This is a genomic window from Roseobacter fucihabitans, from assembly GCF_014337925.2.
Lineage (GTDB): Bacteria > Pseudomonadota > Alphaproteobacteria > Rhodobacterales > Rhodobacteraceae > Roseobacter > Roseobacter fucihabitans.
On sequence record NZ_CP143424.1, the window covers coordinates 1 to 57,671 of the forward strand.

Genomic DNA, 57,671 nt, shown 5'->3' on the forward strand with positions numbered 1-57,671 from the left:
GGCAAATTCGAAAAAGGCGCGGGATCAACCGGGCTGGAAAGAGAGCAGGCATGGGTAGTACCCCAACCCCGGTGCATCCGGGAGGGCAGAGCGATTTTTTCGTCTGCGATTTTTTTGCGGCCGTCCCGAAACACGATCTGGCGACGATGGAACACCCGCTGTTTTCGCTCTCCACGCGACCGGACCGGCGGATCTTGAATTACATCCATAATGACGCTGAAATCACCATCACGCCGAGCGTGAAGGGGCGCGCGACGATCTTTGATGCGGACATCCTGATCTTCTGCATCAGCCAGCTGATGGCGGCGATCAACGCGGGCAAAAAGACCGCGCGGCATCTGACGCTCACGGCGCATGATCTGTTGCTGGCGACGGGGCGGGAGACCTCGGGGGATGGGTACAAACGGTTGCGTGATGCGTTTGAGCGGCTGGCTGGCACGCGCATCACCACCAATATCGTCACGGGCGCGCATGAGACCACCAGCGGGTTCGGCCTCATTGAGAGCTGGGAGATTGTGCGGCGCACGCGGGCAGGGCGGATGGTCAGTGTGAGCGTGACCCTGTCGGAATGGTTGTACCGCGCGGTGCTGAGTAAATCGGTGCTGACGCTGAACCGGGACTATTTCAATCTGCGCAAACCACTGGAACGGCGGATCTATGAATTGGCGCGTAAGCACTGCGGACGCCAGCCGGTCTGGCGGGTGTCGGTTGAAACGCTGCTGAAGAAATCCGGCTCGCAATCGCCGCGCCGCGTGTTTCGCGCCATGCTGCGCGACATCATCGCGCGCGACCCGCTGCCTGATTACACGTTGAGTGAGGAGGAGGGCGACATCATCGCGGTGCGCCCGCAAGCGGTGGTGGATCTGCCCGAACGCGCGCCGCAGCTCTCCAGCGATACGCTGGAGGCGGCACGGCGCCTGATGCCGGGCGCGGATGTCTATGCGCTGGAAGCCGATTGGCGCGCGGTCTGGGCAGCCAGCGGCGCGCCGAGGTTGCGTTCACCAGATAAGGCGTTTTTGGGCTGGGTGAAGAAGTACTCTGGTTCACCTTAAATCGGCAAATTTTTCTGAATTCAATATTGGATCTGGTGCCGCTTATACGATTAAACTTTACACAGAAGCCTCCGGATCAAAGGCGCGGGGGTCTACCAGGAGGGCGGCGATCCAGCCGGCGATGAAACCACCCAGGTGCGTTTGCCAGGCCAGTTGCCCGCTCATCGCCCACCACAGGACCAGGTTGAGCGCGACCAGAAAACCGATCGCCTGCGCCACCGGCAACAGCCCCTGGCGGAAGGTGAAACGATCCACATACATCCAGGCCAGAAGCCCGCCCGCCAGACCAAAGAGCGCGCCTGATGCGCCCACCATGGGCTGCAAGCCCGAGGCCAGCAGCGCATAGCCCGCCGCGCCGCCAAAAATCGACACCAGATAGAGGATGGCAAAGCCGCGTACGCCGACCCGGTCGATGACGGCAATGCCCAGCGACCACAGCGTGATCATATTGACCACCAGATGCGCCAGGCCACCATGCAGAAACCCGTAGGTGAGGAACATCGCATAGGGCTGGCCGGTGTAATTGGGCGTCCACCCCGTCAGCAGCCCCGGCCAGAAACCACCGTATTCATAGGTCATCCCGCGCAGTCGTTCATGGCCGAGCAGCCCGAAATCCGCCAGCGTCAGCGTGATTTCCAACCCGCAGCACAAAAGGATCAGCGCGATCAGGACACGCGCGTCCGGGCGCGGCGTGCGGCGCGGCAGAAAGGAAGCGGTAAAGGGCATGGTATCCTTGGGCATCATCTATCATGGGCACGCAGGCCCGGGCTTGGCAAGGTCTGAGCCTTAGGGGTTCCAGGTGAAATTGCGCTGCAAGCCCACAAAAACCGTATTGGCGCTGCGGTCCGCTTCATCATCGGCGGAAATAAGCGTGTGGGACACACCGCCCACCAGGCCCCAGTCACGGGTCAGCGCATATTGATAGGACAGGCCGAGATTGACGCGCTGCCCGTCTTCGGCACCCGCGCCCAGCTCGTTACGATTGAAAAAGGAAAAATCCGCGCTCAGGCTGGAGAGGGTATTGATCTGGCGGGTGTAGCCGGCGCGCAGGGAGGTGTTGATCTCCTCGCGGTTGTCGCTGTCGGTATTGACCGATTGGGACAGGCCCAGGGTGATGCGCGATGTGGAGAGCGCATAGGCGTAATCGACGTTCATTAGCGGGTTGATCCCGCCGTCCTGGCTGCGCGTGGCACCGAGGGAATAGGATAGCACCGCCCCGCCTGCGAAATCCCGCGAGCGGTTCAGGCTGAGCGAGGTGCGCCGCCCGGAGGAGTTGGTCGACAGCTCAGAGTCCAGAGACACCCCGATGCTGCCGGTCTTGAGCGTTTGCGTGAGGCTGCCGCCAAAGCTGAGCCCCTCATCCACGGCGTTTTCTTCGCCGCTGCGCTCAATGCGGTCCTGGCTGAGGAACAGATCCCCCAGCAGCGTTGGCGTGATCAGCAGTTCCGCCCCCGCCCCGAACCCGGTGGTCTTGCGGTTCGTGCCATTGCCCTGCGCATCGAAATCCCGGTATTTCGTGGTCAACCGGGTGGTGATGCGCGGATCGATGCGGAAATCCAGCTGTGCGGAGAGGTCGAGCGTATTTTCATCCGTCAGGTCAGGATCACTTGTCCCGCTGAAGGTTCGTTCATCATAAGACAGATCAAAGCTTGCCCCGATTGGGGCATCCCGTCCCACAGCACCGCTCAGATCAAACCCGTAGCTTTGCCGGGTGCCGGTGCTTTGATTGATGATGCTGCCGTCACTGGCAAAATCATCCGCCAGAAAACTGCTGCTGACATCGGATTCGCGGTAGCGCAGGGCCAGCCCGACACTGGCGCTGCGCGTGGCGCGCTCATAGCTCAGCTGGGCAAAAGGGTTGGTCAAATTCGAACTGGCCGTGCCCTTGCGCCCTTCTTCGATGTCTGTCCCGAGATTAAGCGCGAAATTCTCCAGCGAGGTCGCGCTTTGCAGCCCAAACCCCAGCACGGTGCGCCCAAAGAAATCAGCCTCGCCATCGGCCACAAGATCGGGGTTATCACTATATTCCAGCCGCTGGGTGATGTCGAAACTGGCGATGATGCCGGGGGGTAGGGCCTCCTGTGCATGGGCCATCACGCCAATACCGCACAGCGCCGCAAACGCACCGATCCTGCGGTACGTGCTGCCTGTATTACTGTGCCTGCGCGAATGGGTCTTATTCGAACAGACGCCGTTCCGGTACCAGAATGACATCTCCGTCCTTCAGCTCGATCACATTGCTCGCGGTCCCTTTTGCCAGGGCCTTATAGTTGAGCGTTATCACGTTTTGCACGCCGGTTTGCGGGTTCGTGCGGCGCACCTGAATGCGCTTGATGGCGGCAAAGCGCGTCACGCCACCGCCCACGGCAATCGCCTGCAACAGCGTCGTGCCGGGCTCCACCGAAATCACGCCGGGGGTATTCACCTCGCCCAGAAAATAGACATCGATCTCCCCGTCCTTTTCGACATCGGCCGCATTCTGCGCGGAAGGGGCGACGGAGACAAAAACGGTTGGCGGGTTCGAGAAATTCGACTGGATGGCCGTTGTCACCGCGCTCTGGATTTGAACGGCATTACGCCCGGCCGCCAATATGGTGCCGGCAAAGGGGAAATTGAAACGCCCATCCGGCAGTACCACAACCGAGCGGTTGAGGCTGCTGTCCTCCAGCACCTCGATGTTGAGACCATCTCCGGGCTGCACACGGTATTCTGATTGCGCATGGGCCAGGGTGGCCACCAGCGCCAACATCAGCCCCGCCAGTAAATTTTTGACATTTTGCATCGTCATTTCTGCTCCATTGCAGCTTTGCGACATCATCCATCGCCCGCTCTCTTATGGAAAGAACAGATTGATCAGATGTAAAAATTACTCGGGAATGTAGTTATGGCGTCACATTGCGACAGGGGATCGACAGGGAAAGCGGTTCATATCCCCAGGTCGCGCACCCGTTCCAGTGTCGCTCAGACCCACAAACGAAACTTAATTTTCTGTAGCCCCGCCCTCTGAGGCGGCGATGAGGGCGCGCGCCTCGATGATCTGGGCGCGCTGATCATCTGGCCCGGCGATCTGAACCGCCTTGCGGAACTGGGCCATGGCCTCTTCGGGTCGCTCAAGGGCTGCGTAGGCCTTGCCAAGGTGATATTGCACGACCGGGTCATTGGGCAGCCCTTGTGCGGCACTCTCCAGATAGGGCAGCGCCTCGCCGCTTTCCCCCCGCCGCTGCAGGATCCAGCCGAATGTGTCCTGCATCGCGGGAATATCCGTATCGCGGAAACGCCGCGCCACGGCCCAGGCCCGCTCCAGGCTGGTCTCATCCGTGCGGTAGGTGGACAGCATGCTGGCCAGGTTATTGGCGATCACAACCGAGTTGGAGTTGCGCGCATAAAGCGCCTCATAGATCTCGATGGCCCCGTCGATATCCCCGGCGCGTTCGCGGTAAGAGGCGCTCGCCCAGAGCAGATTGGCATCCTCCGGAGCGGCGACAAGGGCTTCGTTGATGATGGCATTGGCGGCGTCATCCCCGTCCTGGCGTTGGGTGACGCGGGCCAGTTCCAGCCACACATTGGCCGCCAGCGGTTCCGCCTCCAGAATATCGCGATAGGTGGTGATGGCGGCCTCAAGGTTGCCATTGGCCGCTTCCACGGAGGCGGTAATGGCCTGAAGCGCCAGATTATCGGGGTTTTCGCTCAGCAATTCACGCGCCAGCGCCAACGCGCCCGTGCTATCCCCGGTCGCCAGCCTGACACGCACCAGCTCGACCTGATTGCTCAGCGTGGCATCGGCGGAGGAGGCGATCCCTTCGAGATAGGCGATGGCTTCATCGACGCCATTATTGGCGCTGATCCACTGCGCCTCGAGCTGGCGTGAGGCCTGTTGGGCCGCTGGCGTGTCGATATTTGCGAGGGTTTTGAAAACCTGCTCGGTGCGGCCCATATCTTCCATGCGCAAATAGAGCTGCCCCAAGGTGGAGAGCAGCGCCACATTCTGCGGTTGCAGGCGCAGCGCCGGGATCAGGATGTCCTCGGCGGGCAGGTAGCGTTCCTGGCCGATCAGCTGTTCTGCATAGCGCAGGCTTTCTTCGGGCGCATTGCCGGAGGCTTCCACCGCCAGGGCGAGGAAATCCTGGGAGAGTTCCGGGCGCCCCGATCTGGCATAGGCCTCCGCCATCAGCCCCATGGCCTGCGCATCATCGGGGGTGCGGTCCAGGGCGGCGCGCAGACTGTTGATCGCGCCATCCGCATCATCGCTGCGGATCTGCCAGGAGGCCTGCATCTTGAGCGCCATCGGGTGGCCTGCATCCGCGACCAGCACCTCTTCGACATGGGCGCGCGCACCAACCTCATTGCCCGTGCTCAGCATCATACGCGCCAGTGCGATCTTGATGTTATTGGTCTGCTCGGAAGGCTCGGCGGTTTCCAGAATTTCTTCGAGATCGGCAATCGCCTCATTCTGCTCGCCCTGGGCAAAGATGATCCCGGCGCGAATGACCTGAAACGGGACCGGATCCTCTTCCTCGGCGATGGCGGCGTCAAGCTCGGCAAGGGCGGCCTCCGCGCCCTTGACCTGCAACAGGTAATTGATCAGATCGGCGCGCGGGGTGTTATCCCCCTCGGCGGCGGCGACGGCCAGCTGGCGCAGAAAGGCTTCGGCGTCCTCTTGTTGGTCGCGTGAGATGTAGAACTGCAACAGCATCTGTTTGTTTTCAACGTCATCGGGGAAGCGCTCCACCATCTCCAGGAGCTGCGCCTCGAGCCCCTCCATATCGTTGTTCTGCAACAGGATGTTCAGGCGCTGGCGCCAGTAGAGTATATTGTCGGGCTCGCGTTCAATGAGCCAGGCCAGGGCCTCCATGGCCTGATCCAGCTCGCCGTTGAGCAGCATCGTATCCAGCACCAGCTTGCGCATCATGACGCTGTCGGGCAGCGTGTTCAGCAATTCCTGTGCGGCGCGCGCCTGTTCGCGCCGTCCCGGCTCGTCATCAGCCAGAAAGGCCTCGCGGTAAGCCAGCGCAATCGCAATGGCGCGCACGCGCGGCGCGTCCGCGTCCAGCTCGACGGCCTTGGTGCCATGGCGCTCGAATTCTTCCCAATTGGTGCCGTCAAAGGCCAGCTCACTCAGCAGGATACGGGTTTGCAGATCATCGGGGTATTGTTCGGCGAGCCGCAGAAACTGGCCATAGGCACCGCGTCTGTTGTCCTGCTCTTCCAACATCGTGCTGGCCAGCAGGAAACGCGCTTCCCGGTGGCTGCCGTCAAATTCAAAGACATTGCGCAACTCGACGATGCCGCGGTCGTAATCTCCCGCTTCGATCAATTCCAGACCGCTTTGATAGAATTCCTCGGCACGTTCCTCGGAGGATTTGCACGCACTGAGCGTCAACGCGATCACCAGCATGATGGGAAGGGTTTTGAACATTCCGAGCTTGCGCACAGTCAAATATCCTCTTTGAGAAAAAATCACTGTCAAACTCTATGCTACCGCAGGTTCGGATGCCAGAGCCAGACAGGGGTGTTTTAATCACAATTCCCTAACCATGTGTGATGCTATGCGCGCACAGAGGCCTTAGGGCCCGCAAGGGGGGGTGTTCAGTACCCCGTGCCGCGCAGGACAACCCTGATGGTGCGCAGCAGGATCACGAAATCCGTCTTGAAGGAGACGGTTTCATCATAAAGATCGTCATAAAAGACGCGATCCGCGAAGCTGCTGCTGTTGCGCTCTGAGATCTGCCACAGACCGGTCATGCCCGGACGCAGGCGGTAATAGCCTTCGCCGTCATAGCTGTCTTTCTGGTTCACCATCATCGGGCGGGGGCCCACAAGCGACATCGTGCCGTTCAGAACGTTCCACAGCTGGGGCAGCTCATCCAGCGATGTTTTGCGCAGGACACGGCCCGCAAAGGTGATGCGCGGATCCTGCTTGAGTTTCTGGGTCATATCCCACTCAAGACGGGCGGCGGGGTTTTCGGCCAGATAGGACTCCAGCAGCTCATCCGCATTATGCACCATGGTGCGCAGCTTCCAGATCCGGAATTCACGACCATTCTTGCCGACACGCATCTGCGAATAGAAAGGGTTGTGCCCATCCAGCGCGATGAGAAAGGCCATGACACCTACGATCAGCGCGACAAGGGGAAGGGAGATCAGTGTCAGGGTGAAATCGAAAATCTGCTTGGTCTTGTTACGATATCTGTCGGATCCGGTTTTTTTCCGGGTCTTTGGCTGTTCAAGTCGCCCGGTCCGTTCTTCGATATCCGCAAGATGCGGCGAAAAATGCAATGTCATATACACTTCCAGGTCAATACCTGGCTCCAAATACTTTTACACAAAACGCACACCATATCCTCAGCAGTAAAAACACGCTTTAAAAAAATGGCTTCGATGTGGTCTCGCGTCATCTGTAACACCTTGCTCGGGGTTGCGCATAGCCCAGAGACACCGGTTTGGTAAATTTTTCGAAAAATTCCTGAAAATTTTTGCGATCCTGAGTTTTTCACCCGCACAGGTAGAAAATACAGTTTTTCAAATGACTATTTCATCAGCAATCGGTATCGATTTTTCAATTCTGGCGGCACTTCAGGGCAGATTCCGAATCATTCACGTTTCTGGCATCCGGGTTTTCGGTCTCGGGATCAGATCTATTGTTGTTCTCGTGCAGGCAAGATTGCTTTTAAATATATACCTTTTGGCAACAAAGCCGGGGGTAATAAGATGTGGTAAAGAGGGGGTGGGGTCATTAGATCCCTGCCAAAGGTACCCAGAGAGGACGAAGTTCCCGCGCTATGGCCGCTGAACTTTACAGTGCACATTTCGGATTTAGCGAGCGACCGTTTTCTCTGTCGCCCGATCCTGATTTCCTGTTCCTGTCCAAGGCGCATGCGCGCGCCTTTTCCGTGCTGGAATACGGGCTGATGACCCATGCGCCGCTGACCATGCTGACCGGCGAGGTGGGGATGGGCAAGACCATGCTGTTGCAGGCCTTGTTGCGCAATATCGATGAGGACATCACCTTGGGGCTGGTCTCCAATGCCCAGGGAGACCGGGGGGATTTGCTGCGCTGGGTGCTCAATGCGCTGGACGTGGCCCTGCCGCAGGACACCGATTACGTCTCGCTGTTTCAGCATTTCCAGAATTTCGTGGTGCAGGAATACGCCGCCGGACGGCACGTGGTGCTGATCATCGACGAGGCACAAAACCTCGGCTCGGAAATGCTCGAAGAGCTGCGCATGCTCACCAATATCAATTCGGGCAAGGATGAACTCCTGCAGATCATCCTGGCCGGGCAGCCGGAATTGCGCACCCTGATCGCCCAGCCCCAGCTGCGCCAGTTTGCGCAGCGCGTGACGGCGACCTATCACCTCAACCCCTTCAGCCGTGCCGATAGTGCCGCCTATATCCGCCACCGGTTGCAACAGGTGGGGGGGACGGGCGATGAGATCACCGCCGCCGCCATCAGCCACATCCATCATGAAGCCGAAGGGATCCCGCGCTCGATCAACAAGCTATGCGATCTGGCGCTGGTTTACGCCGCGAGTGCAGGCAATACGGTTGTGGGCAAGCCGATCGTCAATGAATTGATCCGGGACGGGCTGATCCTGAAACCCGCCCCGCCGCTGTTGGTGCTGACCGAGCGGGTGGATACTTCTGAAAAGGCCGCGGAATGAACCTTGATCTGACATTTTATTGGAAACTGCTCGTGCGGCGTTTGCCGGTGATGGCGATTTTCGTTCTGATCGGCTCCGGTCTGGGGGTGGTCACGGCGCTGAAACTGCCCGAAACATGGTCCACCGAAGCACGGCTTCTGGTTGAGGCGGCGCAGATCCCGGATGAGATGGTGCGCTCCACCGTGCAGACAGATGTCATAGAACAGCTTGATATCATTCAACAAAGACTGATGACCCGCGCCAATCTGATTGATATCGCCAACCGCTTTGACGTCTTTGAAGATCTGCGCGAGATGGAGCCGGATACGGTTGTTCAGGAGATGCGCGCCGCGACCCGCGTGCGCCGCACCGCCGGGCGGGATCAGGCCACCTTGCTGAGCATTTCCTTTGTAGCGCGCTCCGGCAAGATCGCCGCAGATGTGGTGAATCAATATGTGACGATCGTGCTGGAGGAAAACGCCAGTTTTCGCATTTCGCGCGCCGAAAGCACCTTGCAGTTCTTTTCTCAGGAAGTGGCAGATCAGGAACGCGAACTGAACGCCCAGAGCGTGCTGATTTCCCAGTTCAAATCCGACAATATCGAGGCGCTGCCAGAAAATCAGAGCTACCGCCTGGGCCGCCAGACCCTGTTGCAGGAACGGCTGGAGCGGCTGGAACGCGAACGCAATGTCTATGAGGCGCAGCGGGATGATCTGGTGCGGGTCTATGAAGCCACAGGTCGGGTGCGGGCGGACGCGGGTCAGCCCGCCTTCAGCGCCGATGAGCAACGTCTGCGCGAGGCGGAGGCCCAGCTTAATCAGGAACTCTCCCGTTATTCCGAAACCCACCCCAACATCATCCGCCTGCGCGGTCTGATCACACGGTTGCAAGACAGCGTCACCGCAGAAACGGGGGTCGCCTTGACCCCTGAGCAGGATATTTCTGCTGAAGAGGCGGTTTTGAATACTGCTTTGTCAGAGATCGATACCCGGCTGGAGTTTATCCTCAACGACATCGCCAGAACGAGCGCAGAGCTTGAAGAACTGGCGACAGCCATCAACCGCAGTTCCAACAATGCCATCGCGCTGAATGATCTGGAGCGGGAATATCAGATCATCGAGAGCCGTTATAACGCAGCCGTGGCCAATCTGAACGCCGCCCAGATGAGCGAGCGCATCGAGAGCACAGCGCAGGGCCAGCGCATCAGCGTCATCGAGAACGCCATCGTGCCACAGGTGCCGACCGGGCCGAACCGGCCCAAGATCGCCATTGCCGGGATTGGCGCGGGTCTCGGGCTGGCGGGGGCGTATTTTGCCTTGCTGGAATTTCTCAACCGCACCATCCGCCGCCCCGCCGAATTGGTCAGCCGCTTCAACATTACCCCGATCGCGACGATCCCCTATATGGAAAGCCGCCGCCGCCGTCTGATGCGCCGCGCCGGCATCATCGGGGCGACAGTTTTTGTGTTGATAAGTGTTCCTTCGGCACTTTGGTATATCGACACCCAGTATATGCCTCTGGAACTCCTGGTTCAGAAGGTTTTGACCAAGCTGAGGCTGAGTTAAGTTAAAGGTACGTATAGAGTATGGAAAAACTGCAAGCCGCTTTGGAAAAAGCCCGCAAGGCACGGGGCGCGGCACCGGCAACGGTGCGCCAGAAACCGCGCAGCGCGCCGCCAGACAGTGACCTGGCGCAGGATGATCTGTGGGGGGCGATCCCCTCATTTGAGGTCTCGGACACGCATCTGCATGAACAACGTGTCGTGACCCGTAACGCCGGGCCCAGTGCCGCGCCCTTCGATATTCTGCGCACCAAGGTTCTGTTGCAAATGCGCCAGAACGGCTGGAAGCGGCTGGCGATCACCTCGCCGATGCCCAATTCGGGCAAGACCACGACGGCCTGTAACCTCGCACTGGGGCTGGGGCGGCAAAAGGATCTGCGCGCGATCCTGATGGATCTGGATCTGCGCGACCCCTCGATCCATTCGTTCTTTGAGACCGAACCCGCCCATGGGATCGGCGATCTGCTCAGCGGGCGCGCGTCCTTTGGCGAGCAGGCCCTGCGGATCGGGAATAACGTGGCCTGCTCCATGGCGCGCAAATCCGAGAGTGATCCCACGCAATTGCTGCTGGCCGAAGAAACCGTCGAGGTCATCGACCAGATTGAGGCGACCTATAAACCCGACATCATGATCTTTGATCTGCCCTCCTTGCTGGTAAATGACGACACGCGCGCGTTTTTGCAGAACGTGGATTGCGCGCTGATCGTGGCGCGCGCCAACACCACCCGCTACAGCCAGTTCGACACCTGCGAGCGCGAAATCAGCGAGCAGACCAATGTGCTGGGTACCGTGCTGAACGCCTATATGAACATCAATACGGTTTCCGAGCAGGGCTGAATGTAAAACGCGAAATAATAATGCTCACAAAGAAAGCGGTGTGGAGATATCGAGCAGCTTGGCCGGTATTGCCCAATATGTCCGAGCGCGAGGTATTTCGCCACAACGGTACCCGCGCAGGGGATACCGTTGTGGCAGCCGGACGATTTTTTGAAAAACTCTGATCTCACTGACAACAGGTAATTAGGCCAACCATAGCGCTGTGCGACCGCATTCACAGTAACCCCCTCAACCAGCGTCTCAGCCACAATCCGTGCCTTCACATCCTGCGTCAGCGGGAACCACCACTGCCCGCGTCTGTGAGAAACTCAATGTACCATCCATGGAGAAATTCCCTCAAATCCATGAGGCATGGAATCGCAGAATAAACGCGGCATCGGAAGGTGGGGTCTAAGCTGTGGTCTTGCCACGTTTTAGTTCCGGTCTCTTTCGAGCAATGTTTGCTATGAAGGAGATAGAGAATGGCACCGAGATACACAGACGAGTTTCGTCTTGATGCAGTACGCATCGCAACGACCAGTGGGCTGACACGACCGCAAGCGGCAGCGGATTTAGGAGTTGGGCTTTCGACGTTGAACAAGTGGGTTCAAAAGCATCAGCATGACAACCTGATGTCGGGTCCTCACGAGGATGTCGAGAAAGAGAACGAACGCCTTCGCAAGGAAGTTCGGTTGCTTCGCGAGGAGAGGGAAGTGTTAAAAAAAGCGGCAATCTTCTTTGCAGGCCAAAGTCGGTGAGGTTCGCCTTTATCGACGCCTGGAAAGAAGAATGGCCTGTCGAATTTCTTTGCCGCGTCATGCAGGTTACGTCGCGAGGATTTCGCGCGTGGCGAAGCCGCCCGATGAGCCAGCGACAGCGCGACGATATGGTGATCCTGGCGCATATCCGCGAACAGCACCGCTTAAGCCTGCAAAGCTATGGCGGGCCTCGCATGACCGAAGAACTGCAAGAACTGGGTCTGCAAGTTGGGCACCGGCGCGTGGGCCGCTTAATGCGGGAGAATAGCATCAAAATCATCAGGACCCAGAAATACAAGGTTACGACCGACAGCAATCATGCGTTTAACATCGCCCCTAACTTGCTGGGCCAGGACTTCTTTGCAGATGGTCCAAACCAAAAGTGGGCCGATGACATTTCCTACATCTGGACCAGTGAGGGCTGGTTGTATCTGGCAGTGATCCTTGATTTGTATTCCCGTCGTGTCATCGGTTGGGCGGTTAGCAATCGTATGAAGCGGGATCTGGCGATCCGAGCATTGGATATGGCTGTGGCACTGCGGCAACCGCCGAAGGGCTGCATGCATCATACGGATCGCGGGTCGCAATATTGTTCAGGCGACTATCAGAAACGGCTGTCTAAACACGGCTTCCAAGTTTCGATGAGCGGTAAGGGAAACTGCTACGACAATTCCATGGTTGAAACGTTCTTCAAATCACTCAAGGCAGAGCTGATTTGGCGCAACCGCTGGGAAACCAGGCGTAAAGCCGAAGGGGCGATTTTCCAGTATATCAATGGGTTCTACAATCCACGACGGCGGCACTCGTCATTAGGTGGCAAAAGCCCCTTGGCCTTCGAACGAAAGGCTGCCTAAATGAGTTGAGAGACCGGAACGCAACCGCGACAAGACCAGCCTTCCCAACACACGCAACTTAGTGATAGCTAGCAGGGCTCAAATTACTCAAGCGCTCGACGCGCTTGAGTACGAGGTGCTACATTTCTATGTTCATCCAGCTCAGGTCCTCTGTATCCAGACCCAGAAGGGTGATCCGGTCATCGCCGTTGGAGAGCACGAGATTACCATTCTCCATGCTTGCGGCATCTTCCAGTGTCTGACCAGCAGAGAAGAACGCCGTCAGGTCCAGGCTGTCTTCTTGAGCAAAATCATTGATCTGGTCGTCACCATCACCGATGTCGAACACAAACTGATCTTTGCCCGCGCCACCGACCAGAATGTCATTACCCACACCACCGGCCAGAATGTCATTACCCACACCACCGGCCAGAATGTCATTGCCCTGCCCACCATAAACAACATCATCGCCTTCATCAGCAATAAGCCTATCATTTCCGAGATTCCCGTGAATGACATCATTACCGCTGCCACCGTCTATCGCATCATTACCATTGCCGCCGAAAAAAGTATCATTTCCGGCATGTCCGAACAAGCGATCATCACCTTCATTGCCATACAAGGTGTCATTCCCGGACTCGCCGATCATCATATCGTTACCAAGGCCTCCATGCATGGTGTCATCGCCCAAGCCCCCGAAGAGTTGGTCATTCCCGGACTCGCCGGACATCCAGTCATTCCCCCTCCCGCCGTAAGCCGTGTCATCACCCTCACCGGCATAAATATAGTCGTTCCCTACCCCGCCTTCGATATAGTCACTGCCGATACCACCATGAATGTGGTCGTTGCCGTCTTCTCCATATATGCTGTCATTGCCCATCTGACCGATCAGACGATCATCGCCCTCATCCCCGTATAGCGTATCATCACCGAAGCCTCCGATCATGTGATCGTTACCAGCGCCCCCTGAGGCAAAGTCATTGGCCAGACCTCCAAAGAATGAATCATCTCCACTTGTGGCCACGATTTTAACGGCCTGCGTCACAATGGCCGCATCATGCATATTAAAATCGGTTTGTCCTATCTTATACAGGCTGTTGCTGACCAACTGAACGAGCTCAGAGAATTCATATACGTTCTTAGAATAGCTCAAATAGCTGGGAGTTTCCTTGGGAGTACCAAGGTCAAGGTTCTGTGCGATCGTTGAGCTGGCCCATATTGTCTTTATGATGATCCCTCCGTTGTTCCCGCTCAAATCATCGATTGCGACAGTATCATGGTCGGCACCGTTCTTGATCTGGCCACCAGCGAGTTTGCCGGGCGTGAAGACTGCAGGCTTTGGATCAGGCCCAGGTGCCGGATCAACAACCGATGCCAGGACGAGTGTACCGTCGCCTGATTCAACCAGTTCAGACAAGATAACGAGCTGTTCATTAGCAAAAGCAAGCTCTTCGATATTGATCAGGAAATCGCTGCCATCCGGGCCCTCGACGCGGTATCCATCGCCCTCAGCCCGCACGGTATAATCAGAAAATGCTCCTGCAAATACAGCCCGGTCGAGGCCATCCCCTCCGTTCAACCCATCATTACCCTCACCGGCAACCAGAATATCATCGCCAGCCATGCCCAGCAGATAATCGTTCTTGTTGGTTCCGATTAGCAAATCGGCATTTTGTGATCCGTCATTTACCAGACCCTGCTGAAATTGGCTTCCATCGCGGTCATCTGCCCACCATTCAGTTGTGTCACGGTTCAACTCTTCGAGCGCCTCAGAACGTGGCGTGGAATCTTCCAGCCCGGCATAAAGCGCCCATGAGCCATACTTGTTAGGCGACGCGATATCGCCATGCTGCATAAAAGGTCCGTCGCCAATTTCTGCCCAGACATCCCAGAGTTCACGGTAAAGTTGCCCCATCTCTTCGCTGCGCACGAAATCGATCATAAAATCCTGTAGGATGTTGATATCTTCGTGAGTCAAGTCTCTTATGGCGAATGCGTGGTGAACGTGTTGCCCCCCCTCGTAAGCTGAGAGTTTGAGTCCGTACTTCTCCGCCAGTGCGGCATTCTGTGCCAGAAAATTCGCAATCTGTGGAATGGATGAATCGTAGGAGGGATCCATCAGCTTGTCGGCCAGATAAGCTGTAGCATCAACGTCAGGATCTTTGATTGCTGCGATTAGTTCTTTCCGCAAATTAGCGTCGCCAACAGTCGCATTACCAAAGTAAGTCGTTATGGCCAACTCCTCGAAGACCGTGGCGGGATCCACATAATTTTCTGGCTCATTTACTTTCCAGGTTTCAGCATTTAGCATGCGTTCCGTCATCCACGTATTGACAGTCTGTGAGCCAAGGACATTGATCAGCCGCGCGTCGGCCTCACTGCCAAAAATGTCTTCCCAGATCAGGGCAGTTTCTACGGATTTCTTGACGTAGTAGTCGTTATGTGCTGGTGTGCCCCATTCGTCCTCAGATTTATCATACAACCATCTGGTTTGTTGAAACGCCCAGTTCCAGGCCTCGTTTGAATATTCCACCTTGGCCTTTAGCTCCGGATCTAGATTATCACGTACATAGGTCGCAAAGTTACGGATATACTCTTCATCAGCTGTATGCGGCATCGTGAACCATGGGTCCGCACCTAACTCATTGGCCAGCTTGACCATATATTCGACCGGCACGCCGGCATCCCAGAACATTCCCTCTGGGGATGAACGTTCCTGCCAAGACGTCAAGGTGGCGTTCGATGTTTCCATCCAGCCCACAAATCGCAATTCGCGGGCGTCCTCAATTAGTTCTAGCCAAGCAGGGTTGTAAACCGCACCTGCCTCATAAAGAGGCAGGTTCTTTTCAGCAACTACCGTAACGTCACGGATATAATCGCCAGTACCATCAGGATCGGTTGAGTGTATCCTCATGAACACATTACTGCCGTTCATGTTTTCATAGACGATCCGACCGGGCTCATTGCTGATGATGCGTGCATCACCGGTCATGACCACATCACCTTTTCCTTCATACTCTAATACGTAGACGCCCCGAACATCCTCAGCGAGATCCAGTTCGGAACGGCTTGACCATTGCCAAAATCCAACCACGTTGGAGACTCCTTCAGGAATTTCCTTGACCCAACCGTTTTCATCCAGATAGCCGCCGTTTTTGAACTCATCATAGCTGAAGCTTTCTCCCCCGCCCTTCATATCCCCCCACCAGGGACGCATGGATTTGGCGACATCTAGGAATTGCTGCACCGGTGCGTAATCCTTGAAATGGTCAAGGTTATACGCCAGCGTCGGATTGCTATTGCCAAGAGCGTTATTAGCCTGTGCTAGTTCTGTTCCGTAAGCCATTATGTAAAGTCCCAATATTAGTCGCAGAATGAGTTTGAGTACCAAGTGCGGCAGGGCGTCATTAAGCGAGAAGTTGTGTGTGTTCCTTGGGCTCATCTATCCATTCCTCAGGTGGCGGCTTTGAGAAAGGAATACGGCCTTTATAAGGACGAAGCGATTATTTTGAATTAACCTCACAACTTGTTTTGACGTGGACACACCCCTGCCGGCGCGGATGATCAGAAGCGCAAACGGGATGAATCCATGGGTGATGTTTTGGAAAGCGGCACTAGTGCAATATATCCCGTATCGCAACCTTAAGTTGTTTTACTGGGCAACAATACACGTCTGTGCCTTATATGGCTGACCAGGCATGCGGAAAATGATCAACAAAACGCTGCATCCCGCCTTCCAAGCGGGGTCATGCAATGTCACAACGAACAGGAGAGATGAGATAGTTCAGAGAAGCTATCCTATTGAAATTTCGTGATAGATACGTTGCTCGATCATCTTTTTATCATGGATACCGCCTGTAGGTTCTTTACTTGGATACCCCCCTAGTTTCATTTGCGTCTGCAAGACCAGCCGGTACGTCGGATTTGGAACGAACCGGCGGTTATTTGCTGATCCGTGCTGCCTTGGGAGGCCATTGAGGATGAATTCCGTTGGAACTTTGGACATCACGGATTTCTGATATGCAGCAAAACGCGCACAAACAATGCCCATTTACCCCAGATCTGGGCGTAATACAGGGGTCGCTTATCCACGCATAAGCTGATGTGATGCCTCGTCTGGCATATTTTACGCAGCATTTCAGGGCTACGGTTGGAACGCCTTCCATTCACTCTTTGTCAATATTTTAGGGTCACGTTCACCCTGCGATCTTCCAGGGCGAAGGGCGCAATTCAAAACGACTTCGCCGATCGTCGACATGTCCTCAAACAGGCTGCCGTAAACCTATTATCAGCGGGATGTTGCAGAATGCGCCATCAAATGAATATTACGGCTGGGCGTCACGTTTTGTCGCGCGGAACCTGCCGGCCTGCGCGCGCCTTTCTGGCACGTCGCTTTTCGCGCAGCCATACGCGCCGGGTCCTGGTCTATTACAACGTCAGCCGGATCAGCTGGTCACAGATATTTCCCTTCGTATTTTACGGTGCCGAACTCGCGCGCGAATATGACGCCGAATTCCGGTTCGTTCCGGTCGACGCTTTACTGGAGGGGCGGGAGGTGCAAGAACGGGAAACAGATATCATTCTGATCCAGCCCTGGTTTACGACACCCGAGAATGTTCTTGATACGGCTCTCGACCGCTTGGCCACAGCACACCCCAAAGCAGAGATTTCCTTTCTGGATTCATACGCCCATAACGACTTGCGCTTGGCACGAACGGTTGATCCCTATATCACCCATTACTTGAAAAAGTCGCTCTTCAAGGATAAGAAGCTGTACTTCAAGCGATTCAGGGGCGATACAAACCTCCTCGATTACTATGGCAAGCTATATGGTCTGGAGTATGAACCGGTAGATTGGGCCGTACCTTATACGATCCTGCCCAAGCTGCGCCTGTCGCCGAACTTCCTTACCTCACCCCATTTCATCGCCGGTCTGTCGCGCCAGGAACAACCCGCGCGTGGGTCGCGCAACCTAGATGTCTCCGTACGTCTGGGCGGACAGGATTCCTATGGGGCCTATGCGGCGATGCGGTGCGATGCAGATACCCTGATGACGCAGATAAAAGGGATCACCCGGTCCCCGTCAAATATCGTGCCCTTCAAGGCCTATATGAACGAAATGCGCGCCTCGCGTCTGTGTTTCAGCCCCTTTGGTTTCGGCGAGCTTTGCTGGCGCGACATTGAGGCGATGATCAGCGGTACTGTGATGATCAAGCCTGATATGAGTCATCTGGAGACGCTGCCTAATCTTTATGAACCCGGCGTGACATATCTGCCGATGCGCTGGGATTTTGGCGACCGCGAAGAGGTCATCCAAGGGGCCCTTGCGGATGAAGGCCGCTGCACGGTCATTGCAAAAAACGCCTACGACCGAATGGCGAGCTATATCCGAGAGGCGCGGTTCGTAACGGATATGGGGTTCCTCTTCAGCTGAGCTTATAGCAAGCGATGGAGTTACACACTCTTCCCGGGGCATAGAAGGCACCAAGGTAGCGGGTTTCGAAACACTGCTACATGGAGAGCGTCCATAAACGAAGTTGGCATTGGTTCGTGTGTGGACGCCCCCATGAATGCAAGCACTTTTTTGGACCGTTTGGTCAGAACCCTGAGCAGGCGGAGCGGTACAGAGTAAAAACCGCCTGCTAATTTTAGACTAAAAAGCCTAAACTTTTACTTTTTGTACAGATTTGGACGATATCTGCAGGGTTCAAGGTTTCCAAACGTTCGGACAACCATCAGAGATTTCCCCGCTCACAGATCGTCTGGAGACCCATCAAACATGCAATATCGCGCCGAGATCGATGGCCTGCGGGCACTGGCCGTCCTGCCTGTCATCTTGTGTCATGCGGGTTTTTCGATCTTTTCGGGCGGCTATATCGGCGTTGATGTCTTCTTCGTCATCTCGGGGTTCCTGATCACCTCGATCCTGATCCGGGAATTGGATCAAGGCCGCTTCAGCCTGCCTGATTTCTATGAACGCCGCGCCCGGCGTATTTTACCCGCGTTGTTCTTTGTGATGGCCGCCTGCCTGCCCGTTGCCGCCATACTGTTCGTCCCCCAGGACCTCAAGGATTTCGCCCAGAGCCTGACGGCGGTGGCCTTCTTTTCCTCCAATATCCTGTTCTGGTCGGAAAGCGGCTATTTCTCCGGAGCCTCGGAACTCAAACCCTTGCTGCACACCTGGAGCCTGGCGGTGGAGGAGCAATATTACATCCTGTTTCCCCTTTGGTTGATGCTGACCTGGCGCTGGGGGATCAAAATCACTCTGATCGGCCTAACTCTCGGCTTTGCTCTAAGCCTGTTTCTGGCGCAGATGATCGTCTCACGCGATGCGTCATTCGCCTTTTTCATGCTGCCGACCCGCGCCTGGGAATTGCTGATGGGCTCTTTTGTGGCCTTTGCGCTTTTTCGATATCCTGACCTGGCGCGCCCGGGATGGCTTGCACAGGGCGGCAGCCTCGCTGGGCTGGCGCTGGTGGTTTTTGCCATCTTTGTCTTTGACAAAGAAACACCCTTCCCCAGCCTCTATACGCTGGTGCCGGTTCTCGGGGCCGCGCTGATCATCCTTTGTGCGCGCAGGGGAACACTCGTGCATGCTCTGCTCAGCCAGCGCGCACTCACCGGGATCGGGCTGCTCAGCTACAGCGCCTATCTATGGCATCAACCGCTTTTTGCCTTCACCCGTTACGCCCATGCCACCCATCCGCCGATTGCGGTGATGCTGGGGCTTGTGATCGTCACCTTCGTTCTGGCCTATGTTACCTGGCGTTGGGTGGAACGCCCGTTTCGCATCAAGGGGCGCGTCGGCCGGGCTTGGGTTTTCAATCTCAGCGCCGCAGGGCTCGTCGGATTTGCGGTACTGGGCATTGGAGGGCATCTGCTCAAAGGCGTGCCGATGCGCTTTTCACCGGTGAAACAGGAGCTTTTCGCCAGCGCCAGCGCCTCTCCCAAACGCGGGGCCTGTCACAATATCGCCCAGCCCGACAATGTCTGCCATTACTTCGTCGATGCCCCGACATGGGCGGTGTTCGGGGACAGCCACAGTATCGAGCTGGCCTATGGCCTGGCCACGCGGTTACGCGCGCAAGACATTGGCGTCATGCAATTTTCCTATGCCGGATGCGGGCCGCAATTGGGGACGGATCACACGGATAAATGCGGTCAGTGGTCCACCCGCAGCATCGATCACATTCTGGCCAATGACACCATCGATACGGTTGTGGTTTCCTATCGCATTGCCGCCTATCTGGCGGGAAAGCACGAAAACATCTATCCCGCGCAACCTGATCTCGTCGGCCCGGAAAAACAGGCGCAGGTCTGGGAGAGCTATATCAAAACGATTCAGGCCTTCGTGGATCGCGGCAAGACCGTGCATCTTGTGCTGCAGGCTCCCGAAGTCCCGGCGGATATCAAACAGATGGTGCGCCGTGCGGGGTCAGAGGCGATTGCGAAGGAAAATTTCGGGCTGGCGGGTGTGCCGCGCAGTTGGTGGGAAGCGCGCATGGCATATGTCACGCAGCGGTTGGGGGATATTCCTGCGGCGGTACAGATCCACGACCCGGCTGATACGTTTTGTGATGCAGCCACCTGTTATCTGGCGCATGATAAACGGGCGCTGTATTTTGATGACGACCATGTCTCTCTCGCCGGGGCAGGGCTCATTGCGGATCAGATCCTCAAGGGGTCCGAACCAGAACCCGGATCGCTCGCAGGGATCAATCCGCGCCGGAAAGGTCCCGGGTAAAGACCTTATCGGCCACATCTTCCAGGGCCGCTTCGCGCCGGTTGGCCACGATCACATCTGCGTCGCGTTTGAACACGTCCAAATCCCGCTCCACGCGCGAGTTGAAGAAATCACCCTCCAGCAGATGCGGTTCATAGACGATCACCTCAACCCCCTTGGCGCGGATCCGCTTCATGATGCCCTGGATGGAGCTGTCACGAAAATTATCCGAGCCTGCCTTCATCACCAGCCGGTAAATGCCGACCACCTTGGGGCGCATTTCGATGATCCGCTCGGCCAGGAAATCCTTGCGCGTGGTATTGGCATCCACAATCGCGCGGATCATGTTTTGCGGGATGTTGCTGTAATTGGCCAGCAGCTGTTTGGTGTCCTTGGGCAGGCAATAGCCGCCATAACCAAAAGAGGGGTTATTGTAGAAATTGCCCACCCGCGGATCCGCGCTGACACCTGAGATGACCTCGCGGCTATCGAGCCCCAGCGCCATGGCATAGCTGTCGAGTTCGTTGAAATAGGCCACGCGCATCGCCAGATAGGTATTGGCGAAAAGCTTGATCGCCTCGGCCTCGGACGCCCCGGTCAACAGCACTGGCACGTCTGTTTCCTCAGAAACCGCCAGCATCATATCCGCAAAGATCCGCGCGCGTTCGGAGCGCTCCCCCACCACGATCCGGCTGGGGTGCAGGTTGTCATGCAATGCACGCCCTTCGCGCAGGAATTCGGGGGAAAAGATCACCTGATCCGTGTTCATTTCCGCGCGTACCCGCTCGGTGAATCCGACAGGAATCGTCGATTTGACCACGATGGTGGCGGTTTTATTCAACGCGATCACATCGCCGATCACCGCCTCCACGGAAGAGGTATCAAAAAAGGCGGTCTTGGGATCGTAATTCGTCGGTGTGGCGATGATCACGTAATCCGCACCCGTAAACGCCTCTGCCTTATCCAGCGTTGCGTGCAAGTTCAGCCCGCCGCGCGCCAGCCGTTCTTCGATGTCAGGATCCAGGATCGGCGCGCGCCCCGCGTTCAGATCCGCAACCCGCCCGGCGTCCAGATCGAGCGCGACCACCGCGTGGGTCCCCGCCAGCAGAACCGCATTGGACAGCCCCACATATCCAATTCCGGCCACCGCGATTTTCATATTCTTCATCCTTTAACAGCGCCTGCACCTTCTAAGCGCGCGCGCGCCGTTTCGCACGCGAAATATCGGTTTTCCAAAGCAGAGTTAACAACATGTTGCCCCACCGGTTGGGCTGTTAGTGCGTCCCTTACCCCGGATGGGGATGCTGGGCAGATGTTCTGGCACCACAGGTATGGCCGCGCAGGGCCGCTCACATTTACAGGCAGGTCCCGGATTCAAATGGCCGCCTCACAATACCCCCCGAAAGGACCGCCCCATGGCATGGCATAACAGCACAACCCCCTTTGACGTCGCCCCCGGCAAGAACCACGACCTGCCGATGACCATCGTTCTGGAGCCCAATGGCGGCTCGGCCCAGATCCAGCTGCGCGACAGCGCGGGGGCATGGTTCACCCCGGATGCGGCGGATTTCACCCTGACACAGGCGGGCCCCTACCGCGTTGAGCGCGCCAATACACCGGGGATGCGCATCATCGCCACGGGCAATGCGACTTTTGAAGTGACGCTGGCCGCATGATCCGCAAGACGCTGATCCTGCCCTTGGTGCGCAAGGGCCTTTCGGGAAAAGGCGAGGGGCGCACAAACCCGGCCCGCCCCTTGAGCGTGCGCTTTGAGGACGGCGCCCTCACGATCACGCCCCAGCGCCCGAGCGTTCCCGCCCGCTTCACCGTTGCCTTTGGTGACGGCGCCCTCACGATCATCCCCTAGGAGGCGATATGCCTGATAATTTTCTCATTCTCCCCGCCTCCGATGTCTCGGGCGGCAGGCTCACGACGCTGAGCCGCGCGACGATCACCACCGATCTGAACCTGAGCGTCACCGGGTTGACCAATGGCACCGAAGTGGTTGTCTATCAGCTTGGGCCCGGCGTGAGCGGTACGCCTCAGGCCCTCCCCGCCAACACCGAAACCCATGTCTTTGCGCTGGCCGGTCAATCCAACATGATCGGGCGCGCGGCTTTTGACGGCGGTGCCAAATGGCCCGCAGGCACGATGCAGATCGGGCGGGGGACGCAAAACGGCGCGCTCATTCCGGCACAAAACCCCGCAGACGGGCCAACCACCTCGCGTCCGCTGGCGCATTTCAGCCCGACTCTGGGGGACATGGGGCTCGATCTCCAATTCGCCATTGATTATCTGGCGGATAAGCCCGGTGTGAGCCTGATGTTCATCCCCTGTGCGCAGGGGGCGACGGGGTTTTCGGACAATGCCTGGAACCCGGGGAATTGGCTTTATAATGACACGATTGCGCGGATCAACGCTGCGATAGCCGCCCATCCGGGGTTTCTGTTCAAAGGCTTCCTGTGGCATCAGGGTGAAACCGATGCGGGTATTGCGGGCACCTATGCGGGCTTGCTGGATGATATGATCACCAATATGCGCGCCGATGTGAGTGCCGCAGATGCCACCACGCCCTTCATTCTGGGCGGGCTGGCGTCGGGTAATGTGGGCCGGGATGTGATCACCGACATCATCGCCCAAACGCCTGCACGCGTGTCTTATACCGGTTTCGCCGATGCCGCCGGCCTGGGGCGCAACGATGCAAATCACTTCAACGCTGCGGGCCTGCGCGCGCTTGGCAGCCGATATAATGCGGCCATTGCACAGGCCGTGGCAAATGTGCCGGTTGCGGCCACGGCCCCCGCTGCGCCCACCGGCCTCGCGGCGGTGGCGGGGGACGGTGAGATTACCCTCACCTGGACCGCGCCCAATGAGGACGGCGGCGCACCGATCACCGATTACCAGATCGAGCGGGACGGTGGATCAGGCTTTGCACTGATTGCGGATGGTCCCGGCACCGGCACGACATTCACCGACAGCGGGCTGGTCAATGGCACCGCCTATACGTATCGCCTGCGCGCCGTGAACAGCACCGGCCCCGGTCCGGCATCCGCGACGGCTACCACCACACCCATCGCACCGATCATCACCCCCCCCACCGGCCCCGTGCCAGAGACCGGTGCCGTGGCACATTGGCTCTTTGGCGATGACAATACCACCAACGCCGATCTGATCAGCGCCCGCCTCGCCAGCGGCCCCGCGCATGCGCAATCCACCGGCTACATCACCAGCCCGGCGGGCATTCAACAGGGTCTGGACACGGGCATCGCCGAGGCAGACATCCAGACCATGTGTTTCGTGTTCCAGCTGGCAGGGACAACCAATTCCATCATCGGCGGCACGCTCGAAGCGCCGGGGGGGGATCTGTCAACGGGTGTGTCCCCCTTTAGCGTGGTGCCCTCCAAACTCTGGGTCAATATGCGCGGCGGGTGGGGCAATACCCAGGTCAGCGGGACCACCCCGCTTGCCAATGGTTTTGCCTTTGTCGCGGTCTCCAAGAACGTGAGCACGGGCGCGTATGTCCTGTTTGTGGGGGACCTCGCGGGCAGCCACGTGGTCGCGGGCAGCGCCAGCCAGACCACCTCCCCGCGCAGCATCGGGATCGGCAGCCTCTATTTCAGCAATGCAAATTTCAACGGGCAGATCTCCACAGCCGAAACCATCATCTTCGACAGCGCCAAGACGCAAACGGAGATCGAAGCAATCTACCAACGCAGCCGCACCCGCCTTGCCGCGCGGAGTGTGACGGTGCTGTGAAGCACCTTTGGCGCACCCTCGACGGGGTGACCTGGCTCCCGTCACGCGCTGCTGTTTCTGAGCCCTTCCAAAGTGACGCGCAAGGCCATAGCACAACACATATGATCCTCTGCGCACCCCTTGTATATCCTGGGGTACGCCACAAAAGGCTTTCCCATAGCCTCGTGTTCAGGCCACTTTTGGTGCGATCAATCAAACGTCCATGCCCCCCTTTTAACAGACAAGCTAGAAGCTGTCCGGTGGGCTTAGAGGTAAGTCGCGTCGATTGAAATCGTTTTGTTGCCCAGTGCTTCAGAAGCAAGCCCTTCCATGATCCGGGCAAATACCCCCATATCACTCCACCGTTTCCAACGATTGTAGAGCGTCTTGGCAGGACCGTATTCTTTGGGTGCATCACACCAACGTAAACCATTGCGATTGGTAAATATAATGCCACTTAAGACACGTCGACCATCAACGCGCAGTACGCCATGGCTCTTTGGAAAGTAGGGCCGAATCCGCGCCATTTTACCTTCGTTCAGCCAGTAAAGATTGCTCACAAAGTCCCCCAGATGGAGAGCTATGAATCATGCAGCTATCTGAGCCTCAAGTGAATTAATGGGGCTTGAGCCTAAGACACCGTTTATAAACACCACAGCGATATAAGTTGATCAATTGGGACTGGAAAAAACTTCCTTTTTCCTGTTGAAGGATTTCAATGACACGTGACGCTGCGCCATATGACCTGGTCATTTCCATCATCAATTACCGCACGGGCGCATTGACGATTGCCTGTGTGGCTTCGGTGATTTCGGATTTGCGCATAACGCTGGGGGTTCGTGCCCATATCGTTGTCGTTGATAATGCCTCAGGAGATGGATCAGAGGTTGAGATCGCCGACTGGATTACCGCGCAGGGGCCCGATGTCCCCATGACCCTGATCCAATCCCCCCGCAATAGTGGGTTTTCGGGCGGGCATAATCAGGGGATGAGTGCGCGGCGCGCGGATTTCTACCTGGTGCTGAACTCGGATGCCGTTTTGAAGCCGGGGTTTTGCGGCGCGCTTTTGGAAGCGGCGCGCGCCACGCCCGAGGCGGGGCTTTTTACCCCGCGCATCGAGACGGAGGAGGGCGCGCCGCAATCCAGCTGTTTCCGCATGCATTCCCCGATCAGCGAATTGATCCGCGCCGCCGCCACTGGCCCTGTCACGACGTTGTTTCAACGCCATGTCGTGGCCCTGGACATGCCGCCCGACCCCGATCAGATCGGCTGGGCCAGCTTTGCAGGTATTTTGCTGCGCGCTCAGATGATCGAGGAGGTGGGCCTGATGGATGAGAGCTATTTCCTCTATTTTGAAGATACCGAATATTGCCTGCGTGCGGGCCGTGCCGGCTGGCGCATTGCCTATGTGCCTCAGGCGCGTTTCGTGCATTTCGTTGGCGGGAGCACTGCGGTCAAGGCCATGACCGAGGCCCGTAAAAGGCTCCCTAAATACTATTACGCCTCGCGCACGCGACTCTTGTACCAGGCGCATGGGCCTATGGGTCTACTCGCGGCCAACCTCTTGTGGCACTTGGGGCGTGGTATAGCGCAGCTGCGTTGGTTCGCTGGCAAGCCGGTGCCCGCTGCCATGGCACAGGAATGGCGCGATATCTGGACCAATGTGCTGACGCCTTTGGGCGATAGCCATCAGCCGAAGGGCAGTTGATGGGTTTGTCGGATCCGATACGCGCCTGCTGGTTTTTGCATCATGGCTGATGTCGCCGCTGTCATCATCGGGCGCAATGAGGGCGCGCGGCTGATTGCCTGTCTGGCCTCAATGGGGCAGGGGTTTGCGCGCATCATCTATGTCGATAGCGGATCAACGGATGGATCCCTTGCTGCGGCAAGGGACGCCGGGGCCGAGGGGATTGCCCTTGATATGGAGCGCCCCTTTACGGCGGCGCGCGCGCGTAATACCGGGATTGCGGCGTTGAAAGCGGGTGATGCGCCCGATTTTGTGCAATTTATTGACGGCGATTGCATTCTGGACCCCCGTTGGGTTCCTGTGGCGCTGGAGTTCATAACCAAACGGCCAAAGGTTGCCGCCGTATGTGGCCGTCTGCGCGAACGCTTCCCTGAGGCGTCTATCTATAACCGCCTGTGTGACGCGGAATGGGATACGCCCATTGGGCAGGCCAAGGCCTGCGGTGGCATTGCGATGATGCGGTGGGAAGCGCTTGAAGCGGTGGGCGGGTTCAACCCCGAACTTATCGCCGGCGAAGAACCCGAGATGTGCCTGCGGATGCGCAGGTTGGGCTGGCAAATCTGGCGGATCGATGCGGAAATGGCGCTGCATGATGCGGCAATGCTGCGCTTTGGGCAGTTCTGGAAACGCGCCCGGCGCGGCGGGTATGCCTATGCCCAGGGGGCGGCGATGTATGGGCGTGCTCCCGAGCGTCACGGGGTGGCTGGTGTGCAGCGTATTGTGCTCTGGGGGGCGGTGATCCCCGTGCTGACACTGCTCGGCATAGGCGTCTTCGGCCCCATCGCATTATCCATGCTGGCGCTCTACCCGCTCCAGATGGTTCGGATCGCGCGGCGCAAGGGGGCCACACGCGCCGCATGGGAACAGGCCACTCTGCTGACGGTTGGAAAATTCGCGGAACTGCAAGGCATCGGAGACTACCTCTGGCGGCGTTGGCGCGCGCGTGATGCAGAGTTGATTGAATATAAATGAAAATAATCAAAGCAAAACTTGCAGGGTTGTTGCCCGGCCAGAAATCTCTGGGCTCCAAGGTATTTCAGGCTGGCGGGTGGAGTATTATCCAAATCGTCATTACGAATTTACTGCGTCTGGCCAGCAATCTTATTCTGACGCGATATCTGGTGCCGGAAGCCTTTGGGATGATGGCGATGATCGGGACACTACTGACGGCGTTCGCCCTCTTCACCGATATCGGGCTATCTCAGAGCATTACCCGTGACAAAGACGGCGAGGACGATCACTTTCTGCGTGTGGCATGGACAGTCCAACTGATCCGTGGGGCCGCAATTTCTGGCTTTGTTTTACTGGCGGCTCTGGGACTGTGGGTTTTCGCACCGACCTTTGCGCCCCTTGATACTGTCTATGCCGACCCGCATTTACCGCTGCTGGTGGCCATATCTGCACTGACGCCGCTTTTGAACGGCGCGGAATCCACCGCCAAGGAACTGACAATCCGCCGGCTGCAGAACTGGCGCTTTACTGTCATCGGGATCAGCGCTCAGGTTCTCAGCCTGATTGCAATGGTCACATTTGTACAGTTCAGCCCCACCGTCTGGGCGCTGCTGGCAGGTATGCTCACCGTAAACATATTCGCGTTGGTAGCCTCGCACTTGTTTTATCCTGGTCCCAGGATGCACCTGGCCCGCGACCGCGATATTACCGACAGGCTCTGGCAGTTTGGCAAATTTCTGATGGGATCTTCGGCTTTTACTTTTGTCGCGCAGCAGGCGGACAAGTTTATTCTGGCCGCCTTATTGGATGCGACCACCTTTGGACTATACGTTATCGCCCAAATATGGGTAATGGCCGGACAAATGCTGATCTCAAGGCTGATGACCCGCGTCGGTTTTCCGGCAATGAGCGATGTCATGCGCAACCGGCCTGAGGAGTTGCATCGCTTGTTCCGAAAATTTCAGAATGTCATCGATCTTTTCTGCCTATGCACTTTTGTGCTAGCGTTTCTGTTCGGGAGCATACTGATTCAAAGCATTTATACATCAGAATATCACACTGCCGGTTCCTATTTGTCAATCTTGTCATTGAGTTTCCTTATGATGCGGTTCCAGCCGTTGGATAGCCTGCTGATAAACATGGGTAACAGCCGATCCGCCCTTATCATTTCCGCGGGACGGGCGGTTTCAATCTGCATTACGATCCCATTGAGTTATAACCTTTTAGGGTTCGAGGGCACTTTACTGGCGGTTGCGGTGAATACCGGGCTGACGGCTCCCTATACACTGACCCTGTTGCGTCCGATTTTGGGTGAAAAACAATTCCGCTTTGATAGTTTCTGGCTTGCTGCGGCGGTTTTAATATCCGGAGTGGTCTATATGACAGTCTAGTGTTCCATAGGTGATACTTGTAATTCCTTTTCTAAAAGAGAAAGTGAGATGCTAACATGCTCAATTCACTAATCGGGGTATTGCTCCGGCTTATCCGTGTTGTTCTGAACGTAGATCATAACAAGGTCGCGGTTTTGCCATCCGCCAGCGCCGGCAGTCTGGGCGATCAGGCGATGTTGGATAGCATCACGACTCAATTGATTCAGAAATCTGCAAAGACTCCAGTCCTGATTGCACGCCAAAGCGATAATATCTCGCTGCGCAACCCGGTGACGCTGGCTATTTTTGATGCGCCGGGTGTTATGAGAAAATTACGCGCAGCCAAGCAGATTCTTAGCTGCGGCCAGATGTTATTCATCGGCGCAGATGTAATCGATGGCGGTTATGGCGGCGATTGCAGAAGACTAGGCGTGCTGGATGTCGCAGCGCGCGCAGGCATGGGGTGTGCTGCCGTGAACTTTTCTTTCTCTGAACATCCGGGCCCGGCCGCAGTGGCGCGCTTGCACCGACTATCACCAGTACACATGTATTCGCGCGACCCAATTTCACTGAGACGGTTTCACAAGGTGGTTGGTCGTGAGGCTGTGCAAGTGGCAGACGTGGCTTTTTTACTGAAACCGGAGGCCAGTTCTAACAACGCCAAAATCGCAATTTCCTGGGCAAAAGAGCAGCGCGAGGCGGGTAGTTGCGTTCTCGGCGTTAACGTCGGAGGTACCACTCTGTCCATGATGAAAGGTGACGGACTGGATAGTATCGGGCGATCTCTTGAGGGATGGCTAAGCACGAACCCTGACCGTGCGGTTCTGCTCTTGCCACATGATTACAAACCACAGCCCGTGGGGGATGTGGAAGCGCTACAGGCGCTGCTGGATCGGCTGAGCCCGCAGTTTGGGAACCGAGTGCATATGGTGCAGTTTCCCTTCGAGACATGGGACGTCAAAGCCATGGCTGATGTTCTCGATTTTGCGCTGTTGGCGCGGATGCATTTTGCCGTCGCTTGTCTGGGGATGGGCGTGCCGCCTTTATGCATTGCTTATGCTGGTAAGTTCGAGGGGATGATGCAGCATTTCGGACTAGAAAATATGCTTGTCAGCAATGAAGAAGTTCTGGATCCGGCTGTTTTGCTAGCTCGGCTAGAAGTATTTGAAGCTGCCATGCCAATCATGAAAGAAAAGATTAATGCAGCTCTACCCGAGGTCAAGGAGCTTTCGAAAAGGAATTTTGCGTGGCTCTGAACCCTGACAAGCGCCTTTTACTGATCATACCGGACGGGTCGATAAATCACAGGATGGGCGGCGGCCAGCGTAGCGCGATCCTGTTCAGCGCGCTCAAATCTCTGGGACCGGTTGATGTGGTCGTGTTGGGGGAAGGCACTGGAACAGGACCGCAAGAGTTTTTTCCCGGTGCCGCATCCTTCCAATGGGCACCAAGCAGTCGCTTTTCGGTGATCAAGAAAAAAGGACTGTCGCACCTGATTTACAACCTACGCCGGTTTTTGTTCGTACCCGCGTTATACGCTCCCCAAGCCAGCGTTACAGAGGCACTGGATAAACTGGTGACGCCGGCCCATCGGCTCATTGCCTGTCGTTATGCGCTAACCTATTGTGCTACCGGGCTGACAAAAACGCCTGGTCGCGATGTTTTTGTCGATATTGACGATCGCGACGATCAGACCTTTCAATCTACCGCCACGGCCGTGCTGGGAACTGGGGTCCTGGGGTGCATTTTTAGAAAATATGTTGTGCCTTCCGTTCTGCGACAGCTCTATCGCCGCCTGCCTGGAACGAGCTTCCTGTGGTATGCGAAGGCGGAAGATGACCTGAACTTGCCGGGCGTTGGTTCGGCTGTTCTGCGCAATGTGCCGTTCAACACTGATATTCCAGCCGGTGCACCGCCCCCTTCCGCCCGGCAGGATGTTGTTTTTGTTGGCAGCCATGCCCATCGGCCCAATCAGGATGGAGTCAGGTGGTTCTTGCGCGAATGCTGGCCCACCCTGCATGCACGCCACCCAGAGGCCCGGTTCCGCATCGTGGGCTTGGGCGCGTGGCAACAGTTGCAGGCGGAATTTCCTGACACGCCCGGTGTGGAATATGTCGGAACTATAGATGACATCGCCACGGCCTATTTTGACGCGCGCCTGGTCGTGTCGCCCCTGTTCGAAGGCGGGGGATCCAAGATCAAGGTGATCGAGGCCTGCGCCTTTGGCCGCCCTATCGTGGTCAGCCGACATTCTGCGCAAGGCTTCGGGGATGCGATCGCTGCGGCCTTGCCACAAAGCGATGATGCCGCAGGTTTCATCGATCTGTGCACGCAGTATCTGGCAGACCCAGATGCGGCGGATAGGCTGGGACAACACTTACAGGACCTGCAACGTGCTCATTTCTCGCGCGCCGCCGCAGAAGCACAGATCGCCGCCGATATTCGTAGTGTGATCGGGTCCTGACAGGTGATTTTGACCTGAGTTTCACGCTTTATTAAGGCCGCAGACCCTATCATCTCTGGATGATGGAGCAGACCCTCAAAGACGTTCTGATCCTGCCTCAAACTGACTATGTCGCGCGACAAACGCATCTGTGACCGCCGTGATCGGACTGACCGCCCTATGATCTTTTCTTCCAAGAGCGATCCTTACCGCGACAGCCTGGCCCGGTTGAAGCCCGCCTTCTGGGGGGTTGCGGGGTTTTCGGCCATCGTCAATGTGCTGATGCTCACCGGATCCATCTACATGATGCAGGTCTATGACCGGGTGCTCTCCAGCGGGTCGGTCCCGACGCTGGTGGGATTGTTCACCATCGTTGTGGTCCTCTATGCTTTCCTTGGGCTTTATGATTTTCTGCGGGTGCGCATTCTGGCGCGCGCGTCCGTCCACCTGGATCAGGCGCTGGCGGATCAGGTCTACCGTTCCTGGCTGCGCTCGGGCGTGCCGGGGGCTGCGGGCAAGGACGCCTCCGCCCAACCTTTGCGCGATCTGGAAGCCTTGCGCGGTTTCGTCGGGGCCAGCCCCATGGCAGGGCTCTTTGATCTGCCCTTTGTGCCGCTGTTTCTGGCGGTGCTCTTTATTATCCACCCCTGGCTCGGGTTTCTGACCATTGCGGGATCGGCGGTGGTGATCGCGCTGACCCTGCTCAATCAGGCGATGACGCAAGGCCTGGCGCAAAAGGCATTACAACATGACAGTGCCGCCCAGGATTTTGCCGAAGGCGGCAAGCGCGGTGCCGAAGCGGTGGTCGCCATGGGCATGAACTCGGCGATTACAACGCGCTGGCGCGGGCTGCATGATGACGCACTCGCCGTCGGGCAACGCACCAGTGATCCTAATGAGGCGCTGACCGCTTTTTCCAAGGCGTTCCGGATGTTGTTGCAATCCACCATCCTGACGCTGGGGGCTTTTCTGGTGCTGCGCGGTGAAATTACCGCCGGCACGATCATCGCGGCCTCGCTCTTGTCCGGGCGCGCGCTTGCGCCGGTGGATCAGGTCGTGAGCCAGATGCGCGGCGTCACCAAGACATGGGCCGCGCACAAACGGCTGGGGGTATTTTTCGCCGCCCTGCCGGAGCCCACCACCCCGATCGACCTGCCCGCCCCCACCGGGCAAATCACCCTGAGCGGGGTAACCAAATTTGCCCCCGGCGCCTCCGGGCCCGATCAAAAGAAGTTGGTGCACCAGGTGACTTTCGCGCTGGAGCCGGGCGATGGTCTGGGCGTCATCGGCAATTCGGCAAGCGGGAAATCGACCCTGGCCAAGCTCTTGGTGGGGGTTTGGGAGCCAGATATGGGCGAATTGCGCATGGGCGGGGCCACGCGGGATCAATGGGATCCTGCCAAATTGGGCCCCCATATCGGCTATATGCCGCAATCGCTTTTCCTGTTGCCCGGGACGATCCGCGACAATATTGCGCGCTTTCAAGAGGATGCCAGTGACGCGGATGTCATGGCGGCCGCACAAATGGCCGGGGTGCATGACATGATCCTGGCTCTGCCGGAGGGATATAAAACCCGGGTGGGCGGGTCCGCAGGATCGGTGCAACTCTCCGGCGGGCAGGTACAGCGCGTTGGTCTGGCCCGCGCGGTCTTTAGTAAGCCCGCGCTGGTGGTTCTGGATGAACCCAACGCCAACCTTGATACCGCCGGGGATGAAGCCCTGACGCAAGCGATTGTGAGCCTGCGCGAAGCCGGCACCACGGTGGTTGTGATGGCGCATCGCCCCTCCGCGATTGCCGCCGTCAATAAGGTGCTGGTGCTCAAGGATGGTCAGCAGGTGCAATGCGGCCCCAAAGAAGAAGTGCTGGGCAAGGTTCTGGCCCCTGTGCCGCCCCAACCGCCCCCGAGGCAGGCCGCCTCCGCCTAAGTGGGCGGATGCAGGCCCGATCCCAAGAACAGGAATGACGTGATGAGCACTCAGACACTTGCCGCCCCGGATGATTTGACACTGCGCCTGTCGATGCGCCCTGTCTTTCTGGTGGGTCTGATCGGGTTGGTGGGCCTGTTCGGGGGTTTTGGCCTCTGGGCCGGCACAACCGTGATCAGCGGCGCGGTGATCGCGCAAGGCCAGGCCGTCGTGCGCGGCAGTGCCAAACAGGTGCAACATCTGGATGGCGGGATCGTAGCAGATATTCTGGTGCAGAATGGCGATGGCGTAGAGGCGGGGGATGTGTTGATCCGGCTGGACCCGACGCTGGTGCGCATGAACCTGGATGTCACCCGCCAACGCTTGGCCGATGCGCTGACCCAGCAGGCGCGTTTGCGCGCCGAGCAACAGGGGTTGGGCGAGTTGGTTTTTACCTATCCCGACCTGCCCTTCGAGATACCGGATATGGGGACCAATGAGGCGGGTCAACGCGCGATCTTTGCCGCCCGCGCCGCCGTGCAGACCGGCGGGCGGGAGCAATTGGCCGAAGCGTTTTTGCAGTTTGAAAACCAGATCGCGGGGCTGACGTCCCAGATGGAGGCCATTGCCGCACAGATCGGTTTCATTACCAAGGATCTCGATAGCATGCAGACCTTGGTGGAGCGCAATCTGGCGCGCCAGAGCCAGCTCAATGATCTCAATCGCACCCGCGCTGATCTTGAGGGGCGTCGTGCGGGGTTGGCTTCTGATATCGCGCAGCTCAGCAATGCGCGCCGGGAGGCCGAAATCCAGACCCTGCAAAGTGAGCGCGCGTTTCAGGAATCCGTTGTGACTGATCTGCGCACCATCACCAGCCAGGTGGATGAATTGATCCTTGATATCGTCACGCGCGCCGCGCAACTGGACCGGATCAACATCCGCGCGCCCGCCGCCGGGATCGTGCATGAATTGCAAATTTCGACGGTGGGGGGCGTGATCGAACCGGGGCAGGTGATCACCGAGATCATCCCGCAAGGCCAGGCGCTGGATTTCGAGCTGCGCGTGCAGCCGCAAGACATCGACCAGGTGCATATCGGGCAAGAGGCCGAAACGCTGATTGCTGCTTTTGATGTCAATGAGACGCCCAAGCTGATCGGGTCGGTCGCGCGGATTTCACCCAACGCCATTGAGGACCCCCAGAGCGGGCAGAGTTATTACCTGATCAACCTGGCGGTCCCGACAGAGGAAATCGCCCGGCTGGGTGGGTTGCGGATCAAGCCCGGCATGCCCGTAGAGGCGTATCTCGCGACCTCGGATCGCACGGTGCTGGGCTATCTGATCTCCCCCGTCACCGCCCAGATGCGGCGCGCCTTTCGTCAATAAGACCCGCGGTTTTCAGACCAGCGCAGTAAGCCTTTTGTATCTTTATGCCTGAATTCCGTAAAATTCGACTCATCTTAAGGGTGCTTTAATGAGATTCAAATAGGGATAAAAAACGCATAAAATCAGAGAGATATAACGGAATAAACTTATGAACGCGCAACCGCAAACTCTGCTTCACGTTGGGCTGCACAAATGTGGCAGCACATGGTTGCAAAAGGAAGTTTTTAACCGCCCCGATTATGGGATTTCCGCGCCTTGGGGGCCGATGTCGCATCAGGCTGTGACGGAATTTGTGGCTATTGACCCGCTGTGTTTCGACCCCAAGGCCGCGCGGGCGCGGTTTGATGAGGTGCGAAGCGATGACACGGCAGGCAACGATGTCGCCGTGATCAGCCATGAGGCCCTGTCCTCACGCCCCCATCACGGCAAATATTACGCACCGGATGTGGCGCATCGATTGGCGCGAACCTTTCCCGAGGCCAAGGTTTTCATGATGTTTCGCGAACAATCCTCAATCATCTATTCGCTTTACGGTGAACATGTCCGCAATGGCGGGCAGCACAGTTTCGAGGAGTTCATCGGCACCGGGAATGAACCGGCAGGTTGGGCACCTTTGTGCCGTCTGTCCTTCTTCGAATATGATCGTTTGTTGCAGATGTACCGTGATATTTTCGGGGCGGATAACGTTCTGGCCCTGCCGCTGGAGCTGATGAAGAGCGATCCGGACGCGTTTATGCAGCGCTTCTTTGGCTTCCTTGATCTTCCGGTACAATATCCCGACACCTCCCGTAAATCGAATGCGGGCTGGGGGGGCCTAACTGTTGACCTTTACCGTCGGAGCAATGGGCTGGTGCGTAGAAATCCCTTGGGTGGACCGATTTCATGGGCTTTTCGTATACGCTTTGCGTTAACACGACGCCTCAACCGGATAATCCCGCGCCGTTGGCACAAACGTAGCGAACAGCGTAAACGTGACGCTCTACGTGCCCGGATCGACAATACCTTCGTGCACAGCAATTCCCGACTGGCGCAGATGGTGGATGTCGATCTTAAAGCGCTTAGCTACCATTGAGCGACCGTGTTGCGCGGATCAATTTCGGCTCGGAACGCGCCCTACCCGAGGCGGATTTCAAGCGATGCGGGCGACCAAGTTTGGTCATGCGATTTAGGACGTGGGCGCCAATCTTGGCTTCGGTCTTCTGGTTATCGAAGCTGCGCGCCTTTAGCTTCGGCCGGATGACTGCTTTCCAACGACCCATGCATTGCCCGGCAGTGTATGCGGAGCATGCATGAGAGGAAGAGTTTCACCGCGGCTGAGCTGATTGTAGCCCGATGACGTCTGCCAGGCTATGCGTCCGTGCACCTCAATCTCGATGATATGGCTGATCGCGGACCGTCGGATTCCGGGCGCTGTCCGGGCTGAGGACCGCGTTTTTGGGAGGCGGGATCGTGACGTCGATCTCTGCACCAAAGCGCTCGACGAGGAGATCGCAGGTTAGGTCGCCATCGTAAGCACCGTCTGCGAGAAATACGGCGACCGGGCCATCAATTTGAGCTAAAAGACCCGGCAGCGCGGTGGAATCACCGACGCCATCGGTGGTCAAATCGGCGCAAATGATCTCGCCGCTCGCCAGATCGAGGCCGAGGTGCAGCTTGCGCCAGGAGCGCCGTTTGCGCTTAGTTTTGTACTTTGCTTCAAGCCATTTCTTACCCGGCAGGCGCATGCATAGCATGCTGCCGAGAGGGCGCCCGCGCCAAACATCTTCAATCCGGTGCTGTCTACAACCAACCGGATCCCCGCTTGGTTGTTGGCCTGCGACGGAACGCGCAATGTCAGGCCGTTACCCCGGCGCGACAAAGTAGAGAAACTGGGCGCGGCAATTTCAACGCCAAGCAGCTTAGCAATCGAACGCATCATGCCTTGGGTCTGGCGCCGCGGCTGCCGGAAAACCATGCCCAGGGTCAGGCAGGTCTCAATCGCCAGATCTGAATAGTACGGCTGCCCGCCCGGCGTTGTCCTGCGCGCTACCGACCACAAAGCGAGCGCATCTTCGCTAATCGGCCCTGTGCGCACGAAGGGGGGTAAAAACGGCAAGATTTGCTCAACTGAGTTGGGTTGATCGCTTGATCCTGTCGATTGTTGCCACGCCGACGTTAAAATGCCGGGCGATGGCGCGGATTGATTGGCCTTCATGCAGCATGGTTCTGACCTGATCCTGCTGATGTGTTGTGAGTTTGAATTTTCGGCCGAACTTCACACCGCGTCTTTTTGCCGAGGTTCTACCTTCATCGGTCCGTTCATTTATTAGATTGCGCTCTAGCTCGGAAAGCCCCGCAAAAACAGTGAGTAAGAACTTTCCCATAGAACTTGTGGTATCTGCCCATGGCTCGCGGAGTGATCGGAAGGCAGCTTTTATCGTTTCAACTTTTTGGGTGATTACGAATACATCGTGGGTGGATCTGGCCAACCGGTCGAGGCTGGTGACGATGAGCGTGTCGCCTGGTTGAAGAATGCCCAGCATTTTTTCCAACTGAGGCCGGCGGCGATTAAAGCCGGTCAGTTTTTCCTGGAATATCTTGTCACAGCCTTCAGCCTGGAGGTGTTCGATCTGGCTTTCCAGGTTCTGTCCTGTCGTGGAAACACGCGCGTGGCCGATTAGCATGGATTTGCCCCTGTTTTTGGCGTGATTATACGGAACATAGTTACGGATTCTGTAAAGTACTGTTTTTGCTCGCACAAAATATCGTTCCGTTTATTATGAGTTTTGGAACAGGTCATGCCGCCACCAGTATATCGTTCAGGGGCAGGCGCGTGGTCATATCGAGGTCAAAGACACCGTATGGGTTGATATGGCTGTGTGGCAGCGGGTTCAGTGCCGCCATATCGCGGGTCGTCATTTTCTCCCGCTATGTTCGATCCCGCAGAACATCCTGGATCATCAGTGTATTCACATAAACCATGCTCGCTTGCAGTAAATGCAGCGATAGAACCGAGATCTCCTGGTCGTCCCGCCGGTTGGACACCAACTCATTGCCGTTGCCATAGAAGATGAAGTTGTTCACCCCGCTCCAACGTTCAATCACGTTGAGGCCGGAATTTATCTCACGCCGCAAATTCTTATCGCTGAGGTATTTGCACAGGAAGATCGTCTTGGTTGCTTTGCCAAGTTCCAGCAGTGCGGCAAACACCGGATGGCTTTGGCCGCGGATAAAGCGGCGCAGGATTGCCTCTGGTTCTGCGGTGCGCTGCCTCAGGGCAGTCGCCAATCTAGGTATTAACACATATATAACACAGGGCTTCTCGGCAGGGGCTTGCCATTACCGCAGATAAACAGCCCTCAACCCCTCTCACTCTCAGTAAAACACACAGACGCTCGCCCCGTTTGTTGTCGTGGTCCACTCTGCTCCGATAGCGGTGCAAGTTGTGGCGGTGCTGGCATAGAAACGCGGCAGCATCACGCTCAGCGCGAGGGCAAGGACGAGAGCGCCAAGCCCATACCAGGGCAGGTGGTGTTTCAGGCGGTCTGCTTTTATCTCTTTGCTGCGAAGATGGGCGTAGAGTGCGCTTCTGTCGTCCTTCATTTGCTTGAGAACCTGTTCGGTCTTTTCCGTCTGAAGCCGCAGATCGTTGGTATACCGATCCAGGGCGTTGAGCGGCGTGCGCAGCTCCTGGGTGATCTTGGTGGCAATCAGCTCGCCATATTGCTTGGGATCTGTCTGGGCGCGCGCGGCAAAAGCAGCCTGACGCGCTTCGGTTGCGGTTTTGATCAACCGATCCATTGCGACGGTCTGGCTGTCCACGCGATCCGAGACGCTGGCAATGACGGTGCTGAGCAGATCCAGCGTTTCGCGCAGCTCATCGTCGGAGAGGGCAGGGAGGCCGGGTTGATCAGTCATGGCGGGTCATCCTTCGGATCATTGGTGTTGCGGGACAAACAGCCCCGTAAATTCAGGATCGGCGTAATAGCACAGCTTTGCGGCAATGGCGGCGGGCTGGCCCTGAACCCGCAGGAGCTGGAGCTCCGGCGGCATCTGCATGATCTCATCGGGCGTCAGCAGATCGCGCCCGGTGATCTGGGTGGCGCTTGTCGGCAGATCGCCCGCTCTGCGGCTCTCGGTCCGGTAGTCGATGGTGCCCTGGCCCATCATCTGGCTCAGCCACTTGGCCGTCTCGAAGTCATTCACCCCAAAGACCTGCTGTACCCCTGCATTGGCGATGAAGGTATTTGCGCGGTCGCCATACAAATCCTTGAGCTGGCTCATATCCTGCAGGATCGGCCAAAGCTGCAGCCCGTACCCCGCCATCAGCCCCATGGCGCGTTCCACCGCCTCCAGACGCCCCAGGGCCGCAAACTCATCCAGCAGGAACAACGTGGGAGCCTGCATGCGGCCTGTGGCGCTCAGAGGGGCCGCAGGAGCCCCGGAGAGGGCCGGGGAGGAAACAGGGGCCTGTGTGGCCGCCTCTGCGTCTCGTGCGATGTCCTGGAGGGCCTGGGAGACCAGCAGGCGCAGCCAGCGGCTGTAGGCGTCCATCCGGTTGGGCGGCAGGACCAGGAACACCGAGGTGATCTGGTGGCGCAGATCGGCGAAGTGGAAATCTGATCGGGACATGGCCTGCACAATGCGCGGGCTGTCCAGAAAATGGGTGTGGCGCTGCGCGTTCGACAGGACGGAGGCCGCTTCGCGATCTGCTTTGCCCAGGAAGCGGTTGGCCGCGCGGGCGATCAACCCGCCCGCCGCGTCGCTGTCCTGCATCAGCTCCAGCAGGGCGCGCAACCGCTCCGGGGGCAGGGTGAGATATTCCCGGATGGTGGCGAGGGACCGGCGCTCCGGCTCCTCGTGGCAGACGCAGAACAGGATCAGCCCCCCGAGGAGGGCCTTCGCCTCCTCGTTCCAATGCGCCTCGGAGACCTGGCCGGGCGGATCCATCACCAGCGCATCCGCCAGCGAGGCCGCATCCTCGCCGAGATCGAGGCTATCGGGGGTGAGCCGGTCCAGCGGGTTGTAGGCGGCGCAGGGCTGGCCGGTGTTGCTGACCCCAAAGGGATCAAGGATGTGCACGGTGCCAAACCGTTCCCGCGCGGCCCCCGCGATCCGCGCATTCTCGCCCTTGGGATCAACCACCAGAACCGAGCGCTCCACTGCCAGCAGGTTCGGGATCACGGTGCCGACGCCTTTGCCCGCCCGTGTCGGGGCCAGGGTGATCAGATGCGCCGGGCCATCGTAGGACAGCAGCCGTCCCGTCTTGGGGTTGCGCCCGATTAAAAGTCCCGTCGCCTGTTCCAGCGCCTGCAGCTCGCGCTTGCCCGCAAACCGGGCCGAGCCATGGGTGTCGCGCTTCCGGCTTGTCACATAGGACAGAATGCCGGTCTGATCCATCCAGATCGCGACGCTGAACAGGGCCCCGACGCAGATACAGGGGATCATCACCAGAAGATCGCCGAAGGTCTGCCCCGCGTGCGGCTCAAACAGGATCTGGATTAGCACGAGCCCCACCAGCCCGCCCAGCAAACCCCCCAGCACCAAGGCGATCAGCAGGGTGATGATCAGGACGGGGGTCACCACAAGATAGGAAGCGATCCGCAGCGAGCCCCAGAAGGCCAGGGTGAGGGCCCGGATCACAGGAGGCCCTCCGCTTTATCCGCCGCCGGGGCAGGGGGTATTCCAGGCCCCTGCCATCCCTCGAAAGCCTTTTTGTCCTGATCGCGCGGCAAGTTGCGCAGCAGTCGGTCCACCATGGCGGCAGCGGCGTCATCGCGTTCTGCCAGATCCAGCAGCGCGCCGCCCAGGATCACCTTGCGCCTTGTGTCCATCTTGCGCTGTTTGGTGGCTTCCCGGTTGCGGATGCCCTGCAGCCGCGCCTTGGCCTGGGCAAATTGTTTCTCCGCGCGTTCCAGCTCTGTCTGTGCCATTTGAAATGCCTCGCGATAGGGGGGGTGTTCAGGGGTGAGAGCGTCCCTTCTGCGCCGATCAGACCCGGGCACAAGCGCAGATCCCAATCGCGGAATCCATCGGCGGAACCCGGCAAACCAGGGTACTACCTATAGGCGAAGTCCCGCAGAAAGGGTGTAGAGTCAGAGGCTTGTGCTTGACCGGGGAGCATCCCGCGCCAACCCTGAGCTGAGAAACAGGGAAGGGCGCACTTATGCAAACTCTCCACCTGCGGTTCCGAGCTTTGCGTGCGATCTCCTCGGGGGAAACCCCCAGCCGATGGCCACCCCCGTCCGTCGCAAGATGCGTCGGAACGAAAGGCCCTCCCGGCCTCTCGCACTCACCAGGGCCAACGTCGCCCGTTGGATTGCCTCCCGGCAACGGGTGCCCGCGTCTCGACCGGTGCCCCCCGCCGGGGGCTGGTCTGACGCGGGCGACGCCGTGTCGGGAGCCAGCTGTCTGGGGGAGCGATACCGTTCCTGACAGCAGGCAGGTTTGCGGGGCGCAAACCGCAGAGGTGCCGATGCGCTATCCCCAGCCTCATGGGGGCGGGACAGCGCACCAGCACATCTGCAAGCCCATGTCTCGGAGGTGCCGCGTTCGCAAGCGAGACCGTCCCCCGGACGGTCTCTAAGACGCTCGCTCACCCCTTCGCACGGGCTGTCATTTTGCATGTGGATCACGCGCAAAAAGACCGGCGCGCCTCTGCTCGACGGCTCCGCAGCTTTACGCTGCGAAGCCCCCGGCTTGCGCCCAACAGGGAGGAAAGACCCTCGCCGCTTCAGGAGAAGAAAAAACGGGGATCAATTCCCATCATGCGTCGATCTTCCTAACCTTGTCACGTACTACTTATGCGGGAACATTTATCCGCCTGCTGCTGCGTCGCACAACTGGCGCGGGGTGGGCTGATGGCCAGCTACCACCTCTCTGTGAAGACGATCAAACGCAGCGCCGGACGCACCGCAACGGCGGCGGGAGCCTACCGTGCGGGCGAGCGCATCGAATGCCAGCGGGAGGGCCGTGTCCATGACTACACCCGCAAGCAGGGCATCGAGGAGACCTTCATCGTCACCCCCGAGAATGCCCCGGCCTGGGCGGAGGACAGGGCCTCACTCTGGAACGAAGCCGAGGCCAGCGAGACCCGCCGCAACTCCGTCACTGCCCGCGAATGGGAGCTGGCCCTGCCGTCCGAGATCAGCGCCGAGGACCGGTCGCAGATCACGCGAGGGTTCGCAGAGGAGCTGGTCAGCCGCTATGGAATCGCCGTCGATGTGGCCATCCATGCGCCGAACCGCGAAGGCGATCAGCGCAATCACCATGCCCATGTTCTGACCTCTACGCGCAAGCTGGAAGCCGAGGGCTTCACAGCCAAGACGCGGGTGCTGGATTCCGCAAGGACGGGCGGCGTCGAAATCGAGCAGATGCGCGGTGTCTGGGCCCAGTTGCAGAACCGCGCGTTGGAGCGGGCAGGGCGGGAGCGCGGGCTCGGCGAGGATGAGACAGAGCGCGTTGATCATCGCTCGCTTGAGGTGCAGCGCAGCGATGCGGTGAGCCGGGGGGATGACTTGACGGCGCAGGGGTTGGATCGTGCCCCAGAGCTGAAGCTGGGACCGGCGGCGAATGCCATGGAGCGGCGGGAGAAACGCGCCGCAGAACGCGAGGGGCGGGCGTATCAGCCGTTGACGGAGCGCGGCGCCGTCGTGCATGCCGCCCGCCAGGCGCGGGAGCTGTTTGTTGAAATGCGCGAGCGCTTGGAGATGGCGCGCGGGGCTTATGATATCGCGCGGGACGCAGGGCAGGGGCGGGTGTCAGCAGGGTTGGTGGCCCTCAGGGCGGTAGCTAACAAGGACCGCAGTGCGGAACGCAACCCGGAGGACGTCCGGGAGCGGCTGGCGCAGATCACCGGGCGCGCGCAGGAGCAGGCGGATGTGGAGCAAGATGGCCTCGGTAGGGGCCGCGACCGGCTGCGCGAGACGCTGGATCGTGGAAGTGATGGGTTGGACACTTCCAAAGAGGTCGAAAAGCCTCGATCCGCGAGCGGCTGGATCTTGTGCTGAATAAACCCCGCACGCAGTTGGAGGTCGAGAACGAAACGCAGAAGGCGCGGGAGATCAAGAACGAACGCGAAATCGACAGAAAGGTGGAACGGGACCGGGGCCTCAGTCTTTGACGGGAACCGAAAGACCAACATAGAGGAGGCTGGAAAGATACTTGAGGTAACTGCTCGGAAAGGCGCAAGTCTCGACTGTTCGCCCGACCTTAGCCACGTTCCGCCTTCTGCATCCTGTAGAACCGATACAGGTTTGCGCCCTCATTTGTTCTTGTCAGATGCATGTCCTCTAAGCTCAGCATGTTTGACGTCAACTTGGTCTTGCCACGTTTTAGTTCCGGTCTCTTTCGAGCAATGTTTGCTATGAAGGAGATAGAGAATGGCACCGAGATACACAGACGAGTTTCGTCTTGATGCAGTACGCATCGCAACGACCAGTGGGCTGACACGACCGCAAGCGGCAGCGGATTTAGGAGTTGGGCTTTCGACGTTGAACAAGTGGGTTCAAAAGCATCAGCATGACAACCTGATGTCGGGTCCTCACGAGGATGTCGAGAAAGAGAACGAACGCCTTCGCAAGGAAGTTCGGTTGCTTCGCGAGGAGAGGGAAGTGTTAAAAAAAGCGGCAATCTTCTTTGCAGGCCAAAGTCGGTGAGGTTCGCCTTTATCGACGCCTGGAAAGAAGAATGGCCTGTCGAATTTCTTTGCCGCGTCATGCAGGTTACGTCGCGAGGATTTCGCGCGTGGCGAAGCCGCCCGATGAGCCAGCGACAGCGCGACGATATGGTGATCCTGGCGCATATCCGCGAACAGCACCGCTTAAGCCTGCAAAGCTATGGCGGGCCTCGCATGACCGAAGAACTGCAAGAACTGGGTCTGCAAGTTGGGCACCGGCGCGTGGGCCGCTTAATGCGGGAGAATAGCATCAAAATCATCAGGACCCAGAAATACAAGGTTACGACCGACAGCAATCATGCGTTTAACATCGCCCCTAACTTGCTGGGCCAGGACTTCTTTGCAGATGGTCCAAACCAAAAGTGGGCCGATGACATTTCCTACATCTGGACCAGTGAGGGCTGGTTGTATCTGGCAGTGATCCTTGATTTGTATTCCCGTCGTGTCATCGGTTGGGCGGTTAGCAATCGTATGAAGCGGGATCTGGCGATCCGAGCATTGGATATGGCTGTGGCACTGCGGCAACCGCCGAAGGGCTGCATGCATCATACGGATCGCGGGTCGCAATATTGTTCAGGCGACTATCAGAAACGGCTGTCTAAACACGGCTTCCAAGTTTCGATGAGCGGTAAGGGAAACTGCTACGACAATTCCATGGTTGAAACGTTCTTCAAATCACTCAAGGCAGAGCTGATTTGGCGCAACCGCTGGGAAACCAGGCGTAAAGCCGAAGGGGCGATTTTCCAGTATATCAATGGGTTCTACAATCCACGACGGCGGCACTCGTCATTAGGTGGCAAAAGCCCCTTGGCCTTCGAACGAAAGGCTGCCTAAATGAGTTGAGAGACCGGAACGCAACCGCGACAAGACCATGTGTCGTTTGGGACTTCAGGCACGGCCAACGGTTCAGGTTTGTCCCGCTTGAGGCGCTTCTTGGGCTTGATCCGCAGGTTCAGCTCCAGTTCGCAGTAGATCCGGTAGACACGTTTGTGGTTCCAGCCGTATCCCTGCACGTTGCGCAGATATAAAAAACACAAACCAAAACCCCATGTGCGCTTGTTCTCGGTTAGCCGTTCCAGCCAATCGGCGATTTCCTCGTTCTCGTCGCTCAGCACTGGGCTGTAGCGATAACAGGTCTCGCTAATCTGGAACGTGCGGCAGGCCAGCGCGACACTGACCCCATGCCGTGCAACCGCATTCATGGCCATCTCTCGCCTTTGAGATGGCCTCAGCACTTTTTTCCAAGGGCTTCCTTAAGCAGCTCGTTCTGCATGCTCATCTCAGCATACATCTTCTTAAGCCGTCGGTTCTGTTCGGCCATGTCCTTCATCTCTGCGATCAAAGACGCATCCACTCTCGGGACATCGCTACGCGATACCCTGCCGTGCAATGCATACCGCCAAACCTGGCCCGCCATTTGTAAAAACTGGCGCTGCTCATGCCATGCTCGCGGCATAGTTCAGAGACTGGCGTTCCGCCCTCCGCCTGTTTCAAGACAGCCATGATCTGTGCGTCGCTAAATCGTCCATTCTTCATCGTAAATCTCCTCAGATATCTTGCCGAGAAAATTCTACTTTTGAACACCACTAATTTGGGGGGGGATTACCTAGTGACCAATACCAGGGAAGTGCTTTGCAGCCTCGAAGATCAGAGTCGCGTAAAGCTCAGGATGAGAGCCAGGCAGAACCCTCGCTCCATTCACAGTGAGAAAGAGATCGACGGCTTGGCCATGCCCATGCTCGTCCATATCATGATGTGTACGTTTGACGAACAGATGCGGCCAATGTGGGGTCGAGTGCGGCTGAGTGCAGAAAACCCCTTTAAGCCATTTGAGGTCGCTTCAACCGCCATCGATATTCGCCGGTGAGGGGGCTATGTGCCCAACCCAACGGCGAGATATGCGCCTCAAAACCCATAGGGTTTTGGCAGGCTTTTGTCTCAGAAGGCGAGAGGATTTTTATTATCAATAATCTGATCTATAAGGTTGATTATGTTAATTTCAGTCTTCCAAATATGGCTCTGTTTCTTTGAGGTTTGGTAGGTTTTCAACACCTTCGATTGGGGTACCTTTTGCGACCAGCATTCTCAATTTCATTATTTTTGATAGCGGTGTAACATCTCTTACGCCAGTTCCAGATATTGCCAGAACCCTTAGATTTCGTAGCTCTGAAATAACGTTCAGGTCATCAAAACTAGTATGGCTTAGTGTAAGGTTTGTCATATTTTTTAGCCCAGATATCGGGCTAAAGTCCTCCACTGGCGTACCAGAAAGTGTGAGAGTCCGTAGTCTCTTTAAGAAACGCAGGACGCCAATATCAGTTACATCCGTGCCACTAAGCGTCAGCTCTTCAAGATCGACTAGGCTTTCCAGAGCTTTGAGTTCGCTGACCCGTGTTCCTGCAAGTGTGAGAGCCTTAAGTTTGACCAATGATGAAAGACAGTCGATGTTGTCAACATGCGTTCCGCCTAGTTTCAAAGTCTCTAGTTTCAAGCAGTTTGCAACTGGTGATAAATCACTTACGTTTGTCTTACACAGTCTGAGTGACGTCAACACATGACAATTTTTAAGTACTCCGATGTCACAAATCTTCGACCTAAACGCCTCCAAGCCATTCAAATTTTCAATCGGAGCTAATGGTGCTATGCTTTCGATGTTTGTTCTTGAAATATCTATAGTTACCTTAAATCTATCAGAAAATTCTGATATTCGCTCCGGAATATTTTGTAGGTAAGGGAACTGGCTCAAGTCAATGTCTGTAATGCTTCGGTCAATGAGAAACTTTAGATATCTGTCTACTTCTTCATTTTCTAACCGACTATACGCAGGCCGGGAGTAAATCTGTATATTTTAGTAACGCACAGGTTTAGTTGCTAAAGCAAGATCAAGCTGGTCTTCAAAAAATGTACACTCGCTAATATCTGCGCCGAGAAATGATATTCCGTTTATTGAGGAGCCGCTAAAGTCAAGGCCACGACAGTTTCCAAACTCAAAGAATGTTCTAGGATCATAGCCTATGCTGGCTACAAGTGAAACGATATCATCCAAATCGTCATCAAGGATGGTGTCGATTGCTTCTGAAGACCTTCTACTTAGCCAAATTTCGCTCAAGGAAGCTTAACCCTTTGGATGGCCAACATTCCTTCGCCCTTCGTATGCTGCCCGACAACCAACCCAATCAGTCTGTTTCTAGCGAGTGCCTTTTGGTCGTCGCGGAGTTCTACCGCTCCCTCACCTACTACCTGATTCAACTGAAAATTATCTTCGATTTGGTCGCGGGACGCGGTTACCGCAACCTGCATTACAGCGCCCCGTGATGCTCGAACTCTGCATAATTCTAAGTTTTCAACTCGCGCTTGCAGGTGGCCCATGTTGGTGGGTTGAATGATCCAGCACCCGTCTTGGTCGCTCCAGAGAACGACACATCCGTCAGCGCGTCCGTTGCGATCTTCATCAACAGATGGGAACCGTCTTAGCCATTGAGAAACCTCACCGTCCTCGACTAACACTCGAATATTTGCTTCGCGAAGCGCGTAATCAACAGTTCCGATTTGTCGATCTTGCCTGCGATCTCTCGTATCCTTAACCCAAGAACTCATGACACGTGTCCTGGCTGTTTTGAAAAGTGCGTGTTGAAGTACCGAACTATATGTCACATCGGAAATCTCTTCAGGATTATTTGTCACTTTCTGTGGATGCGTACTTCCAAGCTGGACCAAATCCGAGAAGCTTATTGCCCGTCGGGCTAGGATTTGCCGTTTTGTGGTGTCTTTGCCGGTCACTGCGAGAATTGCCAAGCAGACGCTTAGTCTTCTCTTTATTGGGGCTGATACTCGTCCCAAACGCCACTTTGATATCGTTTGCTTTGACCCGAGAAGTACTTCTCCTTTGCTGACCGACGCTCTCAAGCCAATTACTATCTGCTTAAGAGACCTATTAAACAACGCTACTTTTGTTCCGTCGCTACGTCTGTGCGTCCGCCCATTTTGTAGGGGTTGAAAGCTATCATAGGCATTGACCGCAGCCTGCAAGTCAATCTCGATAGCATCATCTAGCGTTAATTCGTCGGCTTCTCGCATGAAATCAACTTAGCGACTTCATGCGCCTTATCACAGCTTTGAAGAGAGCACATGTCAATCGACACTGGCTCGGCGCAAGTGTTTTTCCTTTCGTTTGGTCAGTTCAGGTCTGAACTTCTGAACCCAGCGGTAAACCGTGAATCGATCCACACTGACATCACGCTCAGCCAGCAGATCCACAACGTCTTGATACGACAGCGGATACCGCAAATACTACCGCACAGCACAAAGGATGATCTCACGCGGAAAACGGTGATGCTTGAACGGAGGTTTGCGTGGCATGCCGAACCCCAAAAGCCAAAACGTGGCCGACACCACCGATTAATGCAACAGTCCCGCAAGGCTGATTTGGCTATCTGGCGCAATTTGGTCTTCTGATCCTGCTGATGATCATTTTGGTACTATACTATAAAGGCAGGACGTTGGCATAGTGGGGCAGTGGGCTTTGTCTACTTTTGGCTGCCAATTTGGTGGATCTGATCCCAAACTCCCCGCGGGTACCCACCACATGGCTGATTGCCGGCACTGTGTTCGCGCCTTATGAAAACCCTGCATGTGCCCCTGCGCCCGTCATGGTAAAAAGCGCACCGTGAGGGTCGCTCAACCACCGCCATGCGTCGCGCAACGCCATAATGGCCGATCGTGCAGCACACAGGCAGGATCTCTTTAAGCATATCTCTGCCATGATATTTTCATTTTTTCTTATAAAGATAGCGCCCATATTGGAATACCTCATGAACTCGAACGGAGTTTCCTCACAAAACTGCATTGCGGCTACCGCGTACCAGCCTTTAACCTTAAAATTTGACCACTCAAGTGGAACTATTCAGCTGCCCGCTGCAACGTCAAAAGGGACCGAACTTATGCAAACATTAGACGGCCTTCAGGTCCTGCGGTTCGTGGCCGCCTTTCTCGTGGTGATTTATCATGTGCAATTGGGATCTGCGGGCGTTGAAAACTTTCAAGGTATCTTTGATTTCGTGCAACGTGGCGCTGCAGGCGTGGATATTTTCTTTGTTATCAGCGGGTTTATCATCATGCTGACTATGATCCGCAAACCTGGTTTTGATGTAAAGAACTTTGGCTTGAACCGGTTTTTCTGTATTTATCCAACCTGTTGGGTGTTTTTGACCCTCGCGATCATATTGGGTTATGCATCTTATCGGCTGACCGGGCATAGCGCGACATATGATATGCTGTCGCCCTCATCTTTGCTGGTATCCTATCTGCTGATCCCGGTTCAGACCCAGATTTTCCCAGTCGCCTGGACCCTGACGCTAGAAATATCCTTTTATTTGATCTTTTGTTTGTTCTACTGGTTGATGGGCCTGCGCGGGGTCATTGCCTATGGGACCGCTGTGGGTGGGTTTTTCGATGGGATTGGCGTGGGTCGTGAATTCAAATGGGGGTTGCCCGCCGCGCTGCTGATCTATGGCGCGGTCGGCATACCGTGGAAGGCACCACGTTTCGCTATTCTGGCGGGTGACAGTTCCTATATCCTCTATCTGATGCATCCGCTTTTGATCGCGACCGTTAATGTTCTGAGCGCCCGGCTTCTGGGGATAAATGCCAGCACCCACAACGGGCTCATCATTCTGATCCTTGTCCTGTCCGTCTTGATCTCAATGGCAATGACGACATGGATCGAACGACCCTATATCGCCTGGTACAAACGCCGCTTGGCGCAGTTTTCAGGCTCTGCAAAACGCGCAATGTCCAGAGCAGGGTCGCGTTAAGAATGACCAAGGCTACCGCCACCATCATCATCCCCGCCCATAATGAGGCGGGCTACATTGCCGAGTGTCTGGCCCATGTGTTGGCGCAGGATGCCGGTGGTTTACAGGTGATCGTGGCGGCCAATGCCTGCACTGATGATACGGTTGCGATTGCGCGTGCCCTGGAAGCTGACTTTGCAGCCCGTGGTTATGCCTTGGCGGTGCTGGATCTGCCGAAGCCGGGCAAGATCAGCGCACTGAATTCAGCTGAGACACAGGCCGGAGCAGGGCCGCGTATCTATCTGGATGCCGATGTGCGGTGCGATCCTACCCTGGTCGGCCAGCTGGAAGCCGCCTTGGACACCGACGCGCCACGTTATGCCACGGGTAGATTGGTGGTTAGCCGCGCTCAAACGGCGCTGACCCGCGCCTATGCCCGCTTGTGGCAGGAATTGCCCTTTGTCAAAGCGGGGGCTGTGGGGGCGGGGCTGTTTGCGGTGAATGCAGCGGGCCGCGCACGCTGGGGCGCGTTTCCCGATATCATTTCCGACGATACCTTTGTTCGGCTGAATTTCACACCCGCAGAGCGCATTGAGGTGCATGCCTGTTATCACTGGCCGATGATCGAAGGCTTTGCGGGGCTGGTCAAGGTCCGGCGCCGACAGGACGCCGGGGTCAGGCAGGTGCGCCGTCTCTATCCAGATCTGATGGTCAATGATACCACGCCGGGGCTGGGGCTGGCAGGTGCGGCCCGACTGGCGCTGCGCCACCCGGTTAGCTTTGCGGTTTACCTCGCCGTGCACCTCGCCGTAAGGACAAAACGCTCATCAGACGAATGGACCCGGGGACGTTGAAACCATGAGATATGTCGCCATCATCGGAACCGGCTTTGTGGCCGATCTTTATATGACCTCGCTGGCGGTGATGCCGGATATCACCCTGCGCGCGGCCACCGACAAGGATGCCGCGCGGCTGGCGGCCTTTGCGGCCCATTGGGATGTGGTGAGCGTGGCGGATATTCCCAGCCTGCTGGCGCAATGCGGCCCTGATGATCTGATTTTGAACCTGACCAACCCTGACGCGCATTTCGCGGTCAGCCATGAATGCCTGAGTGCGGGGCATCACGTGTATAGTGAAAAACCCCTGGCGATGAGCGTGGCGGATGCCCAAAGCCTGCATGATCTGGCCGCAGAGCGGGGCTTGCATCTGGCTTCTGCGCCCTGCTCAATGCTGTCGGAAACCGCCCAAACGCTCTGGGCCGCTCTGCGCGCCAAAGTTATTGGCACACCCTTGGCCATCTATGCCGAGTTGGATGACGGGTTCATCAGCCAGGCTGCTACGGACAGCTGGATCAGCGCATCCGGCGCGCCTTGGCCCGCGCGTGATGAATATCAGATTGGCTGCACGCTGGAACATGCTGGGTATTATCTGACCTGGCTGATGATGGCTTTTGGTCCGATCCGCACCGTGGTGGCTGGTGCTGCAGAACTGGACACTGGCAAATTGGATGGGGACCCCAGCGCGCCGGATTTGTCCGTGGGCGTGCTTTATTTCGAAAGCGGCGTGGTTGCCCGGCTGACCTGCTCCATCCTTGCGGCCCATGATCATGGTTTGCGCATATTCGGGACCACCGGCACGCTGGAGGTTGGCGAATGCTGGGACAATTCAGCGCCCGTGCGCCGCCGCATCAGACGGCGGATCAGACGGCGGCTGGTGGAATGGCCTCTTACCAAACGCCTGCGGCTGCGCGGGCCGACCCATAATAAGGTCAAACGCACTGGGGCGGCGGCGATGAATTTCGCGCTTGGTCCCGCAGAGGTCCTGGATGCGATCGCCGACAACCGTCCCAGCCGGATGCCCGCCGATTTTGCGCTGCACCTGACAGAGGTCACGCTGGCCATTCAGAACGCGGGTGAAACCACGGGCGCGCAACCGATGCAAACCCGCTTTGCTCCGATCGCGCCGATGCCTTGGGCAGAGGTGCTGGCATGAGCAGGATCCTGATCACAGGGGCGGGTGGATTTCTGGGGCAGGCGCTGGTGCGGGCCGCGCGTCACGCCGGATCAGAGGTTACCGCCCTGATCCGCAGCACAGCCCCCAGTGACTGGACCAAGGATCCCAGCATCACAACGGCACGCGTCGATCTGGGTGGATCCCCTGCGCCGGATCAACTGGCCCCCTATCTGGAGGGTGTGACATCGGTGATCCATGCTGCCGCCAGCTTTGGCGGAACAGCCCATGATCATGGCCGCGATACCCTGCGCGCCACCCGCAATCTGATTGTCGCCATGCAATCCGCGAAAAAGCCCGCCAAACTGGTGCTGATCAGCTCGTTTTCCGTCTATGACATCGCCGCCCTGCCAGAAGGCGCGACCCTGTCAGAGGACAGCCCGTTATTGGGCAACGGCCATGGCCGTGACCCCTATGCCATCGCCAAACGCGCGCAGGAACACCAGGTGCAAGATAGCGGTCTGGCCCATGACATCCTCCGCCCCGGTGCGATCTATGGTCCGGGCCGATTATGGAGCGCGCAGCTGGGATTTGCGCGCGCCGGTCGGGTGATTTGCCCCGGAGGACACGCACAGGTGCCGGCCATCCACGTCGACCACGCCGCAACCGCTTTGGTGCATGCGGCGCTGCGCGATGGGTCTGGCTTGGTGGCAAACCTTGTCGATCCCTCTCCCCCAACACAGCTGGAGTGGTTGGCCGCAATCGGACAAAACACCCACCGCGTGCCGCTTGCGGCGGTGCTGCGCGTGGCGCAGTGGCTGGGCCGGGGTCCGGCCTGGGCTGCGCGGTTCAAACCCTTGAACTATGATCTGACCCGTGCGCGGGATCAGCTTGGCCCGGTGCCGTCCCGGTCCTTTGCACAGGCCGTGGCCGCCGCCAAAGCACAGGAAAACACCCCATGACCCGCCATATCGCCTATCTGACCGGACAATACCCCCGCGCGACGGACACTTTCATCCAGCGCGAGGTCGCGGCCCTGCGCGCGCAGGGTTTTACGGTGGATACCGCCACGATCCGAGCCACGGATGCCCACCACCATGTCGGCCCCGAACAAAAAGCGGAGCATGCCGCAACTTTTGCGGTGATGAAATCAACGCTGAACCCGATACGCCTGCTGGCAGCGCATTTTGCCATGTTGCGCACGCGGCCCCGTGATTGGTTTGCGACAGCGCGCCTGGCCCTGCAAACCCGCCCACCGGGGATCAAGACCACCATCCGACAAGTAGCCTATTTTCTGGAAGCGGGCGTTCTGGCGCATCATCTGCGTCAAAAGGGCGTCACTCATCTGCATAACCATTTCGCAGATTCAAGCTGTTCGGTGGCGATGCTGATGTCCCAGATGAGCGGCATTCCCTATAGTCTGACAATGCACGGGCCGGGCATTTTCTTTGAACCGATGCATTGGCGCATTGATGAAAAAATCGCGCGCGCGGCGTTTGTCGCCTGCATCAGCCATTTTTGTCGCGCACAGGGGATGTTCTTTTCCGATCCTGCCCACTGGAACCGGCTGAAAATCGTGCATTGCGGTGTGGATCCCGCCCGTTATGGGCAAGACGCGGATCGCGCTTATGCCAAGCGGGTTTTATTTGTTGGGCGGCTGGATGCGGTCAAGGGCGTGCCCTTGCTGCTGGAGGCTATGGCGGCCCTGCGTGAACAGCACCCCGATGCGGTGCTCACAGTGGTCGGGGACGGCCCACACCGCGCCCGGTTGGAAACACAGGCCGATGATCTGGGGCTGGCGGCGGATTTCGTCGGTTACAAGTCGCAAGACGACGTTGCCACCATTCTGGCGGCCAGCGATCTGCTGGTATTGCCCAGCTTTGCCGAAGGGGTGCCCGTTGTCTTGATGGAGGCAATGGCCGCGCGGCTCCCCGTCATTGCCAGTCAGGTAGCAGGCGTAGGCGAGTTGGTGGAAACTGGGGTCAACGGCTTTACGATCCCCGCCGGTGATCTGGACAGTCTGATCGCGCGCATGGATCAGCTGTTATCGGATCCTGCCCTGTGCGCACGCATGGGGGCTGCGGGTCAGATGCGCGTCGCGGAGCAGTTCGATATCAACACCGAAGCCCGCTGGCTGGGGGAATTGCTACAAGCCAGCCTGGCGGGAACGTTGCCAAAAGGCTTAGGATCGCATTGTTGAGAGCAGGAGACCATGCAATTGTCTGGAGTGCAAATTTGATTGGGCCATGGGAAGCTTCCACTTTTGATGTAAAGTGGAGGGGAATATGCATTGGCGCGTCACAGTTGAAGCGGTTGATCTGACCGGCGAAGACTATCGGCAGGAGTTCTTATTCGAGAAAAATCTTGATAGCCTGACGGACGGTCGCATCGGCTGTTCAGTTGAGGACGGCAAAGAGATCATGCATCAGATCCAGAAGGCTGTCGTGCAGCGTGAGCTTGATCTCTGGGTTCGCTATCGGCGTGTCTGCCAGTGCTGTAACGGTCTTTTGCCGATCAAGGGCTACCAGAAACGGAAGATGTTGACAGTATGGGGTCTATCCCAACAAAGGTACGAAACGCGACATAGGATTATCCCTGATTTCTGACGCGCATAATTGTTTGCCTGCTGGTTTTGAATTGGCGTGCAATGGCTGAGATTGCCTCGCCGTTTTTGATGTTCTCTTTCACCTCAGCTTGCTGATCGGCTGATAGAGCTGCTGGTCGGCCCAACATTTTTCCTTCTGCTTTGGCTCGGGCGAGGCCAGATTGCGTGCGTTCGATCAGGAGGTCGCGCTCGAATTGGGCCACGGCGTTGATGACGTTCATAGTCATTTTTCCGGCGGAGCTGGTGAGATCAACACCGCCGAGTGCGAGGCAGTGGACACGAATACCGATGTCTTCGAACTTGGCTACCGTGGTGCTGACATCAATAGCATCGCGCCCAAGCCGGTCGAGCTTGGTGACGATCAACACGTCACCCTTCTCCATTCTGTCCAGCAATTTGGAAAACCCCTCGCGCTGCGCGATGGCCATCGAACCTGAGATGGTTTCGGCAACAATGCGGTGCGGCTCAACTGCAAAACCAGCGGCTTCGATTTCCCGGATTTGATTTTCGGGTGTCTGGTCGAAAGTGGAGACGCGGGCATAGGCAAAAGTGCGTGACATGGACAATCTTCTTTACGAAACAGGTGTACGTAATGATACCTGTGTCCTATAATATCGCAAGGTAATTTCCGGACATACTCTTTAGCCCTGTCCGTAACCGTCCCTTTTCGGTCACCGTTGACAGGATCAGTTTATGCCCCGAATGCGCATTCTCACGGTCAATGAACAGGAGGCCTTCAACAAGCCACCCCCGTTCGACCATCGCGACCGGAAGAAGTTCTTCGACTTTCCAAAATCTTTGCTGGCAGTCGCCGCGACCATGCGCAATCCGGATCATCAGATCAGTTTTCTGGTAAGCTGCGGATATTTTCGTGCGACACGACGGCTCTATGCGCCTGCGGATTTCGTGGATCGCGATGTTGCGTATGTGGCTAGCCAGCTTGACCATTCGGTTCCATCAGGCTTCCATTATCCGGATCGCACTCGGCAGCGCCATCAGCAGACCATTCTGGATTTTTATGGCTTCACACCTTTTGATCTGAGCGCCAGCGCTGCCTTGGCCACCGAGATCGCGACAATGGCGCGAATGCATTTGAAACCGCGTCTGATCTTCGACCGCTGCGTGGATTTTCTGATCCAGCGGCGCGTGCAGGTGCCATCCGCCCATCGGTTGAATGATTTGATCCGTGCCAGTCTGCACGAGCGCAAGGCAGAGCTGATTGCATTGATGGACAGTCAACTGCCTGCCGAGACGCGGAACCTTCTTGATGACTTGTTCACGTCACCGGATGCTCAGAACGGCTACCGTCTAACGCTGCTCAAGCGATTGTCACAATCGACGAGCCCCTCAAGGATCAAGGAAGCCGTCGCTGATTTTGCAATATTGTCGGAGCTGCATCACCAGTTGGGCGACATTCTTGTACAACTCGATCTTGGCACCGCAGGCATTCGGTATTTTGCGGGTGGTGTGCTGCGATCAGAGATTTTCCAGATGCGGCGCCGGGATCAAAATGATCGATACATTCATGCCGCCGCCTTTGTTGCCCACCAATTCTACCGCTGTCAGGACAACATGGTTGATCTGTGGCTCAGCGTCATGGCGTCCTTCAAAACCGCTGCGGCCCGGGACTATCAGGAAACGCTCGTACAGGAGCGTCAGAACCAGCAACGGCAGATCGAAATCGTCGTCAATGGTTTGGAGGTTTCCGTCTTTGGTGTTCTCCGCGATATTCAGAGCGTCATGTCAGCGGCCAATCTGTCAGACGCAGAAAAGGTCACCGCCACAGTGGCCCTTCTCAGTCAGGGGCAGCCGGAAGATTTTGACCGACTGAAGGATGATTTTGCAGCGACCGCCAGTGATGCCGGTTGGCATGATATTCTGGAGGCCCGGTCATTGAGGCTGCAAAATCGCCTCAGTCCACTGCTGCGGGCGCTCAACTTCATGCCCAACAAGCGTGCCGCTGCGCTTTTGGATGCGATTGATCACTTCAAGGCAGATGGGGATTTATCAGCTAGCCACGCGCCGATGGACTTCCTTGATGTGGGACAAAGGGCAGTGCTTGTGCGGGGCGATGGCACCTTCCGGGTGTCGCTTTACAAGGTATTTCTATTTCACGCCGTCACTACGGCCATCAAATCCGGCGACCTCAACGTGGAACAGTCCTACAAATATCGACCCATGGATGCTTACTTGATCGATAAAGATCGTTGGCAGTACGAAAAGGGCCATTTGTTGGAGCGGGCAGGTTTGACGGAATTCACTGATCCTGCCTCCGTACTGGCTACGCTGAATTCCGCGCTCACCTCCCAGTACCAGGCAACGAATGGTCGTGCCGCCAACAATCCCCACCTGAAGCTGCGCAAGGATGGGACGTTCCACATTGGCACACCGGCCATCGATGCCCGTGAGCCCGACCCACTGGGCGATCTCTTTCCTCAGCGGCACGATGTGCCGCTCGCGCAGGTTTTGGAAACCGTCAACAATCACTGCGGAATGCTGCTTTCCTTCGAGCATTGGCAGCAGACCCATGTCCGGCAGGCGACATCCCACCCCGCCTTGCTCGCCGGGATCATGGGATTGGGCTGTGGCATCGGCGTGCGCAAGATGGCGCGGATTTCCACGAGCGTGACGGAAAGCGAGTTGGATCATACGGTGAACTGGCGCTTCTCGCTTGAGAACATCAGAGCCGCCAATGACGCCGTAGTTAAGGCCATGGGCGCGATGGAGCTGCCCAATCTGTACCGTCAGACGCAGGATCAGCTCCATACTGCTAGCGATGGCCAGAAATTCGAGGTGCGCGGCGATAGTCTGCACGCCAGCCGGTCGTTCAAGTACTTCGGGCAGGGACAAGGCGTCAGCGCCTATACCTTCGTCGATGAGCGTAATTTCCTGTGGCATTCCCTGATGATCAGCGCGGCGGATCGCGAAAGCGCCTATGTGATCGACGGCCTCATGTGCAACGATGTCGTTAAAGCGACATCCATTCCACCGACACCCACGGTTACACCGAGGCTGTCTTTGGCCTGACCCATCTGCTGGGCTTTTCCTTTGCTCCACGCATTAAGGGGGTTGGCAAGCAGACACTCTATATCTTCAAGCCGAAAAATCAGGCCGATGATGACTGGGCCATCCGCCCTGACAAGACCATCAATGAAGCCATCATTCGCGAAAACTGGGATGACCTGCTGCGCCTGATGGCCACCATCAAGCTGAAGGAAAACACCGCCTCGGACATCTTCCGGCGGCTGAATTCTTATTCCCGCCAGCACGCGCTTTATCAAGCCATGAAGGCCTTCGGGCAGATCATCAAATCCCTGTTCATCCTGCGCTACATCGACGATCTCACCCTGCGGCAGGCCATCGAGCGTCAGCTCAACAAGGTCGTGCTGGCCAACCGTTTCACCCGTGCCGTGGCCGTCGGCAACCCGCGTGAGTTCACCCAAGTGAAAAAGGAAGAACAGGAAGTTGCAGAGGCCTGCAACCGCCTGATCAAAAACAGCATCATCTGTTGGAATTATCTTTACCTGACCAGACAGGTTGAAAAGGCTCCAGACACCGAGACCAGAAAAAACCTACTACGCTTGATCGCCTCCCATTCGCCCATGTCATGGGCACATATCAACATGCTCGGCGAGTACGACTTCTCCGAGGAAAAGCTCCGCGATACCCTTGGCATCCTGCCCCCGAAAAAGGCAGCATAAACAGAGCAGCAAAACGGGTGGGGCGAAAACACGAAAAACGCCATCAGACCAACATCATGGCGTGAACGCTATGTCGCATTACGTACCTTTGTTGGGAGGAACCCGTTTTCGGCGCGGTTCCGGCGACTTAGCCGCGCCTTATGATCTGCCAGAAATGTTCTCCCTGGGCATGCTTCACCTTTTCTCCTGCCGCCGATCTCTGTCCTGATCGTGCCACGCCCGAATTGATGGAGCTGGCGGCGAGGCTCGGCGCCAAACTGTCCTACCGAGAGGCTTCGGAGATTCTGTCGACCTTCTTACCAGGGCACTTGTCTCGCAAATTCACCACCCTTCGGCATCGCACGCTTTCAGTCGGAAAGCGCATCGGAGACGCTGAACGCAGCCGACGCTGGCACGAATTTCTGGTTAAGGAAGAACGCACGCAGTTGGAGTTGCAACTGGACAACGATCCCGCGCGCGAATTCGTCTTCAACATAGACACTGCGCATATCCCATTGGTCAAGCATGGAAGCGGGCGAACGCCCGAAGCCGTTGTTGGCCATTGCGGCCGTGGCGGTCCGGAGACAATCCCGGCCCGCTCTTTGCATTTGAGGGAACCCAGTCGGCTGAACTAGATGCGGCCGCTTCACTGGCTTTGATGGATCAGGGTTATGCCGAAAGGGGCGACATCACGGTGATCTCGGATGGCGAAGAATGCCTCAAACAGCTAGCAGCCATGTTGCCACAACCGGCAACTCACATCCTCAACTGGGTTTATATTTCCATGAAACTTCAGCCCCTTGTCCAGATGGCTCTGACAGCGCCCGAGGGTCATGGGCTGTTCGAGCAAGATATTGACCGTATCAAGTGGAGACTTTTGAACGGGCAGCCGAAGCGTGCCTTGGATTTGGCGACCGCGGTTCGCTCAAAATTCTTCTCTGAGATAGGGCACTGTTTTTGGGCGCGGCGCGCAAACAAGCTTTTGCAAAAGCTCACCACTTATATCGGCCGAAATAGCGACTCAGTCATCAACTATGCCGAGCGCCATCGCGCCGGACACAGGACTGCTTC

50 protein-coding genes and 2 pseudogenes (1 of these 52 running past the window's edge) are annotated in these 57,671 nt (G+C 57.2%); 30 read left to right on the top strand and 22 right to left on the bottom strand.

Annotated elements, in window-relative coordinates; all coding sequences use genetic code 11:
* Positions 1-50 precede the first annotated feature (50 nt).
* Positions 51-1,052: a replication initiator protein A gene (locus tag ROLI_RS22085; RefSeq protein ID WP_187431096.1), complete on the top strand. Its 1,002-nt coding sequence runs from the start codon at positions 51-53 to the stop codon at positions 1,050-1,052.
* 57 nt (positions 1,053-1,109) lie between these two features.
* Here ROLI_RS22085 and ROLI_RS22090 read toward each other — a convergent pair whose 3' ends face one another.
* The 5 genes from ROLI_RS22090 to ROLI_RS22110 all read right to left on the bottom strand — a co-directional run bounded on the left by ROLI_RS22090 (position 1,110) and on the right by ROLI_RS22110 (position 7,334).
* The gene (locus ROLI_RS22090; RefSeq protein ID WP_187431104.1) at positions 1,110-1,793 is read right to left on the bottom strand and encodes a rhomboid family intramembrane serine protease; all 684 of its coding nucleotides are present in this window, start codon (positions 1,791-1,793) and stop codon (positions 1,110-1,112) included.
* A 45-nt stretch (positions 1,794-1,838) separates the two neighbouring features.
* Positions 1,839-3,266 (bottom strand): hypothetical protein, encoded by a 1,428-nt coding sequence (locus ROLI_RS22095; RefSeq protein WP_187431097.1) that lies wholly within the window; start codon positions 3,264-3,266, stop codon positions 1,839-1,841.
* Positions 3,229-3,840 carry a polysaccharide biosynthesis/export family protein gene (locus ROLI_RS22100; protein ID WP_262386578.1) on the bottom strand — a complete coding sequence of 204 codons (612 nt, stop codon included), beginning with the start codon at positions 3,838-3,840 and terminating at the stop codon, positions 3,229-3,231. Before ROLI_RS22100 ends, ROLI_RS22095 begins: the two co-directional genes overlap by 38 nt.
* Before the next feature lie 192 nt (positions 3,841-4,032).
* Entirely contained in the window at positions 4,033-6,483 is a 2,451-nt protein-coding gene (locus ROLI_RS22105; protein WP_316247472.1) for a tetratricopeptide repeat protein, read from the bottom strand.
* A gap of 155 nt (positions 6,484-6,638) precedes the next feature.
* Positions 6,639-7,334, bottom strand: coding sequence for a sugar transferase (locus ROLI_RS22110; protein ID WP_187431099.1), 696 nt, complete (start codon positions 7,332-7,334; stop codon positions 6,639-6,641).
* Positions 7,335-7,831: 497 nt separating this feature from the next.
* On the opposite strand from ROLI_RS22110, the gene ROLI_RS22115 reads away from it, so the two are divergent.
* The 4 genes from ROLI_RS22115 (at position 7,832) to ROLI_RS22130 (ending at position 12,681) form a co-directional block, all read left to right on the top strand.
* Complete coding sequence (locus tag ROLI_RS22115; RefSeq protein WP_187431100.1) at positions 7,832-8,713, top strand: ExeA family protein; 882 nt, start codon at positions 7,832-7,834, stop codon at positions 8,711-8,713.
* Positions 8,710-10,257, top strand: a complete 1,548-nt coding sequence (locus ROLI_RS22120; protein WP_187431101.1) for a chain length-determining protein — start codon at positions 8,710-8,712, stop codon at positions 10,255-10,257. Before ROLI_RS22115 ends, ROLI_RS22120 begins: the two co-directional genes overlap by 4 nt.
* Positions 10,258-10,277: 20 nt before the next feature.
* The gene (locus ROLI_RS22125) at positions 10,278-11,090 is read left to right on the top strand and encodes a CpsD/CapB family tyrosine-protein kinase (protein WP_187431102.1); all 813 of its coding nucleotides are present in this window, start codon (positions 10,278-10,280) and stop codon (positions 11,088-11,090) included.
* A gap of 461 nt (positions 11,091-11,551) precedes the next feature.
* Positions 11,552-12,681 (top strand): IS3 family transposase gene (locus tag ROLI_RS22130; protein WP_338469156.1). Its coding sequence is split into 2 segments (ribosomal slippage): positions 11,552-11,798 and positions 11,798-12,681, totalling 1,131 coding nucleotides; the frame shifts between segments, so codons are not numbered across the junction.
* 118 nt (positions 12,682-12,799) lie between these two features.
* Here the strand turns inward: ROLI_RS22130 and ROLI_RS22135 are convergent.
* Positions 12,800-16,006 carry a calcium-binding protein gene (locus tag ROLI_RS22135; protein ID WP_262386610.1) on the bottom strand — a complete coding sequence of 1,069 codons (3,207 nt, stop codon included), beginning with the start codon at positions 16,004-16,006 and terminating at the stop codon, positions 12,800-12,802.
* A gap of 972 nt (positions 16,007-16,978) precedes the next feature.
* Between ROLI_RS22135 and ROLI_RS22140 the strand changes: the two genes are divergently transcribed.
* Positions 16,979-18,094: a glycosyltransferase family 1 protein gene (locus tag ROLI_RS22140; RefSeq protein ID WP_262386611.1), complete on the top strand. Its 1,116-nt coding sequence runs from the start codon at positions 16,979-16,981 to the stop codon at positions 18,092-18,094.
* Positions 18,095-18,439: 345 nt separating this feature from the next.
* The gene (locus ROLI_RS22145) at positions 18,440-20,404 is read left to right on the top strand and encodes an acyltransferase family protein (protein ID WP_187431392.1); all 1,965 of its coding nucleotides are present in this window, start codon (positions 18,440-18,442) and stop codon (positions 20,402-20,404) included.
* Here ROLI_RS22145 and ROLI_RS22150 read toward each other — a convergent pair.
* A complete protein-coding gene (locus tag ROLI_RS22150) occupies positions 20,376-21,542 on the bottom strand; it encodes a nucleotide sugar dehydrogenase (protein ID WP_187431393.1) in 1,167 nt (388 codons plus the stop codon). The two genes, ROLI_RS22145 and ROLI_RS22150, sit on opposite strands and share 29 nt — an antisense overlap.
* 256 nt (positions 21,543-21,798) lie before the next feature.
* Here ROLI_RS22150 and ROLI_RS22155 point away from each other — a divergent pair, with 256 nt between their 5' ends.
* Genes ROLI_RS22155 through ROLI_RS22165 form a run of 3 tightly spaced genes read left to right on the top strand, consistent with a single transcriptional unit; the run spans position 21,799 to position 24,139 of the window.
* Positions 21,799-22,059, top strand: coding sequence for a hypothetical protein (locus ROLI_RS22155; protein ID WP_262386612.1), 261 nt, complete (start codon positions 21,799-21,801; stop codon positions 22,057-22,059).
* Positions 22,056-22,250, top strand: coding sequence for a hypothetical protein (locus ROLI_RS22160; protein WP_187431394.1), 195 nt, complete (start codon positions 22,056-22,058; stop codon positions 22,248-22,250). The genes ROLI_RS22155 and ROLI_RS22160 overlap by 4 nt, the downstream gene beginning before the upstream one ends.
* Before the next feature lie 8 nt (positions 22,251-22,258).
* Complete coding sequence (locus ROLI_RS22165) at positions 22,259-24,139, top strand: sialate O-acetylesterase (RefSeq protein ID WP_187431395.1); 1,881 nt, start codon at positions 22,259-22,261, stop codon at positions 24,137-24,139.
* Positions 24,140-24,296: 157 nt separating this feature from the next.
* Here ROLI_RS22165 and ROLI_RS22170 read toward each other — a convergent pair.
* Positions 24,297-24,678 (bottom strand): annotated as a pseudogene (locus ROLI_RS22170) (transposase); the annotation flags it as partial.
* A 158-nt stretch (positions 24,679-24,836) separates the two neighbouring features.
* On the opposite strand from ROLI_RS22170, the gene ROLI_RS22175 reads away from it, so the two are divergent.
* From ROLI_RS22175 to ROLI_RS22210, 8 genes are all read left to right on the top strand, one after another.
* Positions 24,837-25,826: a glycosyltransferase family 2 protein gene (locus tag ROLI_RS22175; RefSeq protein ID WP_187431396.1), complete on the top strand. Its 990-nt coding sequence runs from the start codon at positions 24,837-24,839 to the stop codon at positions 25,824-25,826.
* Positions 25,827-25,868: 42 nt separating this feature from the next.
* Positions 25,869-26,837: a glycosyltransferase family 2 protein gene (locus ROLI_RS22180; RefSeq protein WP_187431397.1), complete on the top strand. Its 969-nt coding sequence runs from the start codon at positions 25,869-25,871 to the stop codon at positions 26,835-26,837.
* Positions 26,834-28,207 carry an oligosaccharide flippase family protein gene (locus ROLI_RS22185; RefSeq protein ID WP_187431398.1) on the top strand — a complete coding sequence of 458 codons (1,374 nt, stop codon included), beginning with the start codon at positions 26,834-26,836 and terminating at the stop codon, positions 28,205-28,207. The genes ROLI_RS22180 and ROLI_RS22185 overlap by 4 nt, the downstream gene beginning before the upstream one ends.
* Positions 28,208-28,263: 56 nt before the next feature.
* Positions 28,264-29,442: a polysaccharide pyruvyl transferase family protein gene (locus tag ROLI_RS22190; protein ID WP_187431399.1), complete on the top strand. Its 1,179-nt coding sequence runs from the start codon at positions 28,264-28,266 to the stop codon at positions 29,440-29,442.
* On the top strand, positions 29,433-30,650 hold the full coding sequence (locus tag ROLI_RS22195) for a glycosyltransferase family 4 protein (RefSeq protein WP_187431400.1): 1,218 nt from the start codon (positions 29,433-29,435) through the stop codon (positions 30,648-30,650). Before ROLI_RS22190 ends, ROLI_RS22195 begins: the two co-directional genes overlap by 10 nt.
* Before the next feature lie 159 nt (positions 30,651-30,809).
* Positions 30,810-32,555 (top strand): type I secretion system permease/ATPase, encoded by a 1,746-nt coding sequence (locus tag ROLI_RS22200; RefSeq protein WP_262386613.1) that lies wholly within the window; start codon positions 30,810-30,812, stop codon positions 32,553-32,555.
* A 42-nt stretch (positions 32,556-32,597) separates the two neighbouring features.
* Positions 32,598-33,917, top strand: coding sequence for an HlyD family type I secretion periplasmic adaptor subunit (locus ROLI_RS22205; protein ID WP_187431402.1), 1,320 nt, complete (start codon positions 32,598-32,600; stop codon positions 33,915-33,917).
* A gap of 148 nt (positions 33,918-34,065) precedes the next feature.
* Positions 34,066-34,989 carry a hypothetical protein gene (locus ROLI_RS22210; protein ID WP_262386614.1) on the top strand — a complete coding sequence of 308 codons (924 nt, stop codon included), beginning with the start codon at positions 34,066-34,068 and terminating at the stop codon, positions 34,987-34,989.
* A gap of 292 nt (positions 34,990-35,281) precedes the next feature.
* Here ROLI_RS22210 and ROLI_RS24030 read toward each other — a convergent pair whose 3' ends face one another.
* The 8 genes from ROLI_RS24030 to ROLI_RS22240 all read right to left on the bottom strand — a co-directional run bounded on the left by ROLI_RS24030 (position 35,282) and on the right by ROLI_RS22240 (position 39,829).
* Complete coding sequence (locus ROLI_RS24030; protein ID WP_338469273.1) at positions 35,282-35,635, bottom strand: transposase; 354 nt, start codon at positions 35,633-35,635, stop codon at positions 35,282-35,284.
* Positions 35,518-36,111: a transposase gene (locus tag ROLI_RS24035; RefSeq protein WP_405049035.1), complete on the bottom strand. Its 594-nt coding sequence runs from the start codon at positions 36,109-36,111 to the stop codon at positions 35,518-35,520. Before ROLI_RS24035 ends, ROLI_RS24030 begins: the two co-directional genes overlap by 118 nt.
* Positions 36,020-36,580 (bottom strand): recombinase family protein, encoded by a 561-nt coding sequence (locus tag ROLI_RS22220; RefSeq protein WP_187431403.1) that lies wholly within the window; start codon positions 36,578-36,580, stop codon positions 36,020-36,022. Before ROLI_RS22220 ends, ROLI_RS24035 begins: the two co-directional genes overlap by 92 nt.
* A gap of 112 nt (positions 36,581-36,692) precedes the next feature.
* Complete coding sequence (locus ROLI_RS24040; RefSeq protein ID WP_405049036.1) at positions 36,693-36,815, bottom strand: hypothetical protein; 123 nt, start codon at positions 36,813-36,815, stop codon at positions 36,693-36,695.
* Positions 36,816-36,824: 9 nt separating this feature from the next.
* Complete coding sequence (locus tag ROLI_RS22225; RefSeq protein ID WP_187431404.1) at positions 36,825-37,184, bottom strand: Tn3 family transposase; 360 nt, start codon at positions 37,182-37,184, stop codon at positions 36,825-36,827.
* An 87-nt stretch (positions 37,185-37,271) separates the two neighbouring features.
* Positions 37,272-37,814, bottom strand: coding sequence for a hypothetical protein (locus tag ROLI_RS22230; RefSeq protein WP_187431405.1), 543 nt, complete (start codon positions 37,812-37,814; stop codon positions 37,272-37,274).
* Between the two features lie 18 nt (positions 37,815-37,832).
* Positions 37,833-39,536 (bottom strand): type IV secretory system conjugative DNA transfer family protein, encoded by a 1,704-nt coding sequence (locus ROLI_RS22235; protein WP_405049038.1) that lies wholly within the window; start codon positions 39,534-39,536, stop codon positions 37,833-37,835.
* Positions 39,536-39,829 (bottom strand): mobilization protein, encoded by a 294-nt coding sequence (locus tag ROLI_RS22240; RefSeq protein WP_187431406.1) that lies wholly within the window; start codon positions 39,827-39,829, stop codon positions 39,536-39,538. Before ROLI_RS22240 ends, ROLI_RS22235 begins: the two co-directional genes overlap by 1 nt.
* Positions 39,830-40,756: 927 nt before the next feature.
* Between ROLI_RS22240 and mobQ the strand changes: the two genes are divergently transcribed.
* Together mobQ and ROLI_RS22250 are read left to right on the top strand one after the other, a co-directional pair.
* Positions 40,757-41,905, top strand: coding sequence for a MobQ family relaxase (gene mobQ, locus ROLI_RS22245; protein ID WP_338469278.1), 1,149 nt, complete (start codon positions 40,757-40,759; stop codon positions 41,903-41,905).
* 372 nt (positions 41,906-42,277) lie between these two features.
* Positions 42,278-43,407 (top strand): IS3 family transposase gene (locus tag ROLI_RS22250; protein ID WP_338469156.1). Its coding sequence is split into 2 segments (ribosomal slippage): positions 42,278-42,524 and positions 42,524-43,407, totalling 1,131 coding nucleotides; the frame shifts between segments, so codons are not numbered across the junction.
* A 32-nt stretch (positions 43,408-43,439) separates the two neighbouring features.
* On the opposite strand, the pseudogene ROLI_RS22255 reads toward ROLI_RS22250, so the two are convergent.
* The 4 genes and pseudogenes from ROLI_RS22255 to ROLI_RS22270 form a co-directional block, all read right to left on the bottom strand.
* Positions 43,440-44,109, bottom strand: a pseudogene (locus ROLI_RS22255) (transposase); the annotation flags it as partial.
* A 463-nt stretch (positions 44,110-44,572) separates the two neighbouring features.
* Positions 44,573-45,319 carry a leucine-rich repeat domain-containing protein gene (locus ROLI_RS22260; RefSeq protein WP_187431971.1) on the bottom strand — a complete coding sequence of 249 codons (747 nt, stop codon included), beginning with the start codon at positions 45,317-45,319 and terminating at the stop codon, positions 44,573-44,575.
* Positions 45,320-45,421: 102 nt separating this feature from the next.
* A complete protein-coding gene (locus ROLI_RS22265; RefSeq protein ID WP_187431972.1) occupies positions 45,422-45,682 on the bottom strand; it encodes a hypothetical protein in 261 nt (86 codons plus the stop codon).
* Positions 45,679-46,650 (bottom strand): hypothetical protein, encoded by a 972-nt coding sequence (locus ROLI_RS22270; RefSeq protein WP_187431973.1) that lies wholly within the window; start codon positions 46,648-46,650, stop codon positions 45,679-45,681. Before ROLI_RS22270 ends, ROLI_RS22265 begins: the two co-directional genes overlap by 4 nt.
* Before the next feature lie 51 nt (positions 46,651-46,701).
* On the opposite strand from ROLI_RS22270, the gene ROLI_RS24045 reads away from it, so the two are divergent.
* The 7 genes from ROLI_RS24045 (at position 46,702) to ROLI_RS22305 (ending at position 52,921) form a co-directional block, all read left to right on the top strand.
* The gene (locus ROLI_RS24045; protein WP_187431974.1) at positions 46,702-47,028 is read left to right on the top strand and encodes a hypothetical protein; all 327 of its coding nucleotides are present in this window, start codon (positions 46,702-46,704) and stop codon (positions 47,026-47,028) included.
* A gap of 485 nt (positions 47,029-47,513) precedes the next feature.
* Positions 47,514-48,386, top strand: a complete 873-nt coding sequence (locus ROLI_RS22280; RefSeq protein WP_187431975.1) for an acyltransferase — start codon at positions 47,514-47,516, stop codon at positions 48,384-48,386.
* Between the two features lie 2 nt (positions 48,387-48,388).
* Positions 48,389-49,219 (top strand): glycosyltransferase, encoded by an 831-nt coding sequence (locus tag ROLI_RS22285; RefSeq protein ID WP_187431976.1) that lies wholly within the window; start codon positions 48,389-48,391, stop codon positions 49,217-49,219.
* Between the two features lie 4 nt (positions 49,220-49,223).
* A complete protein-coding gene (locus tag ROLI_RS22290) occupies positions 49,224-50,357 on the top strand; it encodes a Gfo/Idh/MocA family protein (protein ID WP_187431977.1) in 1,134 nt (377 codons plus the stop codon).
* Positions 50,354-51,277: an NAD(P)-dependent oxidoreductase gene (locus tag ROLI_RS22295; protein WP_187431978.1), complete on the top strand. Its 924-nt coding sequence runs from the start codon at positions 50,354-50,356 to the stop codon at positions 51,275-51,277. The genes ROLI_RS22290 and ROLI_RS22295 overlap by 4 nt, the downstream gene beginning before the upstream one ends.
* Entirely contained in the window at positions 51,274-52,515 is a 1,242-nt protein-coding gene (locus ROLI_RS22300; protein WP_187431979.1) for a glycosyltransferase family 4 protein, read from the top strand. The genes ROLI_RS22295 and ROLI_RS22300 overlap by 4 nt, the downstream gene beginning before the upstream one ends.
* An 85-nt stretch (positions 52,516-52,600) precedes the next feature.
* Positions 52,601-52,921 (top strand): hypothetical protein, encoded by a 321-nt coding sequence (locus ROLI_RS22305; protein WP_187431980.1) that lies wholly within the window; start codon positions 52,601-52,603, stop codon positions 52,919-52,921.
* Here the strand turns inward: ROLI_RS22305 and ROLI_RS22310 are convergent.
* Positions 52,905-53,480 carry a recombinase family protein gene (locus tag ROLI_RS22310; RefSeq protein WP_187431981.1) on the bottom strand — a complete coding sequence of 192 codons (576 nt, stop codon included), beginning with the start codon at positions 53,478-53,480 and terminating at the stop codon, positions 52,905-52,907. The two genes, ROLI_RS22305 and ROLI_RS22310, sit on opposite strands and share 17 nt — an antisense overlap.
* Before the next feature lie 142 nt (positions 53,481-53,622).
* On the opposite strand from ROLI_RS22310, the gene ROLI_RS22315 reads away from it, so the two are divergent.
* Both ROLI_RS22315 and ROLI_RS22320 read left to right on the top strand, forming a co-directional pair.
* On the top strand, positions 53,623-55,947 hold the full coding sequence (locus ROLI_RS22315; RefSeq protein WP_262386681.1) for a Tn3 family transposase: 2,325 nt from the start codon (positions 53,623-53,625) through the stop codon (positions 55,945-55,947).
* An 8-nt stretch (positions 55,948-55,955) separates the two neighbouring features.
* The gene (locus tag ROLI_RS22320; protein WP_262386682.1) at positions 55,956-56,621 is read left to right on the top strand and encodes a transposase; all 666 of its coding nucleotides are present in this window, start codon (positions 55,956-55,958) and stop codon (positions 56,619-56,621) included.
* Between the two features lie 347 nt (positions 56,622-56,968).
* Here the strand turns inward: ROLI_RS22320 and ROLI_RS22325 are convergent, their stop codons facing one another.
* Entirely contained in the window at positions 56,969-57,163 is a 195-nt protein-coding gene (locus ROLI_RS22325) for a hypothetical protein (protein ID WP_222869697.1), read from the bottom strand.
* 95 nt (positions 57,164-57,258) lie between these two features.
* On the opposite strand from ROLI_RS22325, the gene ROLI_RS22330 reads away from it, so the two are divergent.
* Positions 57,259-57,671, top strand: the 5' portion of a protein-coding gene (locus tag ROLI_RS22330; protein WP_187431984.1) for a hypothetical protein. The gene runs 187 nt beyond the window's last position; 413 of the gene's 600 nt are visible here — the first part of the coding sequence; its start codon is at positions 57,259-57,261; its stop codon lies beyond the right edge, outside the window.

What these genes read in the sequence shown, in the direction of transcription:
- ROLI_RS22135 (WP_262386610.1), bottom strand. Translation starts at nt 16,006, where the DNA reads ATGGCTTACGGAACAGAACTAGCACAGGCTAATAACGCTCTTGGCAAT.
- ROLI_RS22095 (WP_187431097.1), bottom strand. Translation starts at nt 3,266, where the DNA reads ATGTCATTCTGGTACCGGAACGGCGTCTGTTCGAATAAGACCCATTCG.
- ROLI_RS22125 (WP_187431102.1), top strand. Translation starts at nt 10,278, where the DNA reads ATGGAAAAACTGCAAGCCGCTTTGGAAAAAGCCCGCAAGGCACGGGGC.
- ROLI_RS22300 (WP_187431979.1), top strand. Translation starts at nt 51,274, where the DNA reads ATGACCCGCCATATCGCCTATCTGACCGGACAATACCCCCGCGCGACG.
- ROLI_RS22145 (WP_187431392.1), top strand. Translation starts at nt 18,440, where the DNA reads ATGCAATATCGCGCCGAGATCGATGGCCTGCGGGCACTGGCCGTCCTG.
- ROLI_RS22115 (WP_187431100.1), top strand. Translation starts at nt 7,832, where the DNA reads ATGGCCGCTGAACTTTACAGTGCACATTTCGGATTTAGCGAGCGACCG.
- ROLI_RS24045 (WP_187431974.1), top strand. Translation starts at nt 46,702, where the DNA reads ATGTCAATCGACACTGGCTCGGCGCAAGTGTTTTTCCTTTCGTTTGGT.
- ROLI_RS22190 (WP_187431399.1), top strand. Translation starts at nt 28,264, where the DNA reads ATGCTCAATTCACTAATCGGGGTATTGCTCCGGCTTATCCGTGTTGTT.
- ROLI_RS22100 (WP_262386578.1), bottom strand. Translation starts at nt 3,840, where the DNA reads ATGACGATGCAAAATGTCAAAAATTTACTGGCGGGGCTGATGTTGGCG.
- ROLI_RS22180 (WP_187431397.1), top strand. Translation starts at nt 25,869, where the DNA reads ATGGCTGATGTCGCCGCTGTCATCATCGGGCGCAATGAGGGCGCGCGG.
- ROLI_RS22160 (WP_187431394.1), top strand. Translation starts at nt 22,056, where the DNA reads ATGATCCGCAAGACGCTGATCCTGCCCTTGGTGCGCAAGGGCCTTTCG.
- ROLI_RS22315 (WP_262386681.1), top strand. Translation starts at nt 53,623, where the DNA reads ATGCGCATTCTCACGGTCAATGAACAGGAGGCCTTCAACAAGCCACCC.
- ROLI_RS22310 (WP_187431981.1), bottom strand. Translation starts at nt 53,480, where the DNA reads ATGTCACGCACTTTTGCCTATGCCCGCGTCTCCACTTTCGACCAGACA.
- ROLI_RS22120 (WP_187431101.1), top strand. Translation starts at nt 8,710, where the DNA reads ATGAACCTTGATCTGACATTTTATTGGAAACTGCTCGTGCGGCGTTTG.
- ROLI_RS22090 (WP_187431104.1), bottom strand. Translation starts at nt 1,793, where the DNA reads ATGCCCAAGGATACCATGCCCTTTACCGCTTCCTTTCTGCCGCGCCGC.
- ROLI_RS22155 (WP_262386612.1), top strand. Translation starts at nt 21,799, where the DNA reads ATGGCATGGCATAACAGCACAACCCCCTTTGACGTCGCCCCCGGCAAG.
- ROLI_RS22140 (WP_262386611.1), top strand. Translation starts at nt 16,979, where the DNA reads ATGAATATTACGGCTGGGCGTCACGTTTTGTCGCGCGGAACCTGCCGG.
- ROLI_RS22270 (WP_187431973.1), bottom strand. Translation starts at nt 46,650, where the DNA reads ATGCGAGAAGCCGACGAATTAACGCTAGATGATGCTATCGAGATTGAC.
- ROLI_RS22150 (WP_187431393.1), bottom strand. Translation starts at nt 21,542, where the DNA reads ATGAAAATCGCGGTGGCCGGAATTGGATATGTGGGGCTGTCCAATGCG.
- ROLI_RS22240 (WP_187431406.1), bottom strand. Translation starts at nt 39,829, where the DNA reads ATGGCACAGACAGAGCTGGAACGCGCGGAGAAACAATTTGCCCAGGCC.
- ROLI_RS22305 (WP_187431980.1), top strand. Translation starts at nt 52,601, where the DNA reads ATGCATTGGCGCGTCACAGTTGAAGCGGTTGATCTGACCGGCGAAGAC.
- ROLI_RS22285 (WP_187431976.1), top strand. Translation starts at nt 48,389, where the DNA reads ATGACCAAGGCTACCGCCACCATCATCATCCCCGCCCATAATGAGGCG.
- ROLI_RS22220 (WP_187431403.1), bottom strand. Translation starts at nt 36,580, where the DNA reads ATGCTAATCGGCCACGCGCGTGTTTCCACGACAGGACAGAACCTGGAA.
- ROLI_RS22175 (WP_187431396.1), top strand. Translation starts at nt 24,837, where the DNA reads ATGACACGTGACGCTGCGCCATATGACCTGGTCATTTCCATCATCAAT.
- mobQ (WP_338469278.1), top strand. Translation starts at nt 40,757, where the DNA reads ATGGCCAGCTACCACCTCTCTGTGAAGACGATCAAACGCAGCGCCGGA.
- ROLI_RS22165 (WP_187431395.1), top strand. Translation starts at nt 22,259, where the DNA reads ATGCCTGATAATTTTCTCATTCTCCCCGCCTCCGATGTCTCGGGCGGC.
- ROLI_RS22290 (WP_187431977.1), top strand. Translation starts at nt 49,224, where the DNA reads ATGAGATATGTCGCCATCATCGGAACCGGCTTTGTGGCCGATCTTTAT.
- ROLI_RS22085 (WP_187431096.1), top strand. Translation starts at nt 51, where the DNA reads ATGGGTAGTACCCCAACCCCGGTGCATCCGGGAGGGCAGAGCGATTTT.
- ROLI_RS22210 (WP_262386614.1), top strand. Translation starts at nt 34,066, where the DNA reads ATGAACGCGCAACCGCAAACTCTGCTTCACGTTGGGCTGCACAAATGT.
- ROLI_RS24040 (WP_405049036.1), bottom strand. Translation starts at nt 36,815, where the DNA reads ATGACGACCCGCGATATGGCGGCACTGAACCCGCTGCCACACAGCCAT.
- ROLI_RS22280 (WP_187431975.1), top strand. Translation starts at nt 47,514, where the DNA reads ATGCAAACATTAGACGGCCTTCAGGTCCTGCGGTTCGTGGCCGCCTTT.
- ROLI_RS22200 (WP_262386613.1), top strand. Translation starts at nt 30,810, where the DNA reads ATGATCTTTTCTTCCAAGAGCGATCCTTACCGCGACAGCCTGGCCCGG.
- ROLI_RS22185 (WP_187431398.1), top strand. Translation starts at nt 26,834, where the DNA reads ATGAAAATAATCAAAGCAAAACTTGCAGGGTTGTTGCCCGGCCAGAAA.
- ROLI_RS22230 (WP_187431405.1), bottom strand. Translation starts at nt 37,814, where the DNA reads ATGACTGATCAACCCGGCCTCCCTGCCCTCTCCGACGATGAGCTGCGC.
- ROLI_RS22295 (WP_187431978.1), top strand. Translation starts at nt 50,354, where the DNA reads ATGAGCAGGATCCTGATCACAGGGGCGGGTGGATTTCTGGGGCAGGCG.
- ROLI_RS22110 (WP_187431099.1), bottom strand. Translation starts at nt 7,334, where the DNA reads ATGACATTGCATTTTTCGCCGCATCTTGCGGATATCGAAGAACGGACC.
- ROLI_RS24035 (WP_405049035.1), bottom strand. Translation starts at nt 36,111, where the DNA reads ATGAAGGCCAATCAATCCGCGCCATCGCCCGGCATTTTAACGTCGGCG.
- ROLI_RS22325 (WP_222869697.1), bottom strand. Translation starts at nt 57,163, where the DNA reads ATGGCCAACAACGGCTTCGGGCGTTCGCCCGCTTCCATGCTTGACCAA.
- ROLI_RS22205 (WP_187431402.1), top strand. Translation starts at nt 32,598, where the DNA reads ATGAGCACTCAGACACTTGCCGCCCCGGATGATTTGACACTGCGCCTG.